The sequence below is a fragment of the Maridesulfovibrio frigidus DSM 17176 genome (genome assembly GCF_000711735.1).
Lineage (GTDB): Bacteria > Desulfobacterota > Desulfovibrionia > Desulfovibrionales > Desulfovibrionaceae > Maridesulfovibrio > Maridesulfovibrio frigidus.
The window spans coordinates 136,055-193,725 of sequence record NZ_JONL01000009.1 but is presented as its reverse complement, the minus strand read 5'-3'; the positions used below and the strand labels follow the sequence as shown (position 1 = coordinate 193,725).

Annotated in this window: 48 protein-coding genes (2 of these 48 running past the window's edge); 21 read left to right on the top strand and 27 right to left on the bottom strand. The window is 42.8% G+C overall.

Translation table 11 applies throughout. The annotated features are described in order from the left end of the window. Positions 1–169, top strand: partial view of an HDOD domain-containing protein gene (locus tag BR06_RS0116735; RefSeq protein WP_235727751.1) — the 3' end only. It extends 1,004 nt beyond the left edge of the window; the window shows 169 of its 1,173 coding nt (coding positions 1,005–1,173); its start codon lies off the left edge, out of view; the stop codon is at positions 167–169. A gap of 100 nt (positions 170–269) precedes the next feature. Then, positions 270–1,979 carry a methyl-accepting chemotaxis protein gene (locus tag BR06_RS0116730; protein WP_034603094.1) on the top strand — a complete coding sequence of 570 codons (1,710 nt, stop codon included), beginning with the start codon at positions 270–272 and terminating at the stop codon, positions 1,977–1,979. An 86-nt stretch (positions 1,980–2,065) separates the two neighbouring features. On the opposite strand, the gene BR06_RS0116725 is transcribed toward BR06_RS0116730, so the two are convergent. After that, a complete protein-coding gene (locus BR06_RS0116725; protein WP_031485122.1) occupies positions 2,066–3,448 on the bottom strand; it encodes an MBL fold metallo-hydrolase in 1,383 nt (460 codons plus the stop codon). Between the two features lie 72 nt (positions 3,449–3,520). Next, entirely contained in the window at positions 3,521–3,934 is a 414-nt protein-coding gene (locus BR06_RS0116720; RefSeq protein WP_031485120.1) for a desulfoferrodoxin family protein, read from the bottom strand. A 328-nt stretch (positions 3,935–4,262) separates the two neighbouring features. On the opposite strand from BR06_RS0116720, the gene BR06_RS0116715 reads away from it, so the two are divergent. Then, the gene (locus BR06_RS0116715; RefSeq protein WP_235727750.1) at positions 4,263–6,938 is read left to right on the top strand and encodes an ABC transporter substrate binding protein; all 2,676 of its coding nucleotides are present in this window, start codon (positions 4,263–4,265) and stop codon (positions 6,936–6,938) included. Between the two features lie 5 nt (positions 6,939–6,943). Here BR06_RS0116715 and BR06_RS0116710 read toward each other — a convergent pair whose 3' ends face one another. From BR06_RS0116710 to BR06_RS0116695, 4 genes are all read right to left on the bottom strand, one after another. Continuing rightward, positions 6,944–8,599, bottom strand: a complete 1,656-nt coding sequence (locus tag BR06_RS0116710) for an alpha-keto acid decarboxylase family protein (protein ID WP_031485116.1) — start codon at positions 8,597–8,599, stop codon at positions 6,944–6,946. A 174-nt stretch (positions 8,600–8,773) separates the two neighbouring features. Next, the gene (locus BR06_RS0116705; protein ID WP_031485114.1) at positions 8,774–9,226 is read right to left on the bottom strand and encodes a YaiI/YqxD family protein; all 453 of its coding nucleotides are present in this window, start codon (positions 9,224–9,226) and stop codon (positions 8,774–8,776) included. A gap of 52 nt (positions 9,227–9,278) precedes the next feature. Then, positions 9,279–11,123, bottom strand: coding sequence for a UbiD family decarboxylase (locus tag BR06_RS0116700; protein WP_031485113.1), 1,845 nt, complete (start codon positions 11,121–11,123; stop codon positions 9,279–9,281). Between the two features lie 288 nt (positions 11,124–11,411). Next, the gene (locus BR06_RS0116695) at positions 11,412–11,786 is read right to left on the bottom strand and encodes a PH domain-containing protein (protein ID WP_031485112.1); all 375 of its coding nucleotides are present in this window, start codon (positions 11,784–11,786) and stop codon (positions 11,412–11,414) included. 505 nt (positions 11,787–12,291) lie between these two features. Between BR06_RS0116695 and BR06_RS0116685 the strand changes: the two genes are divergently transcribed. The 11 genes from BR06_RS0116685 (at position 12,292) to BR06_RS0116635 (ending at position 26,921) form a co-directional block, all read left to right on the top strand. Further along, positions 12,292–15,960, top strand: a complete 3,669-nt coding sequence (locus BR06_RS0116685; protein ID WP_031485110.1) for a hypothetical protein — start codon at positions 12,292–12,294, stop codon at positions 15,958–15,960. A 453-nt stretch (positions 15,961–16,413) separates the two neighbouring features. Beyond that, positions 16,414–19,101 carry a CotH kinase family protein gene (locus tag BR06_RS0116680; protein ID WP_031485108.1) on the top strand — a complete coding sequence of 896 codons (2,688 nt, stop codon included), beginning with the start codon at positions 16,414–16,416 and terminating at the stop codon, positions 19,099–19,101. Next, the gene (locus BR06_RS20575; RefSeq protein WP_031485106.1) at positions 19,091–19,645 is read left to right on the top strand and encodes a hypothetical protein; all 555 of its coding nucleotides are present in this window, start codon (positions 19,091–19,093) and stop codon (positions 19,643–19,645) included. Before BR06_RS0116680 ends, BR06_RS20575 begins: the two co-directional genes overlap by 11 nt. Then, the gene (locus BR06_RS0116670; RefSeq protein ID WP_031485104.1) at positions 19,638–20,351 is read left to right on the top strand and encodes a polyphosphate polymerase domain-containing protein; all 714 of its coding nucleotides are present in this window, start codon (positions 19,638–19,640) and stop codon (positions 20,349–20,351) included. Before BR06_RS20575 ends, BR06_RS0116670 begins: the two co-directional genes overlap by 8 nt. 1 nt (position 20,352) lies before the next feature. After that, positions 20,353–21,045: a DUF4956 domain-containing protein gene (locus BR06_RS0116665; protein WP_031485101.1), complete on the top strand. Its 693-nt coding sequence runs from the start codon at positions 20,353–20,355 to the stop codon at positions 21,043–21,045. A 70-nt stretch (positions 21,046–21,115) separates the two neighbouring features. Next, a complete protein-coding gene (locus BR06_RS0116660) occupies positions 21,116–22,039 on the top strand; it encodes a hypothetical protein (protein ID WP_031485099.1) in 924 nt (307 codons plus the stop codon). A 259-nt stretch (positions 22,040–22,298) separates the two neighbouring features. Beyond that, positions 22,299–22,889, top strand: coding sequence for a hypothetical protein (locus tag BR06_RS0116655; RefSeq protein ID WP_031485097.1), 591 nt, complete (start codon positions 22,299–22,301; stop codon positions 22,887–22,889). 42 nt (positions 22,890–22,931) lie between these two features. Next, the gene (locus BR06_RS0116650) at positions 22,932–23,384 is read left to right on the top strand and encodes a hypothetical protein (protein ID WP_156952727.1); all 453 of its coding nucleotides are present in this window, start codon (positions 22,932–22,934) and stop codon (positions 23,382–23,384) included. An 8-nt stretch (positions 23,385–23,392) separates the two neighbouring features. Next, positions 23,393–24,226: a fimbrial biogenesis chaperone gene (locus tag BR06_RS0116645; protein ID WP_156952726.1), complete on the top strand. Its 834-nt coding sequence runs from the start codon at positions 23,393–23,395 to the stop codon at positions 24,224–24,226. A gap of 542 nt (positions 24,227–24,768) precedes the next feature. Beyond that, a complete protein-coding gene (locus tag BR06_RS0116640) occupies positions 24,769–25,848 on the top strand; it encodes a DUF1611 domain-containing protein (protein ID WP_031485093.1) in 1,080 nt (359 codons plus the stop codon). Then, a complete protein-coding gene (locus BR06_RS0116635) occupies positions 25,848–26,921 on the top strand; it encodes an alanine/ornithine racemase family PLP-dependent enzyme (protein ID WP_031485092.1) in 1,074 nt (357 codons plus the stop codon). Before BR06_RS0116640 ends, BR06_RS0116635 begins: the two co-directional genes overlap by 1 nt. 59 nt (positions 26,922–26,980) lie before the next feature. Here BR06_RS0116635 and BR06_RS0116630 read toward each other — a convergent pair whose 3' ends face one another. The 17 genes from BR06_RS0116630 to modA (BR06_RS0116550) all read right to left on the bottom strand — a co-directional run bounded on the left by BR06_RS0116630 (position 26,981) and on the right by modA (BR06_RS0116550) (position 44,784). Beyond that, a complete protein-coding gene (locus BR06_RS0116630) occupies positions 26,981–27,583 on the bottom strand; it encodes a histidine phosphatase family protein (protein ID WP_031485091.1) in 603 nt (200 codons plus the stop codon). Beyond that, positions 27,580–28,731 carry a DVU_1551 family NTP transferase gene (locus BR06_RS0116625; protein WP_034603092.1) on the bottom strand — a complete coding sequence of 384 codons (1,152 nt, stop codon included), beginning with the start codon at positions 28,729–28,731 and terminating at the stop codon, positions 27,580–27,582. Before BR06_RS0116625 ends, BR06_RS0116630 begins: the two co-directional genes overlap by 4 nt. A 1-nt stretch (position 28,732) precedes the next feature. Further along, on the bottom strand, positions 28,733–29,779 hold the full coding sequence (locus tag BR06_RS0116620) for an XdhC family aldehyde oxidoreductase maturation factor (protein WP_031485087.1): 1,047 nt from the start codon (positions 29,777–29,779) through the stop codon (positions 28,733–28,735). A 20-nt stretch (positions 29,780–29,799) separates the two neighbouring features. Beyond that, positions 29,800–31,113: a DVU_1553 family AMP-dependent CoA ligase gene (locus BR06_RS19400; protein WP_156952725.1), complete on the bottom strand. Its 1,314-nt coding sequence runs from the start codon at positions 31,111–31,113 to the stop codon at positions 29,800–29,802. After that, the gene (trsS, locus tag BR06_RS0116610) at positions 31,106–32,494 is read right to left on the bottom strand and encodes a radical SAM (seleno)protein TrsS (RefSeq protein ID WP_031485086.1); all 1,389 of its coding nucleotides are present in this window, start codon (positions 32,492–32,494) and stop codon (positions 31,106–31,108) included. Before trsS ends, BR06_RS19400 begins: the two co-directional genes overlap by 8 nt. Beyond that, positions 32,484–32,948 carry a DVU_1555 family C-GCAxxG-C-C protein gene (locus BR06_RS0116605; RefSeq protein WP_031485084.1) on the bottom strand — a complete coding sequence of 155 codons (465 nt, stop codon included), beginning with the start codon at positions 32,946–32,948 and terminating at the stop codon, positions 32,484–32,486. Before BR06_RS0116605 ends, trsS begins: the two co-directional genes overlap by 11 nt. A 17-nt stretch (positions 32,949–32,965) precedes the next feature. Beyond that, on the bottom strand, positions 32,966–33,637 hold the full coding sequence (gene trsM / locus BR06_RS0116600) for a DVU_1556 family methyltransferase (protein WP_031485082.1): 672 nt from the start codon (positions 33,635–33,637) through the stop codon (positions 32,966–32,968). Between the two features lies 1 nt (position 33,638). Then, entirely contained in the window at positions 33,639–33,854 is a 216-nt protein-coding gene (locus tag BR06_RS0116595; RefSeq protein ID WP_031485080.1) for a DVU_1557 family redox protein, read from the bottom strand. Further along, complete coding sequence (locus tag BR06_RS0116590; protein WP_031485078.1) at positions 33,851–36,130, bottom strand: pyridine nucleotide-disulfide oxidoreductase/dicluster-binding protein; 2,280 nt, start codon at positions 36,128–36,130, stop codon at positions 33,851–33,853. The genes BR06_RS0116595 and BR06_RS0116590 overlap by 4 nt, the downstream gene beginning before the upstream one ends. A gap of 74 nt (positions 36,131–36,204) precedes the next feature. Continuing rightward, the gene (locus tag BR06_RS0116585; protein ID WP_031485077.1) at positions 36,205–38,928 is read right to left on the bottom strand and encodes a molybdopterin-dependent aldehyde oxidoreductase; all 2,724 of its coding nucleotides are present in this window, start codon (positions 38,926–38,928) and stop codon (positions 36,205–36,207) included. 69 nt (positions 38,929–38,997) lie between these two features. Continuing rightward, positions 38,998–40,017 carry a molybdopterin-binding protein gene (locus BR06_RS0116580; protein ID WP_031485075.1) on the bottom strand — a complete coding sequence of 340 codons (1,020 nt, stop codon included), beginning with the start codon at positions 40,015–40,017 and terminating at the stop codon, positions 38,998–39,000. A gap of 477 nt (positions 40,018–40,494) precedes the next feature. Further along, complete coding sequence (locus BR06_RS0116575; RefSeq protein ID WP_031485073.1) at positions 40,495–41,226, bottom strand: Rossmann-like domain-containing protein; 732 nt, start codon at positions 41,224–41,226, stop codon at positions 40,495–40,497. Positions 41,227–41,282: 56 nt separating this feature from the next. After that, positions 41,283–41,960 carry a molybdate ABC transporter permease subunit gene (locus tag BR06_RS0116570; RefSeq protein ID WP_031485071.1) on the bottom strand — a complete coding sequence of 226 codons (678 nt, stop codon included), beginning with the start codon at positions 41,958–41,960 and terminating at the stop codon, positions 41,283–41,285. Between the two features lie 8 nt (positions 41,961–41,968). Next, positions 41,969–42,646: a molybdate ABC transporter substrate-binding protein gene (gene modA, locus BR06_RS0116565; protein ID WP_235727749.1), complete on the bottom strand. Its 678-nt coding sequence runs from the start codon at positions 42,644–42,646 to the stop codon at positions 41,969–41,971. Between the two features lie 44 nt (positions 42,647–42,690). Then, positions 42,691–43,395 carry an ATP-binding cassette domain-containing protein gene (locus tag BR06_RS0116560; protein ID WP_051677155.1) on the bottom strand — a complete coding sequence of 235 codons (705 nt, stop codon included), beginning with the start codon at positions 43,393–43,395 and terminating at the stop codon, positions 42,691–42,693. Next, complete coding sequence (gene modB, locus BR06_RS0116555; RefSeq protein WP_031485065.1) at positions 43,392–44,048, bottom strand: molybdate ABC transporter permease subunit; 657 nt, start codon at positions 44,046–44,048, stop codon at positions 43,392–43,394. The genes BR06_RS0116560 and modB overlap by 4 nt, the downstream gene beginning before the upstream one ends. 1 nt (position 44,049) lies before the next feature. After that, positions 44,050–44,784 (bottom strand): molybdate ABC transporter substrate-binding protein, encoded by a 735-nt coding sequence (gene modA / locus BR06_RS0116550; RefSeq protein WP_031485063.1) that lies wholly within the window; start codon positions 44,782–44,784, stop codon positions 44,050–44,052. 142 nt (positions 44,785–44,926) lie between these two features. Here modA (BR06_RS0116550) and BR06_RS0116545 point away from each other — a divergent pair, with 142 nt between their 5' ends. After that, on the top strand, positions 44,927–45,997 hold the full coding sequence (locus tag BR06_RS0116545) for a TOBE domain-containing protein (protein ID WP_051677154.1): 1,071 nt from the start codon (positions 44,927–44,929) through the stop codon (positions 45,995–45,997). Here the strand turns inward: BR06_RS0116545 and BR06_RS0116540 are convergent. Genes BR06_RS0116540 through BR06_RS0116525 form a run of 4 tightly spaced genes read right to left on the bottom strand, consistent with a single transcriptional unit; the run spans position 45,994 to position 50,673 of the window. After that, positions 45,994–47,505 carry a CHASE sensor domain-containing protein gene (locus BR06_RS0116540; RefSeq protein WP_031485060.1) on the bottom strand — a complete coding sequence of 504 codons (1,512 nt, stop codon included), beginning with the start codon at positions 47,503–47,505 and terminating at the stop codon, positions 45,994–45,996. The genes BR06_RS0116545 and BR06_RS0116540 overlap by 4 nt on opposite strands. Beyond that, on the bottom strand, positions 47,502–48,050 hold the full coding sequence (locus BR06_RS0116535; protein WP_031485058.1) for a YfiR family protein: 549 nt from the start codon (positions 48,048–48,050) through the stop codon (positions 47,502–47,504). The genes BR06_RS0116540 and BR06_RS0116535 overlap by 4 nt, the downstream gene beginning before the upstream one ends. Beyond that, a complete protein-coding gene (locus BR06_RS0116530; protein WP_051677153.1) occupies positions 48,038–49,969 on the bottom strand; it encodes a TonB-dependent receptor plug domain-containing protein in 1,932 nt (643 codons plus the stop codon). The genes BR06_RS0116535 and BR06_RS0116530 overlap by 13 nt, the downstream gene beginning before the upstream one ends. Then, positions 49,966–50,673: a response regulator transcription factor gene (locus BR06_RS0116525; protein WP_031485054.1), complete on the bottom strand. Its 708-nt coding sequence runs from the start codon at positions 50,671–50,673 to the stop codon at positions 49,966–49,968. The genes BR06_RS0116530 and BR06_RS0116525 overlap by 4 nt, the downstream gene beginning before the upstream one ends. Before the next feature lie 254 nt (positions 50,674–50,927). Between BR06_RS0116525 and BR06_RS0116520 the strand changes: the two genes are divergently transcribed. The 6 genes from BR06_RS0116520 to flgL all read left to right on the top strand — a co-directional run. After that, a complete protein-coding gene (locus BR06_RS0116520) occupies positions 50,928–51,785 on the top strand; it encodes a flagellin N-terminal helical domain-containing protein (protein WP_031485052.1) in 858 nt (285 codons plus the stop codon). A 485-nt stretch (positions 51,786–52,270) separates the two neighbouring features. After that, a complete protein-coding gene (locus BR06_RS0116515) occupies positions 52,271–52,816 on the top strand; it encodes an RNA polymerase sigma factor (RefSeq protein WP_051677152.1) in 546 nt (181 codons plus the stop codon). Then, the gene (locus BR06_RS0116510) at positions 52,813–53,478 is read left to right on the top strand and encodes a flagellar hook assembly protein FlgD (protein WP_031485048.1); all 666 of its coding nucleotides are present in this window, start codon (positions 52,813–52,815) and stop codon (positions 53,476–53,478) included. Before BR06_RS0116515 ends, BR06_RS0116510 begins: the two co-directional genes overlap by 4 nt. A 22-nt stretch (positions 53,479–53,500) precedes the next feature. After that, on the top strand, positions 53,501–55,057 hold the full coding sequence (locus BR06_RS0116505) for a flagellar hook protein FlgE (protein ID WP_031485047.1): 1,557 nt from the start codon (positions 53,501–53,503) through the stop codon (positions 55,055–55,057). 95 nt (positions 55,058–55,152) lie between these two features. Beyond that, positions 55,153–57,180 carry a flagellar hook-associated protein FlgK gene (gene flgK / locus BR06_RS0116500; protein ID WP_031485045.1) on the top strand — a complete coding sequence of 676 codons (2,028 nt, stop codon included), beginning with the start codon at positions 55,153–55,155 and terminating at the stop codon, positions 57,178–57,180. A gap of 13 nt (positions 57,181–57,193) precedes the next feature. Next, on the top strand, positions 57,194–57,671 hold the 5' portion of the coding sequence (gene flgL / locus BR06_RS0116495) for a flagellar hook-associated protein FlgL (protein ID WP_031485043.1). Its footprint extends 725 nt past the window's final position; only the first 478 of its 1,203 coding nucleotides appear in the window; it begins with the start codon at positions 57,194–57,196; the stop codon falls past the right edge of the window.

Here is a 57,671-nt window from a genome sequence, read left to right as displayed (position 1 = left end):
TTATGTCGCCCGCGCCTTAGGTTACGATCTTGGTGTTTCTCCCGTTCTGGGGGGAATAAGTGAAGCTGCATGGGTAAACATTGGGTTAAGTATGGGGGATTTTAAAAAACTGCTCCCTACCTTTGAAGCAATTATCGAAGATGTTTTTGAAATATTACGTCCTGAGTAAGGACTTTGATATCTATTTTTTATAGATAAATTTTTATTGTTGTGCGTAGTCGCATTGCCCGTATTATTCAACAATGTTTTTGTATAAAGAGGGTAGCGGTATGAGTTTAAAATTTCGTTTAGTCGCGTCTTTTGTTGGTATATTTTTGATTGTATTATGCATGTTTGCAGGAACTACTTATGTAACTTCAAGTCAGAAAGATGATGGCTTGGTCATAAACCTCGCTGGCCGACAAAGAATGCTTTCACAGAAAGTAACTAAGGAAGCTCTTTTGTTTATGCAAACAGGAGATGCGGCCGGTAAAAATCAGGTAGAGAAAACTAAAGGGATCTTTGCAGCAACATTAGCGGCTCTTACTTTCTCAGGAAAGGCGCCATTAACATTAGATATTAATGGACCTTCCGTTCATATTCCCGCTCCCAATGATGCTGTCCGGTCTCAGCTTTCTGTCGTAAATTCGCAGTGGGATGAGTTTGTTGTGATGCTTAATAATGTTCTTTCAAAATCTGATACAGTTACACCTGCCCAGCTTTCAGTTAAAAGTGTAAATGTTTTAAAGAATATGAATAAAGCTGTGGTCATGATGCAGGCCGATGCTGAAAGCAAAATATCAATGCTTGTCTGGATTCAGGTCGGATTCACAATATTATCAGCTTTGGCTGTTTTAATAGTTCTAATCATGGTTAACCGTAAAATTACTCTGCCTCTTGAACGACTCCGAAATTACGCTAAGGCTGTAGCTGACGGTGATCTTAAAGCTGAAGTTTCAGGCAATTATACGGCTGAACTTTTGACTCTTAAAGACGCCTTAGCGCGGATGGTTCGAAAGATAGGCGAGACCATTAATGAAGCCGTAGAGAAAGGGACTTTGGCTGAGCAGAGTTCGATGAAAGCTGAAGAAGCCTTGGTCAAAGCCAAGGAGAAGCAAGATGAAGTTTCAAGCTTAGTACTGGCAATGCAAGAGGGGGCCGACGAAGCCGGCTCAATTTCCGAAGAAGTTTTTATGGCTATCAGCGGCCTTGCTGCTCAGGTTGAGCAGGTAAATAACGGTGTTGATATCCAGAGAGATAGAGTTGCTGAAACTGCAACTGCCATGGAAGAAATGAACAGTACTGTTTTTGAAGTGGCGCGTAATGCCTCAGATGCAGCCCAAAGTGCTGAGCAATCAAAAGAGAATGCTCAAACTGGTGCAAAGGGTGTTAAGAGAGCTATCGACTCAATTGGACAAATTCAGGAGCGTATTATGAAGCTGAAGGAAACCATGGGCGCTCTTGGTGAACAGGCGGACAGCATCGGGCACATCATGAATGTTATTACTGACATTGCTGATCAGACAAATTTACTTGCTCTTAATGCTGCAATTGAAGCTGCCAGAGCTGGTGAAGCTGGGCGCGGATTCGCGGTTGTTGCTGACGAAGTTCGTAAACTGGCAGAAAAGACCATGGATGCGACTAAAGAAGTTGGAAATGCGGTTTCTAGTATTCAGGCTAATGCCAGAGAAAACATTCAAGCTGTAGAACTCGCAGCAAAAGATATTATTGTAAGTACTGAGGCGGCTTCCGAGTCCGGTGAGTTTATGAACGAAATCGTTAATATAGTTGATGCAACTGCTAGTCAGATTGAATCAATTGCGACTGCCAGCGAAGAGCAGTCAGCTACATCCGAAGAAATTAATCGCGCAGTTGGTGACGTTTCCATGGTTGCTTCCGAGACAGCTGAAGGAATGGGGAAAGCTACAGAATCGCTAGCTGATATTAATCGCCTTGTTGATAATTTGAATTCAATTGTACAGAAACTCGGCAAAAGTTAGTCTTAACCACTAACCTTATATAGAAAACAAAAACGCCCGGCATATACTATGTCGGGCGTTTTTTTATGATGACAATGATAGTTTTACTACTGAACTAATTGGTGCCCTGAACGTCCCCAAGCCAGTGCTCCTCCAGCGAGTGAGCAAACTTGCTTATGCCCATTGTTCTGTAGAAAACTCCCTACAATATTTGAGCGATAACCAGATCCGCACATGACAATTACAGGGGTGTCTTTGTTCACATCAAATCCTTCTTCGAGAACCTTCACAAGAGGGCTGTGAACTGCTCCATTAACGTGTCCTGCATCCCATTCCATGGGAGTTCGAACGTCTAATAATATGAAATCTTGATTTGCATCAATCGCTTCTTGCAAATCTGCGGTAGATTTTTGCGCCAAGCTTTTCACAGGGTATCCGGCAAGGAGCCAAGAGCTTATTCCCCCGAGTAAGTATCCAAATATATTGTCGTATCCAATGCGGTGCAGTTCAAGGCACATGCGGTCGTAGTCTGCTTTGGAGTTTACGACCAGTAATATGTCTGCATTTGGCTCAACAACCATTCCTACCCAGTTTGCAAGCTGTTTTTCAAGTCCGATGCTGATACTTCCCGGAATATGGAATCCACCAAATCCAGCTGCATCACGGATATCAATAACAGTCGCGCCTCCGTCCATAATCTGTTTGAATTTTTCTGGATTCATTGCCCTGTCTAGAGGACACCGCTCGAGAAGTGGCGCACCTTTAAAGTTTGTTTCAATGATGTGGCTGAAAGATTTGGGACGTGCTGGAAATGATTGCATGACTACTTCTTTAAATTTTTCAAAAGATTCAAACTTCAGCATGGGATTGTTGCGTCTTTCGTAACCCAGTGTTGTGCTTGGTTTAGCACTCATGCCTTTACCGCAAAGTGATCCTTGTCCGTGAGCGGGAAACACTTCAAGATAGTCAGGAAGTTTCCCGAGTTTGACATAAAGGCTGTCATAGAGATTTGCTACCTGCTGATCTAGGATTTCATCTCCGGGAAGATCTGGCCGACCAATATCGCCGACAAAGAGCAAGTCTCCAGTAAGAATCATCCACGGATCAGTACCGCGCATGGTGTCAGTTATAAGAATAGAAACGGCATTAGGTGTGTGCCCCGGAGTGTATATGAAGTCCATTTTGGAACTACCTAGAGAAATGGAATCTCCCTCAGCAAGAGGGGTGTGCTTGTAGGCTACTTTTGCGTTTTCATGAATGAATAACTCCGCCCCGGTTAAGGACTTAAGCTCCTGCTCACCGCCTACGTGGTCAGCATGCACATGTGTGTTAATGACGTGAGTAATCTTCATTCCCTCTTCACGGGAAATGTCGAGATACTCTTGCACGTCACGTTTAGGGTCTACAACAGCCATCTGTCCTGCTGCGGGACAGCCTATTATGTATGAATAGCAACCAAGGCCTTCGGTGGTTATCTGTTTGAAAAACATTGACGATTATTCTCCTAAAGTTCTGGTTTAAGACTAAAATACTTCCAAAGACTGACCGCAGCAGTTGAATGATTACAACTTTACTTTCTGAACCCACAGATCATGTTTGTTACAGAAGCTTGTTACGTAGAATTTTTTTCCTGCGCTATTAGCTGGCAGTTTGAATGTCGAGACAGCTTTTTTATCTGTTGGCGCAAAGGTGTGGCCGTCTATAAAGTTACCTTTTTTATCAACAAGAGTGTGGCGAACAATGTAATGTTTTTCTGACATAGGGTGAGGAGTACTCACGATGAGTTTGTTATTTTTTACTTCAACTTCAGGAACGTGGCTACCAGCTTTGTTTGCCCAATGCCCAGGGTGTTTTTGAGTGAAAGCAACATTATAAGGGAATTCCAGCTCGTCTCCCGCAGAAGCTGTTCCGCCCGCTAGAAGGGTTCCTGCAACTGCCGCAGCTGACATCGCCATAAAATTTCTTCTTGAAGTCATTCTTATTCTCCTTATGTTAAATTGTCTTTGATCTATCTTTATACTGATTTATTTTATAAATATATGATATTGTCAAGAATCATTACTATTTCTGTTAAAATCATATCTAAATAAAAGATTGTTTGTTTAACAGATGTAGATCAGCTTTAATGTTATTAAGCATTCACTTTTGAGTTCTTTTGTTTTTTATTAGTGTTGTTTAATTGAGTATGGTATAAAGTGCTTAATTAGTTTGACTCTTTTTATTTCAATGTATTATATATTATGAATACATGAAAACTTTTCTTACTATTTCGAACTATTACTGACCGAAAAATATGAGATGAATATGATACGAAGAATTATTTTGATAGTCATTTCCTTTTTCTTGCTTTCCGTAATGATAACACCTGTTACTTTGTTTGCTTCCGATAAACGTGTACTTCTTATCAGTTCATATCATCCTGCTTTCCCGACTTTTTTTCAGCAGATTGACGGCATTAAGTCTGTGCTTGATCCTGCAGACGTGAAGCTTGATGTTGAATTTATGGATAGCAAGCGTTTTTATGCTCCAAAGAATATTACCGCTTTCCATGAACACTTAAAATTAAAACTAGAAAATATTAGTCCCTATGATGCTGTTATTACATCTGACGATAATGCTTTAAAGTTTGTCTTAAAATATAAGGAAGATCTTTTTCCAGAAATTCCTATAGTCTTTTGCGGTGTAAATAATCGTAAATTGGCTTTGTCCATGAATTCAAACGATCTTGTTACCGGAGTTATTGAAGAGGTCTCAATGCGTGAGACTTTGAATTTGATTTTGAGGTTGCTTCCTAAAACTGAAAAAATATATGCAATTGTAGATGACTCTCCCAGTGGACAAGGCGACCTTAAAACTTTTGAAAAACAAAAAAATAATTTCCCGAATATGATGCTTGATATTCTTCCTTTGCAAGATTTCTCTTGGGAAGAGTTTGAGCGTAAATTGGCAGAACTTCCTCAGTCTAATGCGATATTATTGTTGTCGGCTTATAGAGATAAAAATTTAACTTCTAAGTCATTTGATGAAGCCCTTAAATCTATTGAAAAGTATAGTAAGGCGCCAATTTTTCATTTGTGGGAACATGGTTTGGGGCAAGGAATAATAGGTGGGGAAGTTATCTCTCATTTTGAGCAAGGTGCTGCTGCCGGTGAAATGGCCACAGACATTATTGCTGGAAGGGCAGTAAAGGATATTGATGTTGTAGCTGGGGGGGATGTAAATAAAATTGTGCTTGACTACGACGTTTTACGTAAGTTTGGCGTGTCCTCTAACCTTTTGCCTGATAACATTGAATTATTGCATGAACCCGTATCTATTTTCAAAGATCACCGTAAATCCATTCTCATAGCGATTCTCTTTATATCTCTTCTTTTATTGTCTTCAGGCGTTCTTTTGATTTATGTTTTCAGGCTTCGCAAGGCTGAAGATAAGATTCGTAGAAGTGAAGAACGGTTTGCTTGGGCAATGGAGGCTAACCGCGATGGTCTCTGGGATTGGGAAATAGATACAAATATTGTGTATTACAGTCCTGGATATAAAGCGATGCTTGGGTATGGAGCTGATGAAGTCCCTGCTCATGTGGATTCATGGCTTGATTTAATACATTCTGATGATCGCGAATTAGCAATGGTAGTAAACTCAGAATGTATTGAAAATAAAAGAGAAAATTTTGAAGTTGAATTTCGCATGCAAAAGAAAGATGGCGGGTGGTGTTGGATTTGCGGGCGCGGAAAGGCTGTTGCTCGTCATGAAAATGGACGTGCTATTAGAATTGTAGGAACTCATTCAGATATTACTGAGCGGAAACAAGCGGAATATGAACTGATTAGTTTGCGTAACTATCTGAATAGCATTATTAATTCGATGCCTTCTGTCCTTATTGGGTTAGATATAAATGGTGTGGTAACTCAGTGGAATCATAGGGCTCAAGAGGTATCAGGAATTAGCTGCTCTGAAGCGGAAGGTAAAATTTTATCATCTGTTTTCCCTCGTCTTTCCTCGCAAATGAATCGGATTGATGAAGCTGTTTCTAAGCATGAAATCCATGTTGAGAGGAATATATACAGTCATAATGGCGGAGAAGAAAGGTATGAAGATATTACTATTTATCCGCTTTCTGATATTGGAGTTGAAGGGGCTGTTGTGAGGGTCGATGATGTTACTCAGCGTGTTCGGCTTGAAGAGATGATAGTTCAAAATGAAAAAATGATGTCGGTCGGAAGTCTCGCTGCTGGAATGGCTCATGAAATAAATAATCCGCTTGGTGCCATTATTCAAGGTGCACAAAATATCGATCGCCGTCTTTCTCCAAAACTTGCTGCCAATTTTAAGGTCGCTGAGCGTTGGAACTTGGACTTTGAGAACTTGCAAGGGTATCTTCAGGAACGTGATATCTTTCAAATTCTTGAAGGGATTAGTGCTTCCGGACTTCGTGCGGGGGGGATAGTTTCTAATATGCTTGGGTTTAGTCGCAGAAGCGCTAAAAGCTCCGATAACCATAACTTGTCGGATCTTTTAGATAGTGCACTTGATTTGGCTGCTAACGAATATGATTTAGACAAGAAATTTGATTTTAGACAAATTAAAGTAAATCGTGAATATGGGGTGAATATCCCTGCCGTTTTTTGTGAAGGTAATGAAATTAAGCAAGTTTTCCTTAATTTAATAAAAAACGGCGCCCACGCAATGGCCGAGAAAAAATATACCAGCGTGGGGCCGTGTTTGACTCTCAGACTACATTGCGAATCTAACATGGTTTCTGTTGAGATTGAAGATAACGGGTCCGGAATGGACGAAGCTTGCCGAAAAAGGGCGTTCGAACCATTCTTTACAACAAAACAGGCTGGACAGGGTACAGGGCTTGGATTGTCTGTTTCCTATTTCATTATAACTGACCAGCACGGTGGCAGTATGAAAGTTTTATCTTCTCCAGGAGAATGGACCCGTTTTGTTGTTAAGCTACCTGCCAATTCTGACTGATTAGGTTATTCTTTCCAGCCTCCGCCTTTGAATACAATCTGATTTAATGCAACGGCCATTTCGGAGGCTGCCATCTTGTCTGTGACGATTTCTATATAGACTCCGCAGTCTGCCGTTGCAGCTTTTTTCAGGGCATCATCTAGTTCCTGATTATTGAGGACTTTTGCGCTAAACCAATCTGTCATTCCAAATGCCTGCGGAAGCTTGCTGTAATTCCATTGTGCCAGATCATTGTAATAGATGTATGGATCTTCGCATAGCATGCGCTCTATCAGGTATCCGTCATTGTTTAAGCATATAATTACAGGCTTTAGGCCGAACCTGCCGAATTGACTGATTTCCTGCACTGTGAGCTGATGTGCTCCTTCGCCCGTGATAAGTATTACTCTGCGGTCTGGATCAGCCATGGCCGCGCCGAATGCCGCTGGAGTTGCCCAGCCAATGGATCCCCATAGAGTCTGGTTGTAAAATGTGGTTCCTTCAGGAAGTTTGGCGGTGACAAGGCCCATTGAAGCCGTGCCTGTTTCAGCAATAATAATATCACCAGATCTAAAAAACTTTTCTATGCGCGGGTAAAGCGATTCTGGGGTGATTTCATCTTCGGGAGCACCTTTAGGATCTCCAAGTGAAATAACTTCATGCGCTGCATTCAACTCTTTTTGAGTTATCAGGGGCGCCAAAGCTTTAATTACATCGCTGATAAGCACATTTTCATAAATAGCGTGCCCGATGTGAACATGATCCGGGTGAATGCTTATTTCGCCTACAGGATCAATTTTAACAGTGAAAGCTCCGGTATTTATGTCTGAGCGGATGGTCCCAAAGCTTACAACCAGATCACTGTTTTCTACAATTTCACACACATCTTCTGCTAAAATATGCCCATTGTATATGCCTATGAAATTTGGATGTTGTTCTGAAAGGGTGCCTTTGCCCATGAACATAGAAGTGAAAGGCAGACCTGCTTTTTCAATTATATGCTGTGTTTCGCTTTGCAGATTATATCTGCTTATAAGTGTGCCCACCATGGCAACGGGGGAAACTGCATTGTTAATCTTATCTGAAATTAATTGTGATACGGTAGCTAGAGTTTCTGGATTGCTTTTAGGTTTTGCCTGTGGCTGAGGAGTGGTACAGCCTAGTTCCATTAGTGCAAAGTCGGCAGGAATACCTATGTAAACAGGCATTTTCTTTGTTAATGCCGCATCAATCAGCCTCTCAATTTCTGAGGCGGCATTGTCCGGAGTAAGAATTGAGCTTGCACAAACAACGGGTTGTGTCATTTTGTAAAATAGGTCGAACTCACCATTACCTAGGGTGTGGTGCATGATATTATGCCCTTGCAAAATGGAGTTCTTGGGCATGCCTACGATATGAAATATGGGAAGGTGTTCAGCATAAGCACCGGCAATACCGTTTAGCGCGCTGAGTTCTCCCACTCCGTACGTTGTGCAGAGTGCAGAGCATCCTTTGATTCTGGCATATCCATCTGCCGCAAAAGAACCATTCAGTTCGTTACAACAACCAATCCATTTTAACTCAGAATCATTGCAGATGGCGTCATTGACTGGAAAAGCATAGTCGCCGGGAACTCCGAAAATATCCGTAATCCCAATCTCTTTCAGACGGTCTAATAAATGTATGATGACAGTTTTAGGCACGCTCAACCTCTCTGAGTGAAAGTTTTATTTTGTTTAGCAAAAACTATTTGCTAAACAATGACAGTTCATCAGAAGGGTGTCCATAATTTAGTGGACAGAGTGCACTGCTTTTGCGCTGATATCTTTGATATATACGAAGTTGATTAATTTTACGTATCAATTGGCGATTAAATCTTAGCGATTAAGGTTTTGAGTAAGAAATTTATCAAGCTGGTTGGTGAACTTCTGCTTGTCTTTAGGGCCGAGCGGGGCGGGGCCGCCTGAAGCCATGCCACCAGTGCGCAGTTCTTCCATCAGGTTGCGCATGCTCAAAATACCTTTGATATTTTCTTCTGTGTACAGCTCTCCGCGCGGATTCAAACCTGTCGCTCCCTTCTCAACTATTTTATCTGCCAGCGGAATATCTGCGGTAATTACGAGATCTCCCGCTTCAGCCAAACGCGCAATCTCATCGTCCGCGACGTTAAACCCCGCCCCGACTCTAATTGAATTTATGAGTGGCGAAGGCGGAGTGGGAAGAGTTGAGTTCGCAACAAGTGTAAGTTCTACTTTACAGCGAATTGCCGCTTTATAGAGCACTTCTTTAATAACGTTTGGGCAAGCGTCGGCATCGATCCATATATGCATAGTTTTTCCGTGTGATTAGTCTGTGGTTGCTTAAAAGCTATTGCCAATTGATTTAAATAATTCCGTGCAATGGCCCGCCAATGGCCCCTAATGCGTCAACTCTTTTTTCAATTTCTGGATCTACTTCGAGTGCTGGAGCGTGATATGTTTTTAGTCTTGCATCGATGATGAGGGCTGTTTCTGCGCCCCAATGCTTGGCGTGAGTGAATGCTCCCACTCCGTACATATCAGTTGCCGGATCGGAACGAGTGAATGTTACCCACAAGAAATTATCCCAATTCTGGGCCGTGAAGTTTGCATCATCTGCAACCACGATCATTGGGAATCCTTCGATTCCTTTGGCTGTTTTAAGCGCTTCGCCCAGCCTGTCCATTTGCGAATCCTGCTGGTCACGTTTCATCTGATGCTTGGTTCCCTTTATGATAAGGATGCCCGGTGAAAATACCTGTGCGTCGCGGAAGCCGTCTGGCAGATTAATATTTGTAGGTATTTCTGTGGATAAAGTTCGTTTTTTTGAACCGGCGGCGGCAAATACAAGCTTGGACCCCTGATTCAGGCTGATACCTGAATAATCCAGTGTGTCGATGGTTGTTCTTGTTATGAAATGAAGGTCGCGAGTTAAATCCGCGCGCTCTAACATGTGGCGGAAGAAGGCTGGTATATCATGGCATGATTCGCCCGACTGCATATCTTCTTTAGCCGCAATAAATACGTATTTTGACAGTGATGTCTGAGTGTTGCCAAGTAGGCTCATTGCATTGGTAAGCAGCTCTTGCGGCTGTCTTTCTTCTGCGTATGGTACGTACCGCTCACTGCCTACAGCTAGTAATAGCGGGTGAACTCCAGCCGCGTCCACGGCGTGAACTTCGTGCACTCCGGCAAAGACGGAAGGGACGAGATCAGCCGTAAGTTCGTGAATAAATTCGCCGAACATTGTGTCTTCCTGCGGTGGGCGACCTACGGTGGTGAAGGGCCAGATGGCATCATTTCTATGGTAGACTTTATCAACTTTAAGGACGGGGAAATCGTGCGCAAGGCTGTAGTAACCGAGATGGTCTCCGAAAGGACCTTCGGGCTTGCCTGTACCGTTCTCTAAGGTTCCACTGATGCAGAAATCTGCTTCGGCAGGAATGGGTAATCCATTTGGACGGGTGACCATGGGGATGCGATGTCCTCCGATAGCTCCGGCAAAGAAAATTTCAGCTAATCCTTCTGGAAGAGGCATAACCGCTGCCATTGTCATGGCAGGTGCTCCACCGACGAATATGTTCACTTTTAGGGGAGAGCCAGCCTTGATGGCCTGTGCGTGATGGTGGCCTATTCCTCTATGAATCTGGTAATGTAGGCCTACTTCTTTGTCTGGAATAAAGTCGTTACCTGATAATTGAACTCGGTACATACCGATGTTGGAGCCGCCATATCCAGGAGTTTCAGGGGACTCAGAATAAACTTGTGGCAGAGTCACATATCCGCCTCCATCCATGGGCCACGAGACAAGCTGCGGAAGTTTGGACAGCGTTGTTTCATTCTGCATGATTGGGCCGGTGGACACTTTTTTAGGCATGGTATGCCACGCAGTCTTGGGCGCACCAAGGTAATTCCATGGTTTTTTGAGGGCTTCCATGGGGCTGAGTTTTAATTTCATCAGCTTTTCGACCATCTCTATGGTGTCACGGAATATGAAATTCATTCTATCTTTGGTGCCGTATATGTTTGCGGCCATGGGAAACTGACATCCCTTCACATTAGTGAAAAGTAGCGCCGGGCCGCCAGATTGGAAGACTCTGCGCTGGATAGCACCTATCTCTACGTTTGCATCAACAGTCTGGTCTATACGCAGTAGCTCTCCGCGATTGTCTAGAGATTGTAAGCATTCTTGTGTGTTTTTAAATCCCATATCTGAATTCCCTTCTTTGGTATGAAAAAAAAGCGGGATTGGCCCGCTTAATAAATATTATGTGTGTAACCTTTTTTCAGGTTATTTGGGTATAATCTGTTCAGATAATTAATGTTTGGAGAGATTTGAAACGAAATAATTATCTCAAGCGGCATAAAGGATGCGTGCTGGTTTCTTTGTATTCAAATGAATACTGGTGGTCAAGAGGAGAGGGGCGGATGAATGCGCCATTTGCGTGGAATGGAGCCTGCGAGCTAACGCAGGCTCCTTGAATTATATGCGGTAATTTTATGACAGGATTTTGTTGGCTAAAAGTTTTTGAATACCTACCACATCACTGCCTTTTTTGAGCTCTTTTTTGATTGGATCGCGACCGGACATCCAGAGGGTCAGCTCAGAATCCATATCGAAATGTCCTGATGATTCTACTGAAAAAGTGTTAATCGATTTGTAAGGAATTGAAAGATATTCAACCTTTTTTCCCGTCAAACCTTGCTTATCTATTAAGATAAGGCGCCCGCTGGTGAATACGTACATGTCGCGAACAACTTTAAATGCGCGATCAACTCTTTCATTATCTCCCATGATCGGCGAAAGCTCTTCCTCTACATCTTCAACAGAAATTTCGGTTGCGTTTCCAAGTAGCCCGTCAAGTATGCCCATAATATCTCCAATGGTTGTGATTTTGTTTTAAGGAAGTTTATCTTTACATGGAAAAACACGGGTTTGTCATGCTCGATGTTAACCTTTTGAGTGATTTTTTATGGGCAAGTTATAAAAAAATCGTAACTATGACACTTTGCCAGTTATTGGTCGAATATGTGGAGGCGTGTCTTGTCGTCTATTTTCAATTGTTTGCTCTTCGAAGCGAGAGCTCAATCTTTAATATATTTTAGAAGATAGTTCAATCTTTGTAGTCTTTTAAGCTCTAATTGTGTTTATTGGTATGATTTTTGCTTAATGGCCGAATCCTTTTTTTTGCTCCTCAGTTAACCTGCTCAGCTCATTAGATATTTTTTGAGAACCTAATTTTACCTATTCAGTCGTCTTTGCCGAAGGGGTTATTTTTAGCCGTTTTTTTACATGTGGTACATTTTTTGCTGTGAAGGGTTGGTTGTAATAGGTATTTTCACCAACTTTTAGCCCAAATTGCAAAAATAATAGAATTATGAAAACCGCACTAAACATCGCTCTCAGCGTGGCCCTTAAGGCCAGCCCGGTGCTGCTAATCGCAGCAGTGGCGTTGTTTCTTGTGCTTTCTAATACCCCCGAAGATGATGGTCAGAATCTTGACAAAGATCCCACTGAACAGACCTCAACTACGCCAGATATTGACCCTTCTCAAGTAAGGCAGCAAATAATGCCGCCAGCTATGGGAAAAGCTGAATCAGGCCAGGATAGTGAGCCTGATGGGGAAGAATTTGTCCAAATCGGGTATCCTGATGAAATCTCTAGAGAAAAGTTAGAAAAAGACGTTGGGGATTCTGGTGCTGTCGCTCCAGTTTCACCTGGTAAAGTTTCGAAGGGGTCAGGAACAGGAAGGAGTGGCAAGCGTGCTCCTCCGGCTAAGAAGTCTCCTGCCAAGAAAACTGTAGCGAAGAAATCGCCGGCTAAGAAGCCAGTACGTAAAAAGTCTTCGCCTGAGGAAGAACTTATTCCTATTTATATTGCCCCAGTTGTTGTTCCATCGATAACAGCTCCAAAAAGCTCTTCAGGTGTAAGTAAAACACCATTTGAAGCGCCGGTTGCTCCAGTAGAGCAACTCGAAGATCCTATGCTAGCTGATGTTGACCTTACGGATTTTTCCTGGGGTGAAGATGAACTTATCGTTGATGTTCAACTTCGGCGTAAGCTCATTTACAGAGGATTGTTTTGTTTAGAAAAAAACATGCGTCCGTTTATCCCTGTTAATGAATTGTGCAGCCTCTTAGGTCTTGCGATCATAGCAGACGAGACTGGTGCACGTGGTTGGTACATCACCGAGGACAGCACTTTTACTTTTGACACTGCTACAGGTGAAGGAACTAATAGGAGGAGGCCATTCAAGCTGGCTCCAGATGAGTATTCCTATTTCGAAGAAGAGTTATATATAGATATGGAAAGGCTTTCTGAATTGCTGCCATTAGATATGGAATTAATCAGAAGTATGCTTGTGTTGAGAATAACTCCTCGCGAGACATTGCCATATGAATTGATGAAAAGTAGGAAGGCTCAGGAATTATATGCAAAATCGAAGCGTGGTCTGCTTTATCCGATTAATGACCTTGATTATGCAGCCTTGGCTCCTCCTAATATTTCTGCTGCGCTTGGAGCCGGCTATCTTTCTAAAGACTCGGGGGATAGCTTAGGAGCTTCTGTTAGCGGATTGTTTAGGGGAGACTTGCTGTTTATGTCCACGACCTTGTACGGTTCGGCAGGATATAGTTATTCTGACGGTAAAAGTACAGCTAGCTATAGTGATTTTTCATTTGCAGGAGAACGTAGATTCCTGGATAATCCTTATATTTCCAAGCTACTTATTGGGGATATCCCTACTACTTCAGCCCCATTAGTTGGAGGGGGTAAACTGGAGAGAGGGTTGCGTCTGAGTAATGCAGGCAGCTCTGGTGATGGAGCTGATTGGTCTAGAACTTTTACAGGAAAAGCTCTTCCTGGTTGGGATGTGGAACTTTACCAAAACGATAGGCGTGTAGGTTTCCAAACTATCACTAATGATGGAACATACTCATTTGCTGATATCCCTATGGATTACGGCGTAAACAGAATTCGTCTCCAACTATATGGCCCCCAAGGGCAGGAAGAGGTTCGCGAAGAGGTCGTCACAATTGGGGCTAGTTTGAAAAAGGGGGAGATAGAATATGATGCTTCCATTTCTCAAAAGGGTACTGGTGTGTTTAGCAGTGAGTATTCAAAAGTAGTTTCAGTTGGAGAAAGCGAGCAAGGAACTACACGGTTCAATGGCAAGGTTAGTGTCGGTCTTTTAAGCTCTGTTAATACGCAAGTTGGGTTTGCAAGCGACACACATCGCGGCAAAGAACGTTATGTTACATCCGTTGGCTTATCTGGTGGGTATGCTGGTGTACTAGCAAAAGGAAATGTTGGTTACTCAACACTTGGTTCAACCTACGTTACCGCATCAAGCAAAAAAAAGCTTGATAATGGCATAGCTGTTAGTGGCAACATAATGCATCAGTTTTCAGATAAATTTGAAGAATCAAATACTAGAAACTCTGTTAATGTTTCCTTCTCTGATCGGGAAGACTTTGAAGATAACATCTTTCTTTCCTATTCAGCAGGAGGGGGTAGAGACCAGTTGTACATTGAGGATTATAATAACGATGATGTTAGGTATGCGTTATCGGGCAGCCTTGGCCTCACCTCGGATTATGGATACTTCGGTACAAGTCTTACAAGTCGATTCTATACTCAAAGCTATAACAATCGTGGGATAACTTTGGGAGGAAGTACGAACTACTCCAAGATGTTTGGTGATGGATATATCCGGGCTAGTATCAATTATAACCATGATGACAACAACGACTTTAATGCAAGGTCTGCCAGTCTGTCTGGCAGCTATAGGTTTAATAAGAAGTTCAGAACGACATGGTCGGCTGATAAATCTATTTCTGCTGTCGATTATTTATCTCTACGCAACACATTGGCTTATAAGGGTAAAAAAATATCTCCATATTTGACCACAAGGTGGAAAAATGATGATACTTTTTCCGTTTTTGCAGGCTTCTCCATTGGTATTAATTTCGACCCAGAAACTTTCATGCCATCTCTTGGTGGCGGGAGTGCCGGTGCTAATTGCCTTGTTTACAATGACAAGAACTACAACAACTCATTTGACGAAGGGGATCAGCCTCTTGAAGATATTCAGGTGGAAGGGGTGAGAAGCAGGCAGCGCGGAGTCACCGATGAGAATGGGCGTGCATTGCTTACTGGTTTTGCTCCCATGAAAGGCGTCGACATCCAGGTTAAGCCTGACAGTGTTCAGGACGTTAATTTGAGCAACAAAGCGGGTGTTGCTATCATGGCTCGTAAAGGTAAAATTTATGACCTTGAATTTCCACTACATGTTGTCAGTGAAATCGAAGGGTTTGCGTATCGTATCAAGAATGATGAAGCAGATGGAAAGGCGTTAGTTCGAATAGAGCTTGTGGATGAAAAAGGCGAAAGTATAGATGAAACGTGGACAGAGGGTGATGGCTTTTATCTATTTACAGATGTTATGCCTGGAACTTACACCGTAAGGGTTGCATCAGATTTTTTGGACAAATATAATTATGCCAGTAACCCAACGCAGGAAATAGTCATAACAAATGAAGCCAATACCTTAATGGACAACCTTCTATTTTACGGTACAGAAAAGGCTGTTGTTCTTCTTGAAGAAAAATTTCGTAATTCTGCTAAGTTAAGCAGTGATGCCTTCATATTCACTGACTTTTCCAATATGGATGAAGAGGCAGAGGCTCTCCCTTCAACTCTTACCCTAGTAAATGCCGCATTATCCGAGGCTTCTGTTGAGGAGCCTAAAGGCATGGACACAGATTCAAAAGCTGTGGCAACTGCCCCTGCTTATGATAAGTTTGGCCTTGTCGTTGATACATTCATATCTGAGAAGAGCGCGAAACGGACAGTTGAATTTTATCGAAAGAGGAAATCTGCAGAATTGGGTGATGCAAAGCTAACTTATAAGAAGCGTGGTGATGGCTATGTTGTCATTGTATACAACCTTAAGAGCATCAAAGAAATGAATCGCATGTCGCTCGTCTTTATGTGTGCTCCCGAACTAATCGACATCTCAAAGCCTGGTTTGCCTGAAGTTAAGTAGTAAAGCCTAAAATAAACTCCACATCCTTGCCTCCTTTGTTGAAGCAGTGGCAAAGGCTATTACGAAAAAAAGAAGAAACAAGATGGATGAGTCTATTTAGATGAATTTACTTTTGCAACATCCAGTTGGTACTTTTTGCTCAAAAAAAATAAACAATTATCCAAAATATTATCCCGCCGTATCCTGATAAAACAAAGGCCTTCAGCTGTATTCTAATTACGACAATGAAGAAATAAAACACTCTTTATTGGACAAAGGGATATTGGTTGAAGTATTCAAGATCCAGCAATTCTAAACGGAAATAGTGTCCTAAAAATATGTTTATTTGTAAGTTGGACCCTATATTGCAGATCGCTGAGTGGTGTTTTTTCCGCCATAGATTTGACAAGCATACTCGTCAAACTGGCTAAAGTTTTAAGCATATGAGGTTGTTTTATAATGGAGTTTTTTAAAATGCGGACCATTCCGGCTATAATTTTCTCCCTGTTGTTAGTTGCACTGGTTGGGAATTACACAGTTCGCGCTTTGTCCTCTTTTTATCGCATGCAAACAGCTCTTGTGCCTGAAGCTACACTAGATCAAAATACAATGAAGTATTTTTTGCGAGCCGAGTTTAAGAAAGAATGGGTAAAGATGACAGCAGAAACTCCGCTGAAGGATGAGGAGTCTCCGTTGAAAACTTTTCACATTACAGTTGATCAGGCAGCTCTGGATTCTCTGAATGCGAACCTCCCCATAAGTGGCCGAGATCACTACGTGGACGCATTCATGAAAATCGAGGATGATGAGAATCAGTATAAGATTAAGATGCGATACAGAGGTTTTATCTCTCCGCACTGGCTGTTCAAGCAGAAGTCGCTTCGCATCAAAATGAAGAAGGGCCAAAGCCATACCATGGAGAGGAAGTTCAACCTGGTTAACCCTGTTCATGACTATATTATTACTGATCAATTAGCATACGGCATGGCTCGTGACCTTGGAATAATAGCCCCTGATTTTTATCCTGCACGAGTATTTATGAATGGCGAGTACATGGGAGTATACATGTATTTGAGCCAGGTGGATGAAAGTTTGATTCGAAAACATCGAATCATGCCAGGCAGTGTCTATTATGGTGAAAAATCACGTAAAGACGAACATGGTGTTTCAACTTTGTGGTTTAATTCTACGTTTTGGGACAAAAAGGCCTCAAGGAATGCCGAGCAAAAAGAGAACCGCGAAGACATAGACTTTTTTATCACTCAGACCAATAGCGACAGTGACGTTGAATTCTATAATTTTTTCAATACCTTTTTGAATAAGAAAGATTACTACAACTTCATGTCAATGGATGCCTTGTTTGGCACCAACCATCACGATTGGGCGCATAACCACAAAATTTATTTTGATCCATATCGTGGGAAATTTCGTCCTATAGCATGGGATTTACGATTCTGGAATAGATATCCTTCTAAAGATCTTTCCAACTATCTCTTGCAAGAGCGAGTTAAGTTAAATCCAATTCTAGAATATGAAAAAGATTTGGCTACGTATGCCTTGCTTCAAGCATACCCCCCCGAATACATTGCAGGAAAGTTGGATGAATACAGCGAAAACCAGAAAGCTGACTTAGCTGCTGACAAGTATAGAGATAATGGCGTGAGTTTGGAAAAGTATGAGTCGTGGACAAGTTTGCCCTTTACCATGGCTGAGTATGAAAAAACGATTGTCGAGCGTAAAAACATATACAGTCTTCGCTATAATTTTTTGCGAGCTCTCTTTACTGATACACGGGTATCCTGTCTCGTAGAAGACCATGATCAGTTTAAAAAATTAACATTTTATGTGAATGGCAACACTCCTACAATTCTGACTAGTCACGATAACGGTTTGGTCTTGGACTACGATCGCAATGGTGAACTAGATAGCAACGATCTGGAAACTGATTCAGTTATTCTATATCCGGGACGTAAGTTTAAAGAAGGCAATATTTATGGTAAAAATAACTCGCTGTTTGGATATCGCCGACTTATTAATTCCCCTATGGAGTACACAGTGTTTATCGCTGATTCTCCAGAATCTTTTGACCTTGAGCAGTTGAGTTTTACAAATGCTCTTACTGGCCAAGATGTTCATGTTAAGTTGGTGACCGAAGCTGAGGAAGTTGATTCAGACTCTGTTCACCCTTGGACACTTCCTTTGCCCGTACCAGAAACCGAAGTGCTCTTTTCAGGCGATGTTGTTGTGGATGAAAATATTGAATTTGGCAAAAATACAACTGTTATCATAGAGCCTGGCACAACTTTCATGTTGGCTGAAAATGCATCCCTCTTTTTCTATGGGAAAGTTTTAGCCAGCGGGATGGCAACGCAGCCTATTCGTTTCATAGCCAAGGAAGAAGGCAAACCATGGGGTATTATCGCAGTCCAAGGCGAAGGCGCATCAGGGAGCCTCTTTAAGTATTGTGAAATATCCGGTGGTTCAATTGCTGCTAAGAATTTGATTCACTACACAGCTCCTTTTAATCTCCACGACATGTCCAAGTTTGAAGTGTCAAATTGTATAATTGGCGAAAACTTCGTGGGTGATGATGCTATGCATATTGCCTATGCCACTGGTGTAGTGAAAGATTGTGAGTTCCGTAATGCACGAAGTGATGGCTTGGACATCGATATTGCCGATGTCACACTGACTGGGAATGTTTTCTTTAACACTGGGAATGATGGCCTTGATGTCATGACATCCAACATAACAGCTTCGGATAACGTATTCATAAACATCGGTGACAAAGGTATTTCCGTTGGAGAATGGACAGAAGCGACTATCACAGATTCTTTGATAATTAATTCAGTGATTGGCATGGCTGTTAAGGACAAATCTAGGGTCAAAGCTGACAACCTGATCTTTGTTGATGCCAAGGAATATTCCATTGCCGCTTTTAGAAAGAATCTGAAATATGATGAGGGTGGGACCATGGAAGCAGGGACCATATATTTGGTCGGCAACACGTATCGTGCTACCGATTCCTCTTCCCATGTTGCTGTTGAAGCTGAAATTGAAAATAAGCTTCCATCATTGGATAGCTTCCGCCAAACCGTAGGCAGGAAGGATGACAAATACGTCATGATTCTGGATGAAGTGGAGGCTCGTTATGCTCAGTAAATTTAAGTTTTTCAGCTTTGGTTTTATACTTTTCATCGGAACTGCTGCGCTTTGTGTTTCTTATGTCCTGTGGGCTTTTTCTCCACTAGATAAGGAAATAGCTCATGCTGAAGAGATGAAAGGGAGGATTCTGTATGTAAAGAATCAGCCACAGCAGGCATTCCCACACTTCCTAGCCGCAGCGGAAATTGATGACGTTTCAAGGCGTCGTTCCATGCGCTATCAGTGGGCGGCCGAGACCTGTGGCAATTTGGTTGATCAAATATATTATTTGAGAATTGCCTATTCCCTTAATTCTGAAGATGATTATTTTGTGGATCAATTAAAAGAGGCTCCTTTATTCAATGCGTTAGTCATAAATGGGCAGGATAAGATCGATCTTTCTCAAGAAGAGTGGCGAAAAGAGGCTGTTGAGATGTGGCCTGATTCAGTGGAGGAAATTATCGAAATGTATTCTGAGTCCCCGGAAGATGAAGAATCTGAAAATCAGGAGCTTGGCGGTTTACAGTCAGAAGCTCAAGAGGCAGAGGAAAGTCATGAGTAATCTTGAAGTCTCACGCAATGAGCTGAAGTATTTTATATCCAACACGGAATATAATGTGCTGGTCGGAAAGCTGGAGCATGTGTTGACTCCAGACTCGCACAGCGAGCCCCGCAAAGGTTATTTTATTCGTAGTCTGTACTTTGACTCTCATGATGATGAATGTTTGTACGCCAAACAGGCAGGATTTATGTTCCGTCAAAAGTTTAGGATGCGAATATACGACACCTCTTCTGAGCTTGTGAAGTTTGAAATCAAGAACAAGCATAACAATCAGATATTCAAAGAAACGGCAACTATTTCTCGCGAAAGCGCTAATCGTGTCATTGATGGCGAATATGGAGAATTGTTGAAGTATGACAATCCTGTTTTAAGCCGGATTTACAAGCGCTTTTCAGAAAAGGCGTATAAGCCAAAAGTTATAATTGATTATACCCGCGATGCCTTTGTTTACGACTTTTTCAATACACGCATTACCATTGATAAAGATCTCAAATCAAATACCACTGATTTTGATCTGTTCTCGGATAACTTGCATGCGATTCCAGTAATTCTGGAAGGCAAACAGTTGTTGGAAATTAAATATGAACACGTCCTGCCAGAGTATTTGTGGCGAGTTCTACAACTAGATTCGTTCGAACGGTATGCAATTAGCAAATACGTTCTAGGAAGAAGATTTTTCAAATTGAGCAAATGGGAGGATAGTTAAAATGAACCAACTGAATTTTAGTGATGTATTTAAGAAGAGCTTTGTAGCCATGCAAAGCGGTATGGAACGATTCACTGCTATAGAAATAGTGATGAACCTGGGAGTTTCTTTCCTGATAGGTCTATTCATATTCTATGTGTATAAAAAAACTTTTCAAGGGGTTTTGTATCAGCGCAGTTTTAACATTGGATTGGTTATTCTGAGCATGGTGGTGACCCTTATCATCATGACAATCAGTGGGAACCTTGTGCTTTCTCTTGGTATGGTCGGTGCTCTGTCCATTGTTCGTTTCAGAACTCCCATCAAAGATCCTATTGATCTGGTATTCATCTTCTGGGCTATTACGGTAGGTATTGCCAACGGGGTTGGATATTTCAACATTACTATAATCGGCTCCATTGCAATAACCATTATCCTATTGATCATGACCCGCAAGGTTGAACAGGATCAGCCCTTCCTGCTAGTTATGCAGATACCTTCACTGAAGGACTCAGACACTGCTGTTGGTTTAGTAAAAAAATCTGTGGAGCGTTACAAGCTCAAGTCGACAACTGTCACGCCAAATTACACAGAAGTAACTGCTGAGGTCCGCTTAAAAAGTGAAAATACGGAATTTCTCACACAACTGCACGATGATGGCTCCGTTCTGAAAGCCACTTTGATTAGTTACTCCGGCGACCTTTCACAAGTATAATAGGGCTTTGGTAGTATCGGTTGATGGAAAAGTTGTCTTTAACGAACACTATGCAAAAGAGATTGATCAAATGGTGAAAAAAGTATTATTTGGCATAATGGTTGCATCTTGTGTCCTAGTGGCCAGTTTGGAGGAAGTAAGTGCCGACCCCAACTGCCTAGCCTTTGGTCCGGAAGTGTCTCTTGAAGAACTGGAGTCATCTCTGATCAAAGGAATTGAGTCTAAGGGGTGTCTGTACGTAACCAAATTGCATAGGATTTTAGAGATATACTATGATACACCGAACCTTTTTTTGCTTAATGACAATCGTTTTGTCAGATTTCAGGCCAGAGAAAAGTTGGGCCGGGTCAAAAGTATCTCTATTAATCAACAGGAAAGGCTTGTTCGGAAAAAAAGAAAATACATCATGGAAGCTCAGATGATGGATAAGGGTGGCGTGATTACATCCAGCCCGCTGCACCAGTATAGAAGTGCTTCGTCGCAAATTGGGAAGCATCCTTTATTGGGAATGATCGCGCGCAATATGCAGGTAGAGGCTGTTTCGTTTCTAAAAGAAAACGGAATAGACACTCCACTGGCTCTTAAGGGAATGATGCATGTTTCCAATACCAGTCTTTATATAGGAATATATGGGGAAGACGACAAAGTATTGAAGGGCATCATGAACTTTGTTTCTTTTTATGACACCAAAACCGGAGACCACATTCTGACCAGAGTCCTGTTTGATGATGGCAACGAGGTCATCAACAGCTTGGCGGAGAATCTTGCTGTAGAGTATGGGGCGGAATCCGGTCTTAATGAACAGGGTGAAGTCATGAGCGACTATACGTTGTTGTATCGTCAGATGTCAAAAATGGATTGGTTCTTTGACTATAGAATGCGTTACCCCTCTGTCTTTAACTTAGGTCGAGCAAGCTTGTTTTTTTTGTGCGGACTGGGGATAATCGGAGTGTTATTTGGTAAACGTTTTTTCCGAAACAAGGATGCTGTATAATTAAATATTCTATAAAATCAGTGTTTTAAATAAATAGTAGAAAGAGTGATATTTATCTCTAAACTAAAAATTAATCCTACCGATAAGAGTAATTAAGAACAGTTAATAAATGGCTGGAGAAAAGTTAGGAGTAAAGTGTATGTGGAAAAAAAATGAAGTTACATCCTAAAGCTGTGTTAAAGTTTAACCGATAAATATTTAGGTGGCGTGGAACTCCCATGGGGGGAAATTTTTTAATAATTTAACAAAAGGACAAGTTATGAAAACTTTAAAAGCTATTCTTTTGGCTCTGGCGATGGTTTGTTTGTTGGTAGGAACGGCAGTAGCTGAAGAAATTGAAATCGGTATTGACGTAGTCGTCGCAGTGCCATTCACGGCAGCTGCTGGTGCCAATGCTGATCTGGGAACCCTCTATCCCGGTGCTGCATCAGAGACTTTCGTTATGGACGTATCTGGTTGTGCTATCGATGTTTCTAAGTCAGGAACCATCACTGTTCCAAGCGCTGGCATGCTTGTAATTCAGGGAACCAAAGTTATTGCTAATGCTGGTGTGACTGCTGGTTCTGTTACCATTGTACCTGCTGTTGGCGGGCTTGATCTTGATGTAACCTTTGTTTCTGGTACTCTTGCAGCTCCAGCAACCTTGTCCGGAACAGTCTTTGTAACTCCGACTATCCCTGTCGTAGGCACAAGAAATAACATTTCGAAGTATGCGACCTGTTCTGTTGTTACTACCGGTACCGCTCTAACTGCAGCCGGTATTGCATTCGGACCACAGTTGACAATTGCTGCGGATGTTGTGCCTGCCACATACTCCGGAAAGATGGTTGTTAATATCTTTACCAAATAAATTAAAATGAAAAAAATACAGCCGATTACATATGCGATTACAATGATGGTCGCTTGTGTAGTCGGCTTGTTTTTTGTCCCATGTTCAGCTTTAGCAGAACCTAAAGCTTATGTGGGACAAAATCTTAGTTTCGGTTTGGCGATATCTCTTTCAGATGTCATAATAGTGAGGGTGGATGCAACTGGGGCTGCCCCACAAAATGCTGAAGCTGAAGGGGTTGATAAAACATGTTATGCAAGTGGTGGTCACCCTAGCGAATTGCTTTTCTATGACTATGATGGCTTGAGTATACAGTTAGATTTTCCAACGACGGTACCTTTGTATGACCCTTTTGGAACACCTATAGGGCTTGTTAGAAACCTTAAGAAGTTCACCAGCTCTGAGCCAGTGCCAGAGGATGATCATTTGGTATCATACATAGGGGGCGAACTCGTGATCAATAGTAGTGTTGAAAGTCTTTCTGGGGCAATCAGCGTCTTAATTACAACATATTAGGAGTTGAAGTGAATTTATCTTCTTTTCGCACATTAAGTTTTGTCTTTATTCTGACAGGACTATTTATGTCTTTAAGTGCCTGCTCTGTGTTTGCCGATGGAATTAATATTTATCCATTGCGAACCGAAATAAAAAATGGTCAGCGCTATGCAACTATCAATGTGCTTAATAGATCAAACGATCACCCCGTTTCTTATTCGATATCACTTATCACCATGAGAATGCAGGAAAATGGCAAGCTTGTTGCTCCAGAGACTTTTACAAAGCGCGAGCAGATATCACAAAAGATAGTTAAATTTTCACCAAAGCGGGCTCAGATTATTCCCGGCGGTTCACAAAGTGTTCGTGTTCTCATTAGAAGACCTCCAAATTTGCCAGATGGTGAATACATGGTTTATATGAAAATTATACCAACTGTGCAGCCTGCAAAAACCCCTGCATCCTCTGAAGTGCAGACAGATGTAAAGATGAATATCAAAACGGTTGTTGGGATGTCCTGCCCTATTATAGTCTATCAAGGTGATCCTACTTCACAAACTACAGTTGTGGATGCAACTATGATGGCCAAATCTCCACTAGGAAAACCTGCAATAAAGCTCTTTCTTGACCGCACCGGGGGGAAATCAAGCTATGTTGCCGCTAATATTTATTCTACTGTTGGCGGAGAAAAGAAGCTTATTGCAACTCGACGCCGTATTCCGATTTTCATGCCTTTGAAGCGCCGAACTGAATTTGTTCCCATTACTGATGTAACTTTTACTGGAGGACCAGTCCTCATAGAGTTAACTGACGTTACGGACCCCAAAAAGGGTGTAATTGGTTCCAAAAAAATGACTTTGTAGAATATTAGCCCACTATATTCGGCAAAAAAAGCCTCCCTTTTTTAGGGGGGCTTTTTTTGGGTTAATCAGGCTAAAGCGTGCTTTTGCCAAAATGAAAGGAGAGTGGCCTCTGATCGATAATCATACCAGTGATAATCGACAGGGAGTAGCTCTCATGTCCACGAGTTTAATCTATTACGCCTCCGGTTGGAAAACTCAAATTACATCATTATTAGTGAGATCAGTGTTCGAAAAAGGTTATAAATATATGATCTTGGTCATAAATCTTGAGAGAGTTGATGTTTCACTGTAGGAAATCGACTCTTCATTGTACTAATTTATTGAACTATAATATATTAATTTAAAAATAATAAAAATGCATTAAGCATTATAGCCGTTTACAGCTTAATTTTTGATTCATCTAAGTTTTAGTAAATTTCCAGAAGAAAATTTTTTGCTGGATTTGGCTTATATATATGAAAACTATGCTAGGTAGTGCTGTTCGTACTTGTTCCGCATTTCATGTGGTGGCAAGAGTTAGCAACATTTACCCAGGATAAATTATGACTGAAAAAGTACCCGCTATTGTTTACTGTGAAGGTTTTTTTGGAAAGATGGATGGAAAGACAGCCAACGGCTTAGCAAGATATTCCGGCAAATACGAAATTGTAGGCATTATCGATAGCACTAAGGCTGGCTTAGATGCCGGAGAAGTGTTGGACGGAATACCAAATGGTATTAAAATATTCAAAAATATTGTTGATGCATTAGAAGGCACTGGGGATACCGTAAAATATTTCATTTATGGAATGGCTCCTCTCTCAGGTTCATTCTCCGCAGAAGATAGCAGTGTTATCTTTTATGCTATGGAACGAAAACTTAATATCATTAATGGGCTACATGAGTTCTTAACTGACAAAGTATCCTTCATTAAAAAAGCCGCCGAATGTAATGTTGAATTGCATGATATTAGAAAGCAGCAAAACAGCAATCAAAGAAATGTTTTTAAAGGTAATATTAACAAGGTTGAATGTCCTAGAATCGCAATACTTGGGACAGACAGTGCCGTTGGTAAAAGAACCACCTCAGTTATCATTACGAAAGCCTTGCAAGCTCTGGGACTAAACACAGTCATGATCGCAACGGGGCAGACTGGTATGATTCAGGGAGCTGAATTCGGTGTGCCACTCGACGCTCTGACAGAACAGTTTATTTCAGGCGAAATGGAAAAAGCTGTATTCGAAGCGTGGGAAGCTAAACATCCCGATATTATGATTCTCGAAGGGCAGGGATCTTTAAGTCATCCAGCCTACTTAAGTTCATGCTTTATCATTCGTGGTGGAAAACCGGACGCAGTGATTGTTCAGCATCCTCCAAAAAGAGAAAAATTGGGCGATTACCCAGATATAGACATGCCTGATTTGAAAGAAGAAATTGAACTCATCGAAGTTTTCTCTAGAGCGCCTGTTATCGGAATTACCATTAATCATGAGAACATGTCTGATTCAGAGCTTGCCGAGACAATCGAAGCTTATGAACAGAAATTTGAAATACCGACTACAGACGTTCTTAAATTTGATTGCGAATCATTAATTAAAAAAATACTCGCTGTGTTCCCGCACCTTAATGCCAAGCTCGCGTAATGGACACTCCCTATCTTGAAATCGACTTAGCTAAGCTATTTAGCAATACCCAGGCATTAGTTAAAATGTTTGGAGCCAGAAATATTGATATTACCGGCATAACAAAAGTAGCTCTCGGGGAACCGAGAGTTGCAAATTGTTTAGTATCAGCAGGGTTAACTTCACTTGGCGACTCACGAATTGCCAATATTAAACGTATGCGGCAGGCAGGCGTTAAGGCTACATTCATTTTAATCAGAACACCCTCAATGACAGAAGTTAACGATGTGGTGAAGTATGCGGATGTGAGTTTCAACACGGAAGTGTCGATAATCTCGAAACTCTCTGATGCTGCCATCAAGCAAAATAAAGTTCACGATATAGTGTTGATGGTTGAGTTGGGCGATCTTCGTGAAGGTATACTTCAGCAGGATTTGGATGGAACGATTGATCAGATTATGAAGATGAAAGGTATAAACCTTAAAGGTTTAGGTACAAATTTAGCATGTTTCAGCGGAGTTAAGCCATCTAAGAAGAATATGGATAAACTGTCCCTTTTAGCTGAAACATATGAAAAGAAATACCAGATTAAGTTTGATATTATCTCCGGCGGAAATTCTGCTAATTTCGATTGGTTTTTTGCAAATGAAGATCTGGGCCGCATCAATGATGTCAGGCTGGGGGAATCCATTTTTATGGGGCGGGAAACACTCACTCGAAAACATATTGAGGGTCTGCACCTTGATGCAATCACATTGGTCTCTGAAGTAATTGAATCCAAAACCAAACCTTCTTTTCCTGAGGGTGAAGTGGGACAAGATGCTTTCGGCAACACAACAGTTTTTGTAGATAAAGGTGATATGCTTAGAACTATTTTAAGTATTGGCAAGCAGGACGTTCATGTTCCGGGACTGACGCCGTTTATCGATGTTGATGTAATTGGTTCCAGTAGTGATCACCTTATATTAGATGCTACGCGGTCCCCATTGCAGGTTGGTGATGAAGTAAGGTTCAGCCTTGATTATGCTGCTTTGCTTTCGTGTATGACATCGCCATTTGTCGCTAATTCTTATGTTGAAAATGGTAATACTTGATCAATTAATTAGAGCAGCCACTTTATTCTGATTTACCGAAACCCCCTCACATGAAAATGCTAGGGGGTTTTTTTGTGAGCATCAGGTGGAATGTTGAATCCCGTGAGGCATAGCTTGCCGTGGGATTTCTTTAGAATGGTTGCGTGGCAATGGCTGGGTGAAAATTGGAAAATATTATTTAGTGGAATTCCCAATGCCATATGCATGATGACTCTAATTACTCCGGCATGAGTGACTATTATAGTCGGTGCGTCTTTATCTGTAATTTCTTGAAATTTGCCTCGGACCCTTTCCGCAAGGTCCGCAAAACTCTCACCTTCGGGGGGACGGTAGGTTGCGATATTTTGTCCTCGTTTTTCGTACTCGGACGGGAAATCTTTTTTGATTTGTTCAAAGCTCAGCCCATCCCATAGACCCAAGTTAATCTCCGTCAGTTCCGGGCAGATGATAGCTTTTTTGTTGTACGCTTTTTCAAGGGGGGTAGCGGTGGCTCGTGTGCGTTTTAAGGGGCTGGTGTATAGATAGTCAATTGACAGAGAACTTAAAGACTGTGCTAGAGTACCAGCTTGTTTTTTGCCTGCGGCTGAAAGTGGTAAGTCCTCCTGTCCTATGGCACGTCCTTTAGCCTTATCAGCTTCTCCGTGGCGGATGAGGATAATCATGCTGTCGCCAAATTATCCATTTCATTTTTCAGAAGGGTTAGGGCATCTATTTGTGTTTCATCTTCATATCGGGACAGCAATGATTCGGCGCGGATGCGGCGACCTTTAATGGCTTTTACAGCATCAGGATCATCTGCCCATTTGCAAAAAGTTTTCTCGTAGCGTTCTCTAAGAGGGATGAGGGTTGTTCCTTTAATAAACTTGTCGGCGAGAAAAACGATTTCTTTTTCAGTTATGGGGTGATTCGGGGGAATGTTCGTGTCACGGTGGGATGCTACTATATCGGATATGGACGTAAAGCCGTAACCACTTAAAAGAGTTCCGCCAGCTGCTTCATGGTTTCGGGTGATTTTAGCTACATCGTGCATCAGGGCTGCGCTCTGTACCACATCTATATCAAGTCGTGGCTGAGCGTTGCGGGACTTATTCAAAGTCTCGGCTAATATACAGGCCGCCATAGCCACTGTTTTGCAATGTTCCTGTGTTTTGAGCGGAGTGTTAGCAATCTCCCAGAGAACTTCACATTCTTCAGTGACGGGGAACCTTTTTTTTCTATAAAATTTTAATGCTTTTTCATAATCTTCAGGGGTATCCATGTCGTGGATTATCCCGATATCTGGCATTTTTTTGTTTTTTGCTTCTGAATTATATCTGTCGAGAACTGTCCGCAATCCCCCTGTACCATCGTGCGCTAAAATGTCGGGGATTAGCTTAGTACTTATAAGGGGAGGATGTCCCCTTTCCCCTTTGAAGCAGGGATAATAAATTTTTGCAGGAGAGTTTTTGTAATCGAAAGTCAGTGCGCGTACTGTTGAGGACCTTACCAGTGGAATATCAACTGGCAAAATAAAAAAAGCGGATGATGTGGTTGTATCACTTGGAAGATTTTTAACACCTGTAATTACAGAAGAAAACATCCCTTGTTCATAGTCAGAGTTGTGAATTGCAAGTACGCCGAGCCTGTTAGCTTCATCTTCAATTTCTTCTGCTCTATAGCCAGTGACTACAAATACTTCGTCAGCACCGCCATCAAGTAAGGTGTTGATGCAGGTAGCTAGCACTGTCATTCCATCAAGCGGCAGTAGAGCTTTTAGCTTTCCCATACGAGAGGACAAGCCGGCGGCAAGAATAATTCCATATATTTTCATGTCAATTTTCTGCTCGTTTTTGAATGAGTTCAGCTACAATGCTGACAGCTATTTCTTCAGGAGTCTGCGCTCCGATTGTGAGGCCGATAGGGCAAACGCAACGGTTGATATTCTCTTGTGAAGTACCTTCATCCAGAAGTGCTTCATAAATCGCATTGCGTTTTTTGGAACTGCCTATCATACCGACGTAATGGGCGGGTGTTTTTAACGCCTGCGCAAGTACCGTTTTGTCATGGAGATGTCCCCGTGTCACTATAATAATGTATGAGTCTTCAGTAATATTTAACTCAGCAAGGGCAATATCGAAGTCTGAAAGGACTATAATTTCATCGGCAAGAGGGAACCTTTCTGCATTCGCAAAGTCTATCCTGTCATCAAGAATAACTGTTCTAAAATTAACAGATGTAGCAAGAGTTGCTGTGGGCCGAGAGACATGACCTGCGCCAAATATAAAAACTGTTGGCTGCGGGGCAAAATTCTCAACGACGATGCGCTGGTTGCTTTTATTTTGGATAACAGGCTTATCAGTTTTTCGTGATTCTTCTGAGAGTCCTAAAATTTCATCACCAGTAAAATTTTGCAGGGTCGGCATGGTGCAATTCTGCGCTAAAACAATCCTGTCTGCTATTTTAGAGTGTTCGCCGTTATCCATTAAAGTTACGAGGGTAACTTTTTGGCCGTTGCGAAGACTATCATCAAAAGCTTTGTATATTTCTGTGGTACTTTTATTTGCAGCAAGGCGTTCAAGCATCACTGTGACGTGACCACCGCAGATCATGTCCGCATTGGCTGCAAGCTCGTTTGAGAGGTCAAATTCTTTGAAAACGATCGCGTTTTTGTCCGCGTCAAAAAGCTCCGCTGCCGCGCGCTGGACCAGAGCTTCTACCAATCCTCCACCTATAGTTCCGTCGATTTTTTCATCCCGGTATACAGCCATTTTGCTGCCGGATGAGCGCGGGGTAGATCCTGAACTTTTAACAATGGATGCCAGGATGATGTCGTTGCCGGATTCAAGTTGTACGCGAATATTGTGTATGAGATTTTTCATTAGGGGTGACCTTTAGGGGGTTAAACTGATGTTATGAGTCTTTTCCCAAAGCTGGAACTGATGCTGCCATTATGGTTATCAACGGTAATATTGATTTTCAAACCATTTTCAGCCGTTGCTCTTTTGATCTTTGGGTAGAACATTATAGAATTGAAAAGCTCTGATGAAATCTTAGCATTGGGAGAAAGATCCAGAGTTATATCGAGTATGAGTAATTGTTGCTGAAAGCCAATTTTAAAATCAAGCACTTCAACAAATGGTAAAATTATTCCGTTAAGTTCTGACAGCGATAAATCTTCTGAGCTTGGTAGAATTATATCACTTTTTAAACGCCCTTTTACATCGTCAAGTCTGCGCATAGGAAGTCCGCATTTGCATTGTTCAGGGATAATTCTACCAAGGTCTCCTGTTTTGTATCGTATAAGTGGCATTGCTCTTCTGGATAACGTAGTAAATATAATTTCTCCGCTGGTTCCGTCCGGTACAGGAAGACCTGTTTCAGGATCAACTATTTCTAAGTAAAAATCAGGCTCGCGAAGATGCATACCGGACCCTTCTTCGCATTCTACTGCGCCGCCGAGGCACGTTTCTGTCATGCCCCAGTGGCTAAAAATTTCGCACCCTAGCGTTTTTGAAATCGTTTGAATGGCTATGTCAGGTAAAACATCCCAGCATAAAAGAGCTGAGCTCATTTGATTGTCAGGCAAACCGTGACTTTTCCATAGGCGCGCCAGTGCGTGAACATGAATAGCCGGCCCTAAAATGCAGGTCGCCCGCGAATCTATAAGCAAATCTAGAACTGCTGAGATATTAGAAGGGTCTTCGGGATAAACCGTCTTAGCCCCAAGGCGTGAAATACTTTCAGAAAAAAGTTTTCCTACACCGCCGGGACGAGAATCTGGCAGCAAAGCTAAGACTGTTTCACCTTCTTCCACCAGAGGGCCCATGCCATAATGAAAGAATTCGGTTGTGCGCTCCAAATCTCCGGTTGTAAAAAAAAGGCGTTTCGGAGGTCCGCTTGAGCCTGAGCTTGATAGAGTTATGGCTCGCGCAATATCATCTTGTGAAGTGCACAGGAAATTATTTGGATTATTGCGCAGGTCGTCATCTGTTGTGAAAGGTAGTTTGCTGAGGTCCGTCGGGGTCCTTATTTCTTCTATTTTTATGCCTTGCAAATGTTTTGTATAGAAAGGACAGTTTGCGGCAGATTTTCCCAGTGTTTTACGCAATTGCCTAAATTGCCATTCTTGCAACTTCTTAGGGGGGACATTGTCAGAATGAAGCGGTCTTCCCATGCGTAAATTAAGCCACTGGCTAAGGGACTCACTACTCACTTTTACCTCGATAAAGAGATTCTCCATCCATTGATGTTAGATTGTATGCGCAAAATGGAATCAATTTTCCATCCGGAGCGGCAACATGAATACAACATCCTCTGAGTCGTTCGAGATCAAGAGTCCATGCATCTTGAAAAGCCATCCCCGAAATTGCAAGAATATGAGTTTTTGCACGCTGAATAAAACGATCTAAATCGTCTAGCGGTTTTGCGCATCCGCAATCATCTGTTGTGGGGGCAGCCCATTGCTTGCGAACAAATGCTTTTGATTTATCAGCTCCTTCGGAAGCTGCAGGCGTGGCGCAGCATGGTTCGCCTTTGCCAGAAAGTTTTTTTAATTTACCATCTTCCATGACCATGTAGTTGCTGTGAAATGAGCATAATGCATGTTCGCAGGCTGGAGGTAGAAAATCTGTTTTGTTTACCAAGCCCTCTGTTTGGGCTTCAAGCTTACTCATTATTTCTGGAAGGGTTATGCGTGCGTTATCGGATGGCGCTTCAGGGTAGCGTCCGAAGTAGCTGACTGGCTGAAAATGAACACCGCGTACTCCTGGAGAATGAGCCACTGCCAGCTTTAAAATTTCACCGATATTGTCATCATTTACGGTTGGAACAATTGTCGGTACGAGAACAACCCCGATACCCGCGTCAGTCAAATTCTTGATAGCCGACATCTTCTCATTTATAAGCCCGCGTCCACGAATTGATTCATAAATATCGTCACGAGTTCCATCAAACTGCAAAAAAGCAGAATCGACACCCGCATCCGCCCAAATTTTAGCAAGCCCAACTTCACGTCCGACTCTGAGTCCGTTTGTGTTGACCTGTACAAACGGAAATCCCAGCTCCTTTGCAATAGTAGCGATTTGCGGAAGATCGTCCCGAACAGAAGGTTCCCCGCCTGAAAGTTGTAGATTGCATGGGCCAGCCGTTTTGCGTACTTTCTTAAGTAGTACTTTAAGTTCTGATAAAGTCGGGTCGGGACGTATTAATATTTTATGCTTAGAATTTGCCTCGGAGTCATCCTCTGAATTACCCGCAGACGCAAAACATATTTTGCAGTTTAGGTCGCAGCGCCAAGTTATTTCCACCAGCGTTGTGCAGGTATGCTGGTTGTGATCCGGGCATAGGCCGCAATCAAAAGGGCAACCGTTTAATTGAGTTGTATCGGTAACAGGCGGAGCAGAAGGCGTTTTTGGACGGGTCCAATTTTGAATAGCAGGCTCACCTCGCCAGACTGGTGTGCTGAACATTCCATGCTCAGAGCATTGTTTTATTATGCGAGTTTCACCATTTTCAGTCGTTCTGTTTGCTGTAAGTCTTTTCAAACATATGGGACAGACGCTAACTGTTTCATGGATATTCACATTAGAATTCATCGTTTATTTCTCTGCCTGTATAGGGGTCAAATCCAGCATCAACAAGAACTTGTATAAGTTTGGCGTAGGCATCAACCAGCAGCTTTCCGCAACGATCAGGCTTTGGAGCAGCGCAGTCTTCACCTAAAATATCTCTACACTTTGTTCCGCCGAACTGTCCTAATGATGAAGATATAAACCATTCTCTAAAATTCTCTACGACTAAAGGGATGCGATCATCTTCTTCTTCATTTTCAAGACCTTTACCCCCATACAACGCAATCGCGCATATTCCACTGGTCATAATTCCGCATGCTCCTGAGCAATCGCCCGTTCCGAGGCATAGCCCCTGCATGGAACGTACAAGGTCGGGATTTTCTCGTTGCAAATTATCCAGACAAAGAAGAATCATTATTTGTGCGCAGCAATAGCCGGATCCGTTCAATTGAAGGATGCGCAAATCTGTATCATTCATATATGGAGTCTCCAAAATTAGAAGTCGTTTACCTTAGCGATAAGTAGCATGTACCCCGGTCTGTCGCAGCAGTTTTGCTTGGGGATGATAGACTTTTCTCCTAAGAAAATTAGCCGTGCAGCTAGTTCCGTAAGTACCTTAGAGTGATCTTCTTGAATTGTGGTGCGAAACCCTTGATTGTACAGATCATAGTTGAGCTGTTTTGCATCAATGGGGGAGCTTGCACATGAATCAGAAATTCCGGTTGTGTTTGATAGCCCACGCTGAAAAAGATCAGAGATAATTAATGTTCCTGACGGTGTAAGAACTCTCTTAAATTCAGTTAAGGCTTGGGAAATGTCCGGCAAAATAGAGAGTACACATTCGCAAACTAAAGCATCAAACGATTTGCAGGCAAAGGGGAGACCTGTCGCATTCGCTTGCGAAAGCCCTAGCTTCAATGGTGCGTCTTTAATTTGGTGCATAGATATGTCTACACCGTAAGTTTCAAATAAGTGGACTTTGTTAAGGTGCTGAACTGTTGTTCCAAGCCCGCACCCAACATCCAGTACACGGCCATGCTGAGGGATTGCGGCTAAAGATAATGCGCGGTCAGTGAGGTTTAAGCCTCCCGGACGTAAAGTTGTGCCCGCAGCCTCTCTAAGAGTCTCTTTTTCCCATAATGGAACTGATAGACCCGTTTGCGTCATGCTATTTATCCTCCAAAAGACTCTCCACTTCCGCCATTTTTCCAAGAGCCAAATCTTCTGGAATAAGAACTAAATCGCATTCCGGGCAGGCGGGTAGTTCTACTGAAAAGACGCTTTCAAGGTATTCTAATTCGACAGCTTTAGGAACAAGTGTTTTTCCGCATGCAGAGCATTTCCATGCGGAAAAATCTGCATCCAGTACTTTTAATGTGCTCATTTGCTAACTCCAAGTATGCGCATACGATGGCTCCATACTTTGTGGATCAGGTAACTGTTTTCAGCTGTTTGTTCGTATTCAATCCAGTAAGTAACTGTAACTGGTCTAAAATATGTCAGCTTGAGGCCCGTCTCAATGTTTTCGAGTACTTTTCCTGATGTATCCATAGCCTTAAGAGTCTTTTGGATGTCAGTAATAAGAATGCGACGTTCTTCCATGAGCCTCGTTGCCTCTTTGGTAAAAGAGACGAGAATAGATTCATAGTCAGGACGAGGAGCAGATGGGGTTCGCCAGATTATATCTAGCATCTGCCCCTTAAGCCTGACTCGATTCTCGCGACGCTCTGAGTAATGGGGTACAGTTCGCGCTGCGGGGTCGGGACTTTCCGAAGGAAATATTACGTCTAATAAATGAAGGCAGCGTTTTCCGCTTTTTACGAGCATATCGCGGCACATGGCGCAATAGGTGATTCCATCTCCATCAAGTTTAGATCCGCGCGCTTCTGCCACTTTTTTTGATAAAGGTTCGTTAGCCCCGGCCAGAAGTCCGCCGAATCCACAACATTCAGTGTGTAGCCCTGATAATTCTGGTTCGGTAAATTCAATGCGAAGGTCAGATAATAAAAGACGGACATCAGTTAGCAATTTTTCGTTGTGTCTTGCTGTGCAGGGGTCTTGAAGTGAAGAAATTGTTTCAGGTAAAACAGGATTCAAGTTTTCTCTGTACTGGCAGAGTATTGACCATAATGAGGTAACTTCTGCTTCGGGGATGGCTTTTTGTAAAGTTTCCATACACGAAGGGCATGCTGCAATAACTTTGGGTTTTCCTAAAGACTCCCAATCGGAGCGGATAGATTCTGCTTTTGTTGCGAAAAGTTCAATGCGCCCAGACCAATCCGCAGGAGCGCCGCAACAGCGGAGCATTAGCCCTGTTCCTCCGTTTAAGGATTCGCAAAGGTAATTATAAACTCGTTCAACTGCAGTAGGATCAGAGGCCGGTAACTGGCACCCCGGGAAAAATGCCCATTCACTTTCATTTGTTCCGGCTTGGTGCTTATTGATAGTGCAAGTATCGCGGTCGGCATGTTCCATGTCGCGCAATGCAAATTCATGAGCAGAGGGAGGCATATGGCCCTTGCTAACTAAATCTTGTCGTGCGTCCATGCACAGATTTTTCATGGAGAAATTTTCAGGACATATTTCGGTGCATAGGCCACAGAGCATACATGAATTAATAAGAATATTTGCCCTGCGTGTGCCCATTACTATGGATGCATTGTTATATATCTGCCGCGCAAAAACTTTTGGGTATCCATCAAAGCTAGAAAGGTAAGTACAATTCTTAACACATTCCATGCATTCACATTGGATACAGCGCGAAGCTTCTTCTTTTGCTGTATCTGAATTGTATCCGGCCACTGGAAGTTTAATAGGTGCAAGCGACTCAATTTTGCTGATATTTGTATAAAGCTTTGTTTCAAAAGGCTCTTCGCGTTCACGTCCTGCCGCGAGGGATGCCTTTTGCATAAATCTTTCAATGGATAAAGCTCCCTTTCGGCCGATTGCCATAAGAAAAATGGAAGATGTATCTTTTTTGGGTGCCGTTGCTGCAAATAGTCCAGTGTGTTCAGTTTCAAGAGTGGTAACAGACGGATCTTTTATATTTAGCATACTTGCATTGTATGCTATTGGATCAACAAAAACAGCGTCGAACTTTTTTAAGCATTCTTCAGTGAGTTTTAAGTCAGGTGCGCAATTTTCATCAAAAGTGACACCCATTTTTTTAATAGTTGCTAATTCTTGCTGAAAAATGTCCATATACATAAATTCTTGCGGCAGGGTTGCAAATGCTTCGTCGCTGTTTTGGCAAAAGACAGTAACAGTGAATCCCTTTTTGGCAAGATCCCAAGCGGCTGTCAGTCCCGGCAAAAATGCGCCAAGTATAGCGACTGTTTTTCCACGTGCTGGTAAAGGACGGAAGGGAGGAGTGCGTTTTGTGTTTTCAGCACAAAACCGCTCAAGTGCGTTCATTTCTATTCCGCCGCCGACTTTGTCGCGGAGGCAGGCTTTTTTACAGGGGGCATCACAGATGCGCGCTGTTATGGCAGGTAAGGGAAGTGTTCTGCAAAGGACAGCCCAAGCTTTATCCGTTTTACCGGCTGCTAAAAGTCTGCAAAATTCCCGTCCGTCCACGTGAAGCGGGCATGCGGCCCGGCATCGGGGAGGTTCTTCCTGAATACACTTTGCTTCTATTTCGTGAAGTGATCCCTGATCCATAATAATCCTATACCTGTAAAAAATATAGTCATAGCCGAGTGCTTTAAAAACACTCAGCCATGACCTTTTAATAATTAAGCGTTAGCTTTCAGTGCAGCAAGAACCTTTTCTGGCTTAGCTGGAAGCTTAGTGACGCGTGCGCCACATGCATTGTAGATAGCATTGATGACTGCACCATGAGGACAAGTCAAAGGAAGTTCACCAACTCCGGATGCTCCATGAGAGCCTTCTGGACGAGGTGTTTCAATGTAGACAAGTTCCATTGCGTCTGGGATATCTTTGATGAAAGGGAAACCTGCGCCGATCATAGTAGAATGCTTTTTGATATCTTCATAGTCTTCAGTAAGAGCTATTCCGATACCCTGAGCAAGTCCACCGTACATCTGACCATCAACAACTAGTTTGTTGTTGATTTTACCGATGTCAGCAACAAGAGTTGCTTTTTCAACTTCAACTTTACCAGTTGCGACTTCAACAGCAACTTCCATCATGAAGAACCCGTACATGTAACATGCGAATGGGCTACCCTGACCGTTTTCATCACATTCAGTACAAGGAGCGGTCCATGCACCGGTGTGGCGGAGAGCAACATTTTCTTTGGACATTTCGTCGTAAGAGCGGAAGCTACCGTCAGCTTTACGCATGCTGTCCATCAAAGCTCTACAAGCAGCGATGATTGCATTACCGATAACAACCTGTGAACGACTACCACCAGCCGGGCCACCATTTTTACAGGTGCGGGTGTCATTCATTACCAAGTGGATATCTTCAGGAGCGATACCTAGTGGGCGGAGAGCTTCATGAGCTGTTCCGAGAACACCCATGTCAGCACCCTGACCATGGTCAAGCCAGCAAGCGTACATAGTTACAGAACCGTCTGCATTAAGCTCAATTTCAGCTTCAGCAGCATCTGGTCCATCTAGACCACAACCGTAAACACCGAGGGCGATACCTACACCGTGTTTGATTGCATCAGTAGATTTCGCGGCAACACGTTTTTTAGCTGCTTCGTATAGAGGACGAGCTGTGTCGAATATTTCTACAAGACTCAGAACTTCAGGAGTCTGTCCTGTTGGAGTTGTAGCACCTTCGCGGTAGATGTTTTTGTAACGAAGATCGAAAGGATCCATGTTCAATTTAACAGCTAGTTCATCCATCAGAACTTCTGATGCAAACTCAACTTCTGTTGAACCGTATCCACGGAAAGCAGAACCCCATGCGTGGTTGGTACAAACTGTGCGACCTTTACCACGGATGGATGCGATATCGTAACCAGCTCCGATGAACTGAGCACCGCGAAGAGTCAGCAAATCACCGAATTCAGAATAAGGACCGTGGTCACAAATCCAGTCAGTTTCCATGGAGCGGAGTTTACCATCGTTATCTGCAGCAAGACGTACAGTTGTGAAGAATGGTGAACGTTTTCCTGTGTAAGTCTGCTGCTGGAACCATGTGTAGTTCAAGAATACAGGTTTACCAGTAGCAAGACATGCAACACCAACGAGTGCTTCCATTGTCGGGCTGAATTTGTACCCGAAAGTACCACCAGCAAAGTTCTGAACCATGACTAGGTTTTCAACTTCAATGCCCATACCAGGAGCGATCATAGCAGCATGCAGATGCAAGCCGATTGATTTGGAGTGAATGCAAAGTTTGCCATCATCATCCATGAAAGCAAATCCTACATCTGGTTCGATAGGCATGTGAGGCTGGCGTGAAACATAGAAGTCATCTTCGATAACTGCATCAGCTTTATCAAAGATAGGAGTTGTGTCGTCACCCTTAGCAATTTTCTGCTCGAAGTATACGTTTGGTGTGCCAGGATGAATTTCGATAGCATCATCAGCCATAGCTGCTGGAGCACTCATGTATTCAGGAAGCTGCTCGATTTCAACTACAACCTTCGCGGCAGCTGCTTTTGCATGCTTTTCAGTGTCTGCACAAACGATGGCAATTGCATCACCGAACTGGAAGATTTTCTTTTCAGCAAGAATAGGTCTGTCCCATCCGTCACCTTTGTTGGTGGGGAAAGTGATCAGGCCGGTAATGAGGTTCTTACCTTTGATATCTTTATGAGTAACAATCTTTTCTACGCCTTCCATTTTTTCAGCTTCGCTGGTGTCAATGGAAAGTATATTTGCGTGAGATACATCTGCCTGTACTAGAGCACATTTAAGTGTTCCTTCAGGCATCTTGAGGCCGAGGTCTGCGCCATAATCAAGAGTACCAGTAACTTTAGCAACTGCTGTTGGGCGTGGGTATTTTGATCCCCAGATGCGTCCGTCTTCAGGCATTTTGAAGAGAAGTTCATCAACGTTCATGTCGCCGCGCATAACTGCTGCTGCGTCCATTACTGCATCAACAAGCTGTTTGTAACCAGTACAACGACAAGCATTGCGGTGTTTCTGGAACCAGTCACGAACATCTTCGCGAGTTGGAGATGGCTTAGCTAGAATGAGACCGTAAGTGGATACGATAAATCCAGGAGTACAGAAACCACATTGAGCTCCACCATGTGCCATCCATGCAATCTGGATAGGGTGTAGCTGGTTAGGTGTTCCGATTCCTTCAGTGGTGAGGATTTCAGTGAAATTTTCAACACGTTTCATTTTAAGAGAACATGTGCGTTTAACTTTTCCATCGATGAGTACGGAACAGCTACCACATTGCCCAGTTCCACAACCAATCTTAACACTAGTAAGACCGAGGTTTTCACGTAAAACAGTAGCAAGCGCAGTATCGTTTTCCACGATCACTGTGCGTTCTACTCCGTTAACTTTGAGCGTTTTTTTAATCATTCTAAAAAGCCTCCTTAAAATTATTGCTGTTTCACTATAATTAAGCGCCTCAACAAAGCGCAAAATTTATTATTTACCGAATGAACATAGAGGGTAACGACAGGTTTCACAGCTGGCACAGAATCCGCCATGCCCAAGGGATGCGAATTCACTCTTTTTGGGTCTTTCCCCTGCTACAATTCTAGGAACAATGAGATCGAAAATGCTGGCACGGTAGTACATGACACACCCGGGCAGTCCGATGATCGGGACACCGTTCAGGTAGGCCAACATGAACATGACTCCTGGGAAAGATGGAGCACCATATGTGATAATTTCAGCGCCTGTTGATCGGATGCTCGCGGGGGTTTGATCGTCTGGGTCGACGCTCATTCCACCGGTAAGAACAACCATTTGAGCTCCATCATCAATGGACTTCAAAATGGCCGCACGAGTCATTTCAGGGTCGTCGCTGACAAAAGTTTGGGAGATTACTTCGGAATTAAGGTGTTTGAATTTTTCGCGGATAACTGGGCCGAATTTATCTTTTATGCGTCCGGTGTAAACTTCACTGCCGGTTGTAATGACTCCGACTTTGAGATTTCGGAAAGGTTTCACACTTACAATCGGACCACATTCTCTACATATTTTTTCTACTTCGATGATTTTGCTTTCGTCGATAACTAGCGGAACAACTCGGGTTCCTGCCACATCACGAGGAGATGAAACATGTAAACCGTTATGCATTGTAGCAATCACGACTTCTTCAATTGAATTGATGCGTTCAAGAGCTTCAATGTTAATGGATAAGAGCCCCGGGGCAGCTTTCATATTAATGCGGCCTTCGCTTATATCAGAAAGAGTTATACCCGGTCCTGCGGCGGCTTTTGCAATGCGTCTTGCAGCATCATTTTCGTGGAGTTGTCCTTTTTCGAGGCTAAGAATGTAAACATGTTCTTTTCCAATTTCGAGCAGAACAGGGATATCTTCTTGGCAGATAATATGACCTTTTTTAAAAGCAGGTCCTTTATATTCCCCGGGAACAATACGGGTCATATCGTGGCAGAGTACGTTTCCTATGGCATCCTCAACAGGAACTGTTTTCATCATGAGTCGTGTCTCCAGATTATTAAATTATGCCAGATCAATTCAGTTTTTATCCAATTCAGTGCTTTTAATACGTGTTGAACTTCGCAGTAATACTGTTCTTATTACGGGAATCTATATGTCTATTTTGGCATAATAAGTCAACATAATAATGCCGCAAGAATTAAATGAGAGCTCTTAAAAGTTCTCTTTAAAATCCGTAAAGCATGGCTTTAATTCGTGGCACGCAGTAAAACGCTTATTTCTTGAACCTCTTAGCAAAAAGAGGTCCAAAAAATAAAGCATATATTATAGCTGTTTATATTTGTATGGTGGAGGTGGAGTGGGTCTTTATTTATGTATAAATAGACATAATGATTTATGTGGTGTAATTATAATGGGTTTATTATGCACAATTACACATAAAACGAGGGTTAAGCTGCCGTGTGTCATTCTGCGCCACTATATTATGTGTGTGTGTCAGAAGTTGCCATGGAATAATTAGCTGCTTTCTGCGCAAAAACGAGTCCAACCCATAATGTCTGCCGCACCTGCTACAGTTGTTCCAAAAAATATTGTTGGTTTTCCGTCAATGAGAAAATCTCCTAGGGTATCGTTAACAATTGTTGAGCCTGTAACTATTAATAGTTCGGCTGAATCGATAGCTTTTGCGGTGTCATCTGGTCCTTCAATTGTTATCCCGCATTTTATATTCCCAATATTATCTGGATCTAAGTCAACGACCCGAAGCTCAAATTTGTCAGCAAATGATTTTATCATTGCAGGCTGATATCCTATTTGAGTGATACGTATTTTGCCGTATTTATCCATAACGTGATCAGCAAATTTGGGAGCGCAAAGGGCAGGCCCTTCATCGCGGCAGTGTATAGTTCTATCTGTCTGGTTTAAGCTGGCTTGAACTGCATTAAGTGAAGATATAAAAATCGCACGTCTAAAATTATTTTCAAGATCCATATGGGCAATTTCGCGTAGGGAAGAGCTGAAATTACCAAAACGATCCGTGAAGGCTTGTCCTTTCGAATTACGAAATTCTGCTTCCATTAATTTTTCTTTCCCGCGCAGCAATGGAAAATCGTCACCCTCGGGGTTTCCGATGGCTTCTTCAGTGCTGAGGGTACGAGCTGTTACGTTAATCTTTTCATCTAAAATGCCTTCGTCATCCCAGATTTGGCGGGCTTTTTCTTGTACTGTTTTCAGAATGGATTTGTTCATTATTTGTCCTTTTTCTAGTTTTGTTTCTGATTATGAATCTAGTCGCGTATATTAAATTATGTATCCGAAACTTTTTTTAAAATTACAAACATTGCTATGGAAACTGTCCCGATTATTAGCGACAGAACCATAGCTCTTTCAAATTCTCCGTTGAAAACTGCGTTGTATATTTCAAGGGAGAGTGTGTTTGTTCTGCCTATTACATTTCCGCCAAGCATTAAAGTCATGCCTACTTCACCAAGTGAGCGGCCAAGGGCCAATAGCATCCCCGCTGCGATGCTTCGTTTCGCATAAGGTAGAAGTACTATTAGAACTATAACTATTTCAGATTTCCCTAGTACCGCGGCAACCTCCGCAAGTCTAGTCGCTTCTGCAGAGCGAAGAGCTGCCTGAATCGGTTTTACAGCAAGTGGCAATCCGGCAATGAAAGCTGCAACGACCAGTCCCGGGAAACTGAAGATAATCGATTCACCAAGTAAGTTTCCCATCGGACCTTGCCTGCCAAGTAGCAATAGAAGCCCAAAGCCCATTGCCACAGGCGGGAAAACCAGAGGTAGTGTAATCGCTGTGTCTACGATGCTGTTGAGGGGGCCACGCGAACGGGCAAGCCAGCACGCTAAAGGTATGCCCAGTACAAGCTGCAGCATGCCCGAGACAGCTAGAACTCTACCTGAAAGAGCCAGCGGATTTAGCGTCGAGCTATCTGAAATAGTTGCCACTAAGTTAAAGTCCATCAAATGCCTTACATTCCATGTCTGGCAATTATTTTGCGAGCTTTATCTGATTTTAAAAATGCCATGAAATCAGCACATTCTTTTTCATTGGCCGCGTTATTCATTTGCCAGATTACAATGCGGATTGGTGAGTAATCTTTTTGATCAATAAGGGCATATCCCCCGATTGATTTACTGATTTTTTGTGCATGTGTTAGGTTAATTAAAGCATAATCGACTTCTCCTGCAATAACATATGATGCCGCTTGAGGTACCGTTCCGACAATGAGGAGTTTGGATTCAACTTTATTATATAGACCTTTACCGCGCAGATATTGCATTGCAGCTTTACCGTATATTGCCTTCTGGGTGTCCGGGATAGCTATGCGGGTTATGCTTTTTGAAAGTAGATCCGACTCATTCTGATAGCTTGCTCCTATAGGGTAGGCGACAACTAGTTTTCCCGTACCAACGGGCTGAGTTGTTTTGGCTGAGAGCGTGGCTTTTTCTAAGAAATCTTTATCACCCAGCACCATATCAACAGCTCCGCTGATGCGGGCCTGTGCTGTTACGCGAGCCATGTTGCCATAGATGCGTTCCACTTTGTTCCCGGTATCTTTTGTATAGGAGTCAGATAGGTCATCCACAAGCGATCTGTATCCCGCGCCGGAAGCGAGTACTACTTTTGCTTGTGCCGATATTGGCACACAAAAAACCAATATAAGGATCAAATATAGTTTATTAATATTCATTACATATTTTTCACGAGTTGAAATTGTTGAGGAGCTAGGAAGCTTACATTTCGGCGGGAAGTCTGGCGCTCCAACCACTCGGGAGCAGCTCTGCCGTTTTCCATTACGAAGATATCGTCAGCGAGGTAATATGCTTCTTCCAAGTCATGCGTGACATGAATCATGGGGATATTCAGCTCTTGTTTGAGATCGCGTAGCTCGCTTCTTAGCGATTCGCGGGTTGCGATATCAAGTGCTGAAAACGGTTCATCCAGGAGCAAAAGAACCGGCTCACGGGCTAAGGCCTGACAAAATGCCGCGCGCTGTCTTTCGCCGCCGGAAATTCCCGAAGGTTTACGATCTGCGATATGGTCAATGCCGAATTTGTTTAGCAATTCTTGAACGCAACTTTTATCTACTGCTGCGAAACCTACGTTTTTACGAACTGTGAGGTGCGGAAACAAAGTGTATTCCTGAAAGACCAGTCCAAGTCCTCTTTTTTGCGGAGTTGCGTGGAAATTCGTTGCAGTGTCATTCCACAACTTATCTCCCAATGAAACTATGCCCTCATCTGGCAGCTCAAGGCCGGAAATAATCCTGACTAAAGTGCTTTTACCGGCGCCGGAGGGACCGACAATTGCCGTGAGAGTTCCTGACGGGCATTTAAGGGATACGTCTAGAGTAAAGTTTGCAAGTTTCTTGCGAATGTCTATGCGGAGAGTCATCGGCGTTTTCCATTGAGACGGTTAATGGCAAGTAATGCTAGAAAACTAACAGGTATTATTGCCAGAGACATGAACAGTGCATCTTGATAACGCATGGCTTCAACAGCTTCGTAAATTGCAATGGAAGCTACTTTTGTTGATCCGGGAATACTTCCTCCAACCATCAGTATAACCCCGAATTCACCAAGGCTGTGCGCAAAAACCAGCATAGCGGCTGCCGCAAGTCCGGGTAGACTGTTCGGTAGGACCACTCTGAAAAATGTAGCTGATGCGGAAAGACCGAGCACTGCGGAATTTTCCAGTAAACGAATATCAAGTTTTTCGAATGCGGCTCGCATAGGCTGAACAGCAAAGGGGAGATTGTATATCAAGGATGCCAACAAAATACCTGAAAAACTGAAAACCATACGTTCGCCTGTGGCATCTTTCCAAATACCTCCCAGCGGTCCGTTCGGGGCCATTAAAATCAGGAGCCCGAAACCTAGGACCGTGGGAGGTAGAACCATGGGGAGGGAGACAATAGCATCAATTAAACTTTTTCCCCGGAAGCGCCCAAACGCCAAAATGTAGGCCGTAGGCGCTGCAACAAGCGGAATTAACAGCGTTGTTGCAACAGCTAGCTTGGCAGATAGAATTAGCGGAACGAAATCCATGCTATTCGTATCCGTACTTATTCTTAATTTTTTTAACTTCTGGACCTGATAGGAATTTTACGAATTTCTGAGCTGTATCTTTGCGCGCGGATGATTTCAGGATACAGGCAGCCTGAATAACTGGTGGCGCTTCTTTTACAACAGTGAATGTTCCTTTGCGTCCTTCTGTTGTGAATACGGATGAGTAAGCACAGAATCCTGCATCAGCGGCACCTGTAGCTGCATACTGAAAGGTCTGTGCAATCGACTGAGCGTATACGAGTTCAGGCTCAACACTTTCCCATAGGTGTTCTTTTTTTAGAGCTTTCATAGCTGCGGTCCCGTATGGGGCTGTTTCTATATTGGCGATGGCGATTTTGTGGAGCGCAGGGTTTTTAACAGCTTCCTGCCAAGGGGCGGAACCGAATTCTTTTTTGAGTGACCAGAACACTATTTTACCTTTTGCGTAGACGAATGACTTTTCAGCAAGTCCGTCAGTAAATAGTTTTTGAGGCCGACGTTCATCTGCTGCTAGAAATATGTCAAAAGGTGCGCCGTGTGTAATCTGCGCATATAGCTTTCCCGTTGAAGTGTAAGTTGCCTGAACCTCAAGCCCTGTGGCCGTTTTAAATGCTGGAATAATTTCCTGCATCGCAGGCATAAAATTAGCTGCCTGTGCTACCAGTAAGTCTGCCGCATTTGCAGCTATTGGCAATGCTAGAAGGATTGTAAGGACTAGAGTGAGCATGCGTTTCATTGTAAATTCTCCAATTTCATTGTTATTATTTTGCATTAAGATTATTAAGCTGTTCTGTGATTATGTGGATACTTATGAATAAACAATTCCGTCACGGTAAAAACAGGAAACGTGACTTTAGGCATTTGTTTTAGGTGAAAACATGAATATGAAAAAACAAAATTTCAATAATAGTGATAAATTAGCGGTTTCAGAGGTTTTTGGAGTGCCGGATAATGTAAAACATCTGGACACAAAGATGCTTGATTGCTTGGAATCTACATACCGTTCATGGCGGGACGAAGCTGTGCGCGCGGATCATTTGCGTTCGAGAACAAGGATTTTTTGCTTGTTTTTGCTTTTACGTCACACTGGTGCAAAGTTGGGTGAAATTCGCAAAATGGATGAAAGTAAAAGCTTGAATTTAGCACGGGCAGCGGTTGTTCTGGGGGGCGGAGCACAGAGCCGTGAAGTTCCTCTTCCGCAAACTGTTTGCCGAGAACTTAAAGCTTTAATTGAAGGTCCTATGGGTGCAGGGCTTGAAGGTAAAATATTTCATTTCGACCCTGGATATGTGCGGCGTATTTTTTACGATAGGGCGGAAGCATGTAGCATTCCGCGCGAACTAGGTTCGCCGAGTGTTCTTAGACGATCACGGGCGGTAGAATTGCTTAGAAACGGTGTGCCGCTCGGGGTTGTGCGCAAGGTTCTGGGGCAATCTTCAGCGGATCTTTCGACTGTCTATCAAGAGTGGTCAGAAGGTGATGTGCAGAATATTGTCAGACGTATGGCACTTGAGGATTCATCACTTAAGAGTAGTGCCCGAAACACTTTCATTGGTCATGTTAGCCGGATTACCCGCGATGGAATTCTAGCAGATGTGGAGTTTATTACTTCCGAAGAAATACGTATAAGTTCCGTCATTACACTTGAAAGTTTATATAAGCTAGATCTTGATGTCGGCGTGCCTGTTTCCGCTACAATTAAAGCTCCGCTTGTGGCTGTCCGACCCTTAACTGGTGACGGTAGCTCCAGCACAAGAAATTGTATCGTTGCCAAAGTAACTGGACTTAAACAGACTGAAGTTTTAGCGGAGGTTTCTGGTGAAACCGATTCCGGCACAAGGCTATGCGCGCTTGTAACCTCATGGAGTATTGAGGAAGATGGAATGAGTGAAGGTGATAATGTCGAGTTTTGCTTTAAGGCCTTATCTATTGTTCTGCACGTGGTTTAAGACTCTTTTGTGACAGCTAAAAATTTAGCAGAAACAACGGTACCATCTTGATCTGATGTTTCCATATGAATTGATGCATTGTGCGTTTTGGCGATAAGGTTCGCTGAATATGTTCCTAGGCCTGTTCCATCTTCTTTTCCTGCAGTCACGTATTTATTGAAAAATCTGTCGCGGACTTCGACTGGAACGGCAAGGCTGTTGCTTATGCTGACAGTCGTATAAGATTCGTCACTTTCGATAGAAATAGAGACTTTTCCACCTTTTACAGATCCTTCCACACCGTTTTTAATTAAATTCCTGAACATTGTTCTAAGTAGAACCATTTCCCCATTAATATGAACTTCTTCCGCTCCATTGATTTCTTCTTTGTTCATTATGATGGACAAGGAAACCTCTGATTGGTTGAGTAGGAGCGCCATTTCTTCTTCTAGTGAACAGAGCATTTCAATTAGGTCAACATTCATCGTTTTTAGGGAGTATATCCCTTGTTCCATCTTAAACATTTCCAAATGGAATTGAATCATATCGAGCATTCTATATCCGGCTGCGGCTATTCTCTTAATATATTTACCTTGTTCCGGAGTCAGGTTGCCTTTGTTCAAGAGCAGTTCCGGGTATCCAATAACTAGATTAAGTGACGACTTAAGGTCGTGCCGATTGATACGTTCCACCTCTTCTCGGATCATTTCTGCGGTGCGTCTTTCGTGAATCTGTTTAACAAGCTGGGCATTTTTTTCTTTTAGCTGTTTTTGTTTGGCGCGAACTTCTTTTGTGCGCTGAGAAACAATTGTTTCAAGCATTTCTCTGTGACTGTTCAACCACGAATCTCGAGTCTCAATTTTTGTGAGCATGGAATTGAACTCTGAGACCAGATAACCGATTTCATCCTTACTTTTGTAAGCAACGCGTTTAGAATAATCCTTATTCTCTGAAATCTCTCTGACTGCAGCCGTTAATTGAGCGATCGGTTTTGTGATCTTTTTTCGGAAATGGTTGGCTGCAATTATGCAGGCCGCTAATACCGCAATGAGTATCAGGCCGGAGGTGGCAAGGTTATGATAGAACCAGTCTCCTTGATCTGAGAAAGTTCCTTCGAGCACAATATAGCCTAAAGTTTCCTTTTCGGATTGAATGGGCTGAATTACGATAAAGGTGTTTATTTCAACCTGCGCCCCCTTTTCCGGAGCGGGTAGAGATTTAGCTGTTGTACCGAAAGATGCGAAAATATTTCCCGAAGGTGTAAAGATCGTAGCGCCAACAATATTTGAGATCAATGAAATTGAATCAAGGATTTCTTTGGCAGAATCTGGATCATTAAAGTCCAGTGCGGAAATGGTAGAGGTCGCCATTATTTTAGCGAGTCCATTCGCTTTTTGCACCGTTGCTTGCCTATACGAATGGAAAAAGGAGGCAATATTGAGCGTCATGGTTAAGACAAGAGCGGAAACGGTTGTTCCCAGAATTGCCGCACCTATCTTGCGCCCAATACTATTCTGGTAACCAATCATTCAGCTTCATCTCCGCAATATATATCAGAAAGTTTAAGTAATTTTGAACTGATGGTAAGTCCTGCTTTACGGGCTGCACAGATGTTAACTTGCAGTTTCATTCTCGAGCCAGACTTAACGAGATTGATTATTCCGCCCATACGCAGAAAGTCGGGGTTTTGCCCGATGGTCAGGATGGGATCGTCTTTTACCCGCTGTAAAATTGCCGCTATTACACGGGGGTTTTTGCTGTCAAGGAAAAGAACCTGACAGTCTGCAGATGGCCAGCGCACCAGCTTGAATGCATTCGGTGTATTAAAATACGGAATAAGTTCATCTTTATCAATGGTTGCAACTGTGTATGGTTTGCCATCTGTCGGGTTAGCTTGTTCAGGCCACAGAACATATTTGGGTATCTTTTTAATGAACAGTGCACGCAGCTGTATTTTAGTTGCAGTTATTTTTGTGTCGGACCCTATTGCTACTGAGGATGACATAATAATCGTGACTGCAAGGAACGCCGTAAAAATCGTCTTCGTGAGCCTATAGTTGATTAGAAGTCCCATATAACCCTCAATGATCCGGAAGGTTCGGTCGTAAAATTACCTTCACTTATGGGCGTTAAGAGGGATGACCCGATCAGTTCAAGAGATAAACTGGGTAGAGCTTGCCATGCCAGCCGGGCATCAACACCGAATCCAGTGGCTAGATCTCTGTCGTCCATGCTGTTTAGGTAGGACGTGAAAAGGTCCAGTTCCCAGTGATCAGCAAGGTCGATTAGAGCTTGTAGCCTGATATCATATATTGGACTGTTGATTGGTGGAGAGAATCCGGGGCTGTTAGAGGAAGAACCTGTGAAATCTTGATTGGAAAAGCTTATTGAAGGCCGGATAGTTAGCCTAGGCAGAGCTTTCCAGTCAATGGCTGCTTCTGTTCCGTATATTAGGCCGCAAAGAGAACTGGTTGGAGTCGCAGTTCTTGTATCTTCATCATAGCTGAGAGTTAACAGCTTGTCATAGCTGTTGAAATATAGCGAAATATCAAATTTCAGGTTGTCGCTAAAAATTCTACGATAACCGGCTTCGAGTGAAGTTAATTCTTCAGAATCAAGGCCTCCAGTTGCATCAATTCTGTATCGCTCACCGTTGTACCTTACTTCATACCGGCCTTCATTGACCCAGTTGCTTGGTGTTTTTGTTGCACGTGATGCGGCTAACCAATATTCATGTTCGTCGGCTGTATAGAGTAGTCTGGCTGTTGCTTGAGGAGAAAGTTCCGAATCTTCTGTGTAGTCTAGTTTCAAGCCTAGTGTGAGAAATAGACTATCCTCAATCAGCGTCATTTTGTCTTGAGCGAAAGCACTGGCATCCATGCGGCTGAACTGGTCATTATGAACAGTAACGTGTTTGCCCTGTTCAAATGAATCCCAGAAATAGCGGCCACCGACTCCGAATGTCATGAGGTGCATTCCGATTTGCTCCGCTGAATATAGAAATTCAGCATCAACTGTGTTCGAAATCCCTTCTAGGTCATCGAAGGTTGCTGCGGAGCGGGTGTAAGAGGTGCGGAATTGCATCCCTGAATTTATTCCAGTTGCGCGGTCCCATGTGAACTGGGCGTAACCCCCATATTCTTTCTTCTCTCTGTCCGCTGAAAAAGGGGTGCCCGGAGGTGATTTTTCTGTAATGGTGGATGATGCAATGTCGCCTTGAATAGTGAGCTGGTCGGTGAACGCATTCTGCCAATCCGACCTGAAACCTGCGGACCCTTTAACTAAATCTCTAGATCCCTCGTGAGTCTCGCCGTTAACCTTATATGATGTTCCAGAATCATAGCCACCTTTCGCGTAGACCATGAAGTCGCCATCGTCCGAAAGTTCGCCACCTTGTCGGACCATCTGATTTACGCCATCTGTTCCGACCACAGTGACACTTTGAGTCCCTTTCATTTCCTTGGCTGATTTGGTGATAATTTTGATTACACCGTTCAAAGACTCTGATCCCCACAGACTAGTCCAAGGGCCGCGAATAACTTCAATTCTTTTCACAAGCTCAATAGGAAGGTCATTATTTGACCAGATTACTTCTGAATAGAAAGGAGAAGTTATCGGACGGTTATCAATAAGAACGAGCTGTTTGCTATTGAACATCCCGTTAAAACCGCGAATACCAATAGCCCACTTGTTTGTGTCCATGCGAGTAACAAGAACGCCCGGCACAACTCGCAATGCTTCGGGGACCGATGTAGCACCGCTAGCTTTTATGTCTTCTTCGGTAAGGATTGTGTACGAACCGGCAATATTTTCGAGTGATTGTTTTCTGCTTGTCGGGGAGATTATTTCTACATCTAAAAGACCTTCGAGATCTAATTGTTCAAGCGAAGGAGAGTCTAGTTCTGCCGCGTTTGCATAGAAGGGTAGTATTCCTCCTGTTATAAAAAGGGATAAAAAGAAAAAGGCAAAGATTGCCTTACGGAAAAAGATCATGCGCCTACCTGATTTTTAGCTGTCATCATGTAACCACGGCCGCGAATTGTTTTGATGCTAACTGATTCACCTATTTTGCGGCGCAGGTTGCTCATGTGTACATTCAGTACATAGTCGTCAAAATCGACTGTTCGTCCCAGAGCAATCTCCATAAGTTCATCCCGTTCAACTAAAGTTCCGCAACTGGCTGATAAGTGTTCAATAATGCTGAATTCTGCAGCTGTGAAGTGGGTATCTTCTCCGTCAACCAAAATTGATTGTGCATCCAGGTTAACTTCAATTCCACCAACTGCAATCTTGCCTCTGCTTGAACCTGCAGGTTTTTTTGAGTCTTCGGTTATCATGGCGCACCTGCGAAGTGCTGCCCGCATCCGCGCAAGTAGTTCTCTCAGCTGAAAAGGTTTGCATATATAGTCGTCAGCTCCCATTTCGAGGCCTACCACTCTATCAACCTCATCACCTTTTCCCGTAAGCATAATAACGGGGACATTGGATTTGGAACGGATGATATCAAGTACGCTTAAGCCACTGATATCAGGAAGAATAATATCTAGCAGGATAAGGTCAAAGCTTTCATTCCGAAATATTTTAAGACCTTCGGAAGCATTGCACTCTGTGTGCAGAGTGTATCCTTCGCCTCCTAGGTAAGTGCCTAAAAGTTCACCAAGTTCCGGGTCGTCATCGATTAATAATATTTTGTTCATGGGTGTTCTCCTTCATGCACTATAAATGTTTAGAAGGAATAAGCATAAATGTTTAATGTTAAAAAATGTTAAGAATATTAAGAAATGTTAAGACGCTCTATACAATTATAAAGCGGTCAAAAATATGAATGTTAAATAACAAAAAATCGACATGAACGTTCTGCATGTTTGTTGCGTATAACTATGCATGAGGGCCAAATGAATCGGTCATTGGTCTTTAGTGCATGGATGTACAAATAAACACGGAGGTTTTTATGTCATTAGTAATTAACAACAACACAGTGGCTAATTCAGCAGCTCGTCACCTTAATGATGCATACAACGCATTAGGTAGTTCTACAGAGAAGATGGCTTCTGGTCTGAGAATCAACTCGGCCGCTGATGATGCCGCAGGACTTGCTGTTCGTGAGCTCATGCGTTCTGATATTACTACTCTTAGTCAGGGCGTAAGAAATGCAAACGACGGTATTTCAATGATTCAGACCGCTGATGGTGCACTTTCTGTTGTGGATGAAAAGCTCATCCGCATGAAGGAATTAGCAGAACAGGCCTCAACCGGAACATATACTTCAGATCAGCGCGCATTAATTGATCAGGAGTATCAGGCTATGGCTTCGGAAATCACCCGTATTGCGAGTGCTACCGACTTCAACGGAATCCATCTTCTTAATGGAAACCTTGATGGCGATGAAGCCATGGTTATTCACTTCGGAACAGGCAATGACTCCGCAGAAGATAAGTACAGCGTTGAAATAGGTAGTTGTACCGCATCTTCTCTTGGTATTGGTAACCAGAGTACTGAGGGAGCAGGTTTTACTGTCTCTACTCAGGAGCAGGCTCAGGCCTCACTTGAAGCCCTTGATAACGCGATCACATCAAAGGATAAGATCAGAGCTAATCTTGGGTCTCTTGAGAATAGACTGGATGCGACAATCTCCAACTTGGAAATTCAGGCTGAAAACCTTCAGTCCGCTGAATCCCAGATTTCAGATGTGGATGTTGCTACCGAGATGACCAACTACTCAAAGCAGCAGATCATTACCCAGTCTGCTGTAGCAATGCTTTCATCAGCAAATTCTTTGCCAGAGATGGCTCTTCAGCTTATTGGTTAGCTCTCTTTATAAAGAGCGAATGGCAAGATCTAGGCCCGGTTTATCCGGGTCTTTTTTTTTGTCCATTTTTTATGAGTCTGAACTTGTACGCTTGTTTCCAAATCGATCCCTTGTCTACTTATCTATTGGGTTCAATGCAAGGCTCCCTGTGTCGCTTAAAGAACTCACAATTAAATCCACCTCATCCTCTTTAATGGCAGCAATATTTTCCGCACGCCCTTTGTTTATAACGGTTTTGGTCTAATTGAGCTGTTTTATTCGGGAACATTTTTCCACTCTGATCAAAAAAATGACGCTTTTAATTCCAAAATTATTTTTTCAGAGAATTATGGTTAAGAACTATTAATTTTCACATTCAATCCTTTATTTTCACTTTATGTTTTTAACAAAACTTCGACTTATCTTACCTTGATGTGAATAATAAATAATATTGTATTAATGTATTCCGGTTCACTAGTTGCTTTCTTCTATGCACAGGAGGAGCTATGAACGCAAATATACATAGTATATATGATCAAGAAGATGCAGTTAGTGTTGAGCAGTTCTTTAAAGATAACAATATTAAGATTAAAAATGATATTGGAAGCTTTTTAAAGACTAAGTTCAATTGTATTAAGCAGTGTGAAGTTGATGAAATATTTCAAGAAGTAGCATTCAAGATAATAAAAAACAATTACATTGCAAAATACTCTTCTGATAAAAGCTCACTTAATACATGGCTATACATTATCAGTAGGTCTGTAGCTATTGATTATATGCGCAAGATGTATCGTAATACTCTCCTTATAGATGAATACACTGAACCATCAGTTGTAGAAGTTCAAAGTTATACAATAAAAATCCCTAGAGGAATGCTTTCAGAGAGGCAAACACAAGTGATCAAGATGATCTTCTGGGGAGACTTGCGTGCTGTTGAAGTTGCGGAACAGCTGGGCATTTCGCCACAGACAGTTCGGAGCATTAAACATCAGGCAATTACAAAATTGCGCCGCTACTTCGGAGCGGAAAGCGAAAGGAGGATCGTATCATGAGTATTGATGGCGTAAGTTACACAACTACAAGCTCTTCAATCACTGCTGAAACCTCGGAGAGTAGTTCCAGCCTCAGTCAGGTTGATTTTCTGACCCTACTTACAACTCAGATGGAATATCAGGATCCGACCAACCCTGTTGATAACAGTGAAATGATTAACCAGATGACAGCTTACTCTTCTTTAGATGAGCAGGCTCAAACGAATGAAAGCCTCGATACTATTATCGATCAGCTTAGCTCTATTTCCGCAATGAACAGCTCTAGTTATCTCGGTCAGGATGTTGAGGCTGATGGCGGAGTGGTTGAAGTTACCGATGGTGTTGCTTCAGACGTTACCATTGATCTTGACGACGATGCAGCACTCCTCAGCATCAATATTTACGATTCAGACGGAAGTATCGTGGACACCCTAGAGTTTACAGATGTTTCAAGTGGCGAGGCCGAATACGGTCAGATTGAACTTAATTCTGATGGGACACTGTCTATAGACGGGACCTACTACCTCGATGCCACTGCCTACGATGAATATGGTGACAGCGTGAGTGTTTCACTCACATCAGTAGGAACTGTGACGGGCGTTAATTCTGAAAGCTCTGACGTGGAATTCACTCTTGATGATGGCAGGGAAGTTTCTATTGGTGATGTAACCTTCGTGTCCTGAGTTTAATAAAAGGAGAAATGAAATGGGAATCACAAGTTCATTATATACTGGAATTTCCGGACTTAATGTTAACAGCCAGGCCACTTCTGTAGTCGCAAACAACTTAGCAAACTCAAGTACTGTCGGATTTAAAAGTTCATATACTACATTTGAAGATGTCTTTTATTCTGCGATCACGACTGGAAGTGGTGGTGATCAGGTTGGTAATGGAGCTGGAGTTGCGACCGTAAATACGGACTACACGCAAGGCTCATATGAAGATTCAAGTACCTCCACGAATGTTGCGATAAATGGTGACGGTTATTTCATCGTTATAGATCCAGATACAAGCTCTACATATTATACAAGGGCTGGGAACTTTGATTTTGATAAGGACGGAAATCTCGTAGATCCTTACGGGAATAGTGTGCAGGGCTGGGAAGTTACTAATGGAACTGCTTCTGGTTCATTGACTGATATTGTTTTGGATCAGTCGCAGTCTCCACCTAATGCTACCAGTGATGTTAGTCTTTCTATGAACCTTGACTCTCAGAGTACTGATAATGCCGTTACGTCCAACCCATATACTTCTGAATTCGATTTATATGATGGAACTGAATCACCTCCTTTGGATGACTCTCGTTACAGCTATTCATCAACTATGACAATTTATGATGAAAATGGTTCTTCGCATGACCTTACAACTTACCTGGACCCAGTCAGCGTAGATTCCGATGGTAACATTGTCTGGGAATATATAATTTCCTGCGACCCAGAAGATGACCTTCGCACATTTAATGGAACTGATATGAATACAACCAGTGGAGCAGGAATGCTTATGACTGGAACAATCACTTTTAACTCCGAAGGTCAAATGACCTCAATGAGCTCTTTTACTCTTACTGACTCTCCTGTTTCCTCAAATGCAAAAGATGCATCAAACTGGGAACTAGCTTCTTTCAGTGATTCCGGTGTTCCAGAAATGAATGTGAACTTCACAGGAAGTGCGGACGGGCAGGATATAGCCTTCAGCTTCGGTATGTCTAATACGGGGGCAGATGTAGGCTCAAACGGGGGATGGTCAACGGGTTCCAGCATCTCGACCCTTGCGGATATAACAGCGACCACTGATTACTCAGACTTACCTTCCTTTGAAGGAACAGAACTTAGCACAGGAGCAACTACCAGTTACAGTGACAGCTCCTCCGCGACTTACAGCGCCAGTCAGGACGGTTACGCGACAGGTTCTCTTCTTTCAGTCGACGTTGATGAGAATGGTATAATAAGTGGTAATTATTCAAATAGTCAGACCATTGAATTGTACCAGATTGCACTTGCTGATTTTACCAATCCCAATGGTTTGGTAGCAAACGGTAGCAATCTCTTTAATGCCACAACTGATTCGGGAGAAGCCATTATTGGCACAGCCGGGAGCGCTGGGTTTGGGTCTGTTGTTTCAAACTCTCTTGAAGCATCAAACGTCGATTTAGCTTCTGAAATGACCAAGTTGATTATCATTCAGGCCGCATATCAGGCCAACAGTAAAGTCGTCACAACAGCGGATACATTGCTCCAGACTGCCATCGGTTTGAAGCGCTAGTTAGTGATGTAGAATTCCTGCTGGCAGCATAAATTGATTTTGGCTGTCAGCAGGGAATTAAATCGAAATTTTGATTTTTAAAGGGAGCATTAATTATGATTAGTAACCTGTTTAATCTTGGTTCCAAAGCCATCTCTAATGCTCAGGTTGCGATCAGTACTACGTCCAACAATATCGCCAATGCTGACACAACAGGTTATCAGCGCGCGGATGCTGTTTACGATAGCACTGGCAATATTAATGTTGGCGGAACCAGTATTGGTACCGGCGCGGATATTATTTCAATTCAGGCAAATTGGGATAGCTTCATTGAAAGTCAATATTTGTCGACTTCAGCTGATCTCGCGGCGAGTAATTCTCTTTCAGGTTATCTTTCACAGATGGATACAATTTTTAATCAAAGTGATGATGAAGGGCTTGCGACTACACAGGATGCTTTCCTAACAGCCTGGTCGGAATTGTCCATGTATCCCGATTCTACAGCAGAGCGTGAGGCGCTCCTCGGCGAGGCTGAATCTCTGGTCTATTCACTTAATTCTACTTCTTCTGAACTTAGCAATATGCAGTACACCGTTGAAGATGAAATAAGCGAGCAGGTTGCGACCGCTAATGAATATATTGATGGAATAGCTCTTTTAAATCAGCAAATTGCAGCCGCACCAGATAATTACGAGTTATCTGCAAGCCGCGATCAAATGATTCGGGAGCTTGATGAACTAATAGGTATTACGGTGGTCGTTCCAAGTGATGGGCAGGTAAAGATATATACTGATGGCGGTATGCCTCTAGTAGAGGGCTCTGAAACTCACAATCTTGTTTACACCTCAGCTAGAAGCACAGAATCACTTATGCCGTCATCCACTTATGATGGCGATGTGAGTTTTTCCGGTTCTTCAAGTGAGGAACTTCTTTTGGAATTCACCTCCACTGGCGCGGATGGTAGCGCAGAATTCAAAGTCTCCCTAGATGGTGGTAAAACGTGGGCTGAAGACGAAAATGGTGACACCCTTATTTATACCGCTGGTGATGCTGATAATTCAGTTAATATTGAGGGTGTTGAGGTTTATTTTTCAGGTGGGACCACTGACCATGTTGAAGGGGACCGGTATACCATCGTGCCGAAGAGTGGGCTGTACTGGCAGGGAAACGATTCTACCTTAATAAATTGCACTCCCTTGACAGATGATAGTGGAGTAGACGTTTCAAGTAGATCGACTGGCGGGAGTCTCTCTGGACTGTTTAAGCTCAGAGATGATGAACTGATCCCTACTATTGATAATCTTAATGATATGGCTGAAGCCTTGATCTGGGAAGTTAACGAGATTCACTCGCAAGGCGCAGGGCTCACTTCACATCTTTCTTTGCAGGGAACCTACAGCGCGGAAGACCAGACTGCGACTTTATCAAACAGTGGTCTTACTTTTGCCGATAAAATTGAATCAGGTTCCTTTTCTATTAATACTTATGATGCGGATGGAGCCTTGGCGTCGAATGCGTCTATCTCCATCGATCCATCAACTGATTCTCTTGATGATATCGTCGCTGCTATTAATACCGCTTTCCCCGGTTCACTTACTGCCTCTGTCGATTCAGACGGATATTTAAAATTGCAATCAGCTACCGATGTGAGTTTCGAATTGTCAGATGACACATCCGGCTTTTTGGCTGCCGCTGGGATTAACACTTTCTTCGAAGGAAGTGACGCATCAGACATTGCCGTAAATTCTTACATTCAAGACGATTCCTCACATATAAATTGCGGTGAAGTCGGGACTGACGGTCTTGTTTCATCAGGCAGTAATGACATTGCAAAAACCATTAATGAGCTGATGACTAAGGATGTAAATATCGGTGATGCAAGCTCGCCACAGGTCACATCATTGTCTGAATATTTAGCCGGAATTGTAGCCGAGGTCGGTGCTGCCGCTCGAACAGCGGAAACTCAAGTTGTTTGCGATTCGTCCGCGGCTCAACTTTATTATGATCAGCAGGCCTCCGTCAGCGGGGTCAATGTGGACGAGGAGTTAATTAATCTCACTCGTCAACAACAGCAATATGAGGCCGCATGTCAGATTATTACGGTTACCCAGAGCATGTTCGATACCATTTTAGGTATGGTTTAGATCAGGAGAAATTATGCGAATTAGTACCACCCAAATTTATGCGCAGAGTTTAAGCAGCATTAATTCTTCTTTAGTCAGAATGAATGAGATTAGTGTGGAAACCAGTTCTCAAAAGAGCCTTAATGCGCCGTCTGATGATCCCGCAGGTATGGGGAATGTCATCGCCTTAAGGACATATGACGCAAGCCTCGCATCACAAATTGATAATGGAAACGCTGCTAATGGAGTACTTGGAACTGCTGATGATCTGCTTGTACAGGCTAGTGAAATAATGAATTCCGTGCTTGAGCAGGCTGAGCAGGGGGCAACAGGAACATACGATCTCACGCAGGGCCAGATGATGGCAGAGCAGATGAGAGGCTATATGGAATCTCTTGTTAGTATTGCGAACTCTAAATCTGGCGATGATTACCTGTTTTCGGGTGAAGCTACTGATACTTCTCCATACGAATATACTACGGGAGTGACTTTAAATGGTGATTCTCCAGAGT

Coding starts and splice junctions, on each gene's coding strand:
- BR06_RS0116730 (WP_034603094.1), top strand. CDS start 270: ATGAGTTTAAAATTTCGTTTAGTCGCGTCTTTTGTTGGTATATTTTTG.
- BR06_RS0116725 (WP_031485122.1), bottom strand. CDS start 3,448: ATGTTTTTCAAACAGATAACCACCGAAGGCCTTGGTTGCTATTCATAC.
- BR06_RS0116720 (WP_031485120.1), bottom strand. CDS start 3,934: ATGACTTCAAGAAGAAATTTTATGGCGATGTCAGCTGCGGCAGTTGCA.
- BR06_RS0116715 (WP_235727750.1), top strand. CDS start 4,263: ATGATACGAAGAATTATTTTGATAGTCATTTCCTTTTTCTTGCTTTCC.
- BR06_RS0116705 (WP_031485114.1), bottom strand. CDS start 9,226: ATGCATATATGGATCGATGCCGACGCTTGCCCAAACGTTATTAAAGAA.
- BR06_RS0116700 (WP_031485113.1), bottom strand. CDS start 11,123: ATGGGATTTAAAAACACACAAGAATGCTTACAATCTCTAGACAATCGC.
- BR06_RS0116695 (WP_031485112.1), bottom strand. CDS start 11,786: ATGGGCATACTTGACGGGCTACTTGGAAACGCAACCGAAATTTCTGTT.
- BR06_RS0116685 (WP_031485110.1), top strand. CDS start 12,292: ATGAAAACCGCACTAAACATCGCTCTCAGCGTGGCCCTTAAGGCCAGC.
- BR06_RS0116680 (WP_031485108.1), top strand. CDS start 16,414: ATGCGGACCATTCCGGCTATAATTTTCTCCCTGTTGTTAGTTGCACTG.
- BR06_RS20575 (WP_031485106.1), top strand. CDS start 19,091: ATGCTCAGTAAATTTAAGTTTTTCAGCTTTGGTTTTATACTTTTCATC.
- BR06_RS0116670 (WP_031485104.1), top strand. CDS start 19,638: ATGAGTAATCTTGAAGTCTCACGCAATGAGCTGAAGTATTTTATATCC.
- BR06_RS0116665 (WP_031485101.1), top strand. CDS start 20,353: ATGAACCAACTGAATTTTAGTGATGTATTTAAGAAGAGCTTTGTAGCC.
- BR06_RS0116660 (WP_031485099.1), top strand. CDS start 21,116: ATGGTGAAAAAAGTATTATTTGGCATAATGGTTGCATCTTGTGTCCTA.
- BR06_RS0116655 (WP_031485097.1), top strand. CDS start 22,299: ATGAAAACTTTAAAAGCTATTCTTTTGGCTCTGGCGATGGTTTGTTTG.
- BR06_RS0116650 (WP_156952727.1), top strand. CDS start 22,932: ATGATGGTCGCTTGTGTAGTCGGCTTGTTTTTTGTCCCATGTTCAGCT.
- BR06_RS0116640 (WP_031485093.1), top strand. CDS start 24,769: ATGACTGAAAAAGTACCCGCTATTGTTTACTGTGAAGGTTTTTTTGGA.
- BR06_RS0116635 (WP_031485092.1), top strand. CDS start 25,848: ATGGACACTCCCTATCTTGAAATCGACTTAGCTAAGCTATTTAGCAAT.
- BR06_RS0116630 (WP_031485091.1), bottom strand. CDS start 27,583: ATGATTATCCTCATCCGCCACGGAGAAGCTGATAAGGCTAAAGGACGT.
- BR06_RS0116625 (WP_034603092.1), bottom strand. CDS start 28,731: ATGAAAATATATGGAATTATTCTTGCCGCCGGCTTGTCCTCTCGTATG.
- BR06_RS0116620 (WP_031485087.1), bottom strand. CDS start 29,779: ATGAAAAATCTCATACACAATATTCGCGTACAACTTGAATCCGGCAAC.
- trsS (WP_031485086.1), bottom strand. CDS start 32,494: ATGAATTCTAATGTGAATATCCATGAAACAGTTAGCGTCTGTCCCATA.
- BR06_RS0116605 (WP_031485084.1), bottom strand. CDS start 32,948: ATGAATGATACAGATTTGCGCATCCTTCAATTGAACGGATCCGGCTAT.
- trsM (WP_031485082.1), bottom strand. CDS start 33,637: ATGACGCAAACGGGTCTATCAGTTCCATTATGGGAAAAAGAGACTCTT.
- BR06_RS0116595 (WP_031485080.1), bottom strand. CDS start 33,854: ATGAGCACATTAAAAGTACTGGATGCAGATTTTTCCGCATGGAAATGC.
- BR06_RS0116590 (WP_031485078.1), bottom strand. CDS start 36,130: ATGGATCAGGGATCACTTCACGAAATAGAAGCAAAGTGTATTCAGGAA.
- BR06_RS0116585 (WP_031485077.1), bottom strand. CDS start 38,928: ATGATTAAAAAAACGCTCAAAGTTAACGGAGTAGAACGCACAGTGATC.
- BR06_RS0116580 (WP_031485075.1), bottom strand. CDS start 40,017: ATGATGAAAACAGTTCCTGTTGAGGATGCCATAGGAAACGTACTCTGC.
- BR06_RS0116575 (WP_031485073.1), bottom strand. CDS start 41,226: ATGAACAAATCCATTCTGAAAACAGTACAAGAAAAAGCCCGCCAAATC.
- BR06_RS0116570 (WP_031485071.1), bottom strand. CDS start 41,960: ATGGACTTTAACTTAGTGGCAACTATTTCAGATAGCTCGACGCTAAAT.
- BR06_RS0116560 (WP_051677155.1), bottom strand. CDS start 43,395: ATGACTCTCCGCATAGACATTCGCAAGAAACTTGCAAACTTTACTCTA.
- modB (WP_031485065.1), bottom strand. CDS start 44,048: ATGGATTTCGTTCCGCTAATTCTATCTGCCAAGCTAGCTGTTGCAACA.
- modA (WP_031485063.1), bottom strand. CDS start 44,784: ATGAAACGCATGCTCACTCTAGTCCTTACAATCCTTCTAGCATTGCCA.
- BR06_RS0116545 (WP_051677154.1), top strand. CDS start 44,927: ATGAATATGAAAAAACAAAATTTCAATAATAGTGATAAATTAGCGGTT.
- BR06_RS0116540 (WP_031485060.1), bottom strand. CDS start 47,505: ATGATTGGTTACCAGAATAGTATTGGGCGCAAGATAGGTGCGGCAATT.
- BR06_RS0116535 (WP_031485058.1), bottom strand. CDS start 48,050: ATGGGACTTCTAATCAACTATAGGCTCACGAAGACGATTTTTACGGCG.
- BR06_RS0116530 (WP_051677153.1), bottom strand. CDS start 49,969: ATGATCTTTTTCCGTAAGGCAATCTTTGCCTTTTTCTTTTTATCCCTT.
- BR06_RS0116525 (WP_031485054.1), bottom strand. CDS start 50,673: ATGAACAAAATATTATTAATCGATGACGACCCGGAACTTGGTGAACTT.
- BR06_RS0116520 (WP_031485052.1), top strand. CDS start 50,928: ATGTCATTAGTAATTAACAACAACACAGTGGCTAATTCAGCAGCTCGT.
- BR06_RS0116515 (WP_051677152.1), top strand. CDS start 52,271: ATGAACGCAAATATACATAGTATATATGATCAAGAAGATGCAGTTAGT.
- BR06_RS0116510 (WP_031485048.1), top strand. CDS start 52,813: ATGAGTATTGATGGCGTAAGTTACACAACTACAAGCTCTTCAATCACT.
- BR06_RS0116505 (WP_031485047.1), top strand. CDS start 53,501: ATGGGAATCACAAGTTCATTATATACTGGAATTTCCGGACTTAATGTT.
- flgK (WP_031485045.1), top strand. CDS start 55,153: ATGATTAGTAACCTGTTTAATCTTGGTTCCAAAGCCATCTCTAATGCT.